General features: G+C 45.4%; 47 protein-coding genes and 1 rRNA gene (1 of these 48 running past the window's edge). 27 read left to right on the top strand and 21 right to left on the bottom strand.

Translation table 11 applies throughout. From position 1 onward, the window contains the following. Window positions 1-173, top strand: partial view of a VOC family protein gene (locus ACFPIB_RS09260; protein ID WP_378017161.1) — the 3' end only. Its footprint begins 199 nt before the window's first position; 173 of the gene's 372 nt are visible here — the last part of the coding sequence; the start codon falls outside the window, past its left edge; its stop codon occupies window positions 171-173. Between the two features lie 204 nt (window positions 174-377). Here the strand turns inward: ACFPIB_RS09260 and ACFPIB_RS09265 are convergent, their stop codons facing one another. Continuing rightward, window positions 378-1,445, bottom strand: coding sequence for an amidohydrolase family protein (locus ACFPIB_RS09265; protein WP_378017162.1), 1,068 nt, complete (start codon window positions 1,443-1,445; stop codon window positions 378-380). Window positions 1,446-1,727: 282 nt separating this feature from the next. After that, the gene (locus ACFPIB_RS09270; RefSeq protein WP_378017163.1) at window positions 1,728-2,264 is read right to left on the bottom strand and encodes a 3-hydroxyanthranilate 3,4-dioxygenase; all 537 of its coding nucleotides are present in this window, start codon (window positions 2,262-2,264) and stop codon (window positions 1,728-1,730) included. A 182-nt stretch (window positions 2,265-2,446) separates the two neighbouring features. Here ACFPIB_RS09270 and ACFPIB_RS09275 point away from each other — a divergent pair, with 182 nt between their 5' ends. From ACFPIB_RS09275 to ACFPIB_RS09305, 7 genes are all read left to right on the top strand, one after another. Continuing rightward, the gene (locus ACFPIB_RS09275; protein ID WP_378017164.1) at window positions 2,447-3,235 is read left to right on the top strand and encodes an SDR family oxidoreductase; all 789 of its coding nucleotides are present in this window, start codon (window positions 2,447-2,449) and stop codon (window positions 3,233-3,235) included. Window positions 3,236-3,274: 39 nt separating this feature from the next. After that, window positions 3,275-4,003, top strand: a complete 729-nt coding sequence (locus ACFPIB_RS09280; protein ID WP_378017165.1) for a glycosyltransferase family 2 protein — start codon at window positions 3,275-3,277, stop codon at window positions 4,001-4,003. A 178-nt stretch (window positions 4,004-4,181) separates the two neighbouring features. Then, window positions 4,182-6,437 (top strand): DUF6311 domain-containing protein, encoded by a 2,256-nt coding sequence (locus ACFPIB_RS09285; RefSeq protein WP_378017166.1) that lies wholly within the window; start codon window positions 4,182-4,184, stop codon window positions 6,435-6,437. Window positions 6,438-6,696: 259 nt separating this feature from the next. Then, entirely contained in the window at window positions 6,697-8,013 is a 1,317-nt protein-coding gene (locus ACFPIB_RS09290; RefSeq protein ID WP_378017167.1) for a hypothetical protein, read from the top strand. A 294-nt stretch (window positions 8,014-8,307) separates the two neighbouring features. Further along, complete coding sequence (locus ACFPIB_RS09295; RefSeq protein WP_378017168.1) at window positions 8,308-9,027, top strand: glycosyltransferase family 2 protein; 720 nt, start codon at window positions 8,308-8,310, stop codon at window positions 9,025-9,027. 61 nt (window positions 9,028-9,088) lie between these two features. Continuing rightward, window positions 9,089-10,606, top strand: a complete 1,518-nt coding sequence (locus ACFPIB_RS09300; RefSeq protein ID WP_378017169.1) for a DUF2079 domain-containing protein — start codon at window positions 9,089-9,091, stop codon at window positions 10,604-10,606. A gap of 108 nt (window positions 10,607-10,714) precedes the next feature. Next, window positions 10,715-12,985, top strand: coding sequence for a DUF6311 domain-containing protein (locus ACFPIB_RS09305; RefSeq protein WP_378017170.1), 2,271 nt, complete (start codon window positions 10,715-10,717; stop codon window positions 12,983-12,985). Between the two features lie 147 nt (window positions 12,986-13,132). Here ACFPIB_RS09305 and ACFPIB_RS09310 read toward each other — a convergent pair whose 3' ends face one another. Then, window positions 13,133-15,007 (bottom strand): DUF6311 domain-containing protein, encoded by a 1,875-nt coding sequence (locus tag ACFPIB_RS09310; protein ID WP_378017171.1) that lies wholly within the window; start codon window positions 15,005-15,007, stop codon window positions 13,133-13,135. 193 nt (window positions 15,008-15,200) lie between these two features. On the opposite strand from ACFPIB_RS09310, the gene ACFPIB_RS09315 reads away from it, so the two are divergent. The 4 genes from ACFPIB_RS09315 to ACFPIB_RS09330 all read left to right on the top strand — a co-directional run bounded on the left by ACFPIB_RS09315 (window position 15,201) and on the right by ACFPIB_RS09330 (window position 18,826). Continuing rightward, complete coding sequence (locus ACFPIB_RS09315) at window positions 15,201-16,643, top strand: aldehyde dehydrogenase (RefSeq protein ID WP_378017172.1); 1,443 nt, start codon at window positions 15,201-15,203, stop codon at window positions 16,641-16,643. A 68-nt stretch (window positions 16,644-16,711) separates the two neighbouring features. After that, the gene (locus ACFPIB_RS09320) at window positions 16,712-17,032 is read left to right on the top strand and encodes a DUF3817 domain-containing protein (RefSeq protein ID WP_378017173.1); all 321 of its coding nucleotides are present in this window, start codon (window positions 16,712-16,714) and stop codon (window positions 17,030-17,032) included. A 30-nt stretch (window positions 17,033-17,062) separates the two neighbouring features. Continuing rightward, window positions 17,063-17,875: a hypothetical protein gene (locus tag ACFPIB_RS09325; RefSeq protein WP_378017174.1), complete on the top strand. Its 813-nt coding sequence runs from the start codon at window positions 17,063-17,065 to the stop codon at window positions 17,873-17,875. A gap of 222 nt (window positions 17,876-18,097) precedes the next feature. Continuing rightward, complete coding sequence (locus ACFPIB_RS09330) at window positions 18,098-18,826, top strand: hypothetical protein (RefSeq protein WP_378017175.1); 729 nt, start codon at window positions 18,098-18,100, stop codon at window positions 18,824-18,826. A gap of 95 nt (window positions 18,827-18,921) precedes the next feature. Here ACFPIB_RS09330 and ACFPIB_RS09335 read toward each other — a convergent pair whose 3' ends face one another. The 3 genes from ACFPIB_RS09335 to ACFPIB_RS09345 are packed head-to-tail and all read right to left on the bottom strand — an operon-like array spanning window position 18,922 to window position 23,676. Then, window positions 18,922-19,926, bottom strand: a complete 1,005-nt coding sequence (locus tag ACFPIB_RS09335; protein ID WP_378017176.1) for a glycosyltransferase family 2 protein — start codon at window positions 19,924-19,926, stop codon at window positions 18,922-18,924. Beyond that, window positions 19,910-21,463, bottom strand: a complete 1,554-nt coding sequence (locus tag ACFPIB_RS09340; RefSeq protein WP_378017177.1) for an ArnT family glycosyltransferase — start codon at window positions 21,461-21,463, stop codon at window positions 19,910-19,912. The genes ACFPIB_RS09335 and ACFPIB_RS09340 overlap by 17 nt, the downstream gene beginning before the upstream one ends. Window positions 21,464-21,468: 5 nt before the next feature. Next, window positions 21,469-23,676, bottom strand: a complete 2,208-nt coding sequence (locus tag ACFPIB_RS09345; RefSeq protein ID WP_378017178.1) for a S9 family peptidase — start codon at window positions 23,674-23,676, stop codon at window positions 21,469-21,471. A gap of 190 nt (window positions 23,677-23,866) precedes the next feature. On the opposite strand from ACFPIB_RS09345, the gene ACFPIB_RS09350 reads away from it, so the two are divergent. Then, a complete protein-coding gene (locus ACFPIB_RS09350) occupies window positions 23,867-24,493 on the top strand; it encodes a hypothetical protein (protein WP_378017179.1) in 627 nt (208 codons plus the stop codon). Window positions 24,494-24,880: 387 nt separating this feature from the next. On the opposite strand, the gene ACFPIB_RS09355 is transcribed toward ACFPIB_RS09350, so the two are convergent. Then, a complete protein-coding gene (locus ACFPIB_RS09355; protein ID WP_378017180.1) occupies window positions 24,881-26,404 on the bottom strand; it encodes an OmpP1/FadL family transporter in 1,524 nt (507 codons plus the stop codon). A gap of 18 nt (window positions 26,405-26,422) precedes the next feature. After that, window positions 26,423-27,700: a hypothetical protein gene (locus tag ACFPIB_RS09360; RefSeq protein ID WP_378017181.1), complete on the bottom strand. Its 1,278-nt coding sequence runs from the start codon at window positions 27,698-27,700 to the stop codon at window positions 26,423-26,425. A gap of 202 nt (window positions 27,701-27,902) precedes the next feature. Between ACFPIB_RS09360 and proS the strand changes: the two genes are divergently transcribed. Then, a complete protein-coding gene (gene proS / locus ACFPIB_RS09365; protein ID WP_378017182.1) occupies window positions 27,903-29,381 on the top strand; it encodes a proline--tRNA ligase in 1,479 nt (492 codons plus the stop codon). A 136-nt stretch (window positions 29,382-29,517) separates the two neighbouring features. On the opposite strand, the gene ACFPIB_RS09370 is transcribed toward proS, so the two are convergent. Continuing rightward, window positions 29,518-30,015 (bottom strand): hypothetical protein, encoded by a 498-nt coding sequence (locus ACFPIB_RS09370; RefSeq protein ID WP_378017183.1) that lies wholly within the window; start codon window positions 30,013-30,015, stop codon window positions 29,518-29,520. 84 nt (window positions 30,016-30,099) lie between these two features. Beyond that, window positions 30,100-30,660, bottom strand: coding sequence for a hypothetical protein (locus ACFPIB_RS09375; RefSeq protein WP_378017184.1), 561 nt, complete (start codon window positions 30,658-30,660; stop codon window positions 30,100-30,102). A 120-nt stretch (window positions 30,661-30,780) separates the two neighbouring features. Between ACFPIB_RS09375 and ACFPIB_RS09380 the strand changes: the two genes are divergently transcribed. From ACFPIB_RS09380 to ACFPIB_RS09415, 8 genes are all read left to right on the top strand, one after another. Continuing rightward, window positions 30,781-31,257, top strand: a complete 477-nt coding sequence (locus ACFPIB_RS09380; RefSeq protein ID WP_378017185.1) for an NfeD family protein — start codon at window positions 30,781-30,783, stop codon at window positions 31,255-31,257. Window positions 31,258-31,466: 209 nt separating this feature from the next. Beyond that, window positions 31,467-32,474: a flotillin-like protein FloA gene (gene floA / locus ACFPIB_RS09385; RefSeq protein WP_378017186.1), complete on the top strand. Its 1,008-nt coding sequence runs from the start codon at window positions 31,467-31,469 to the stop codon at window positions 32,472-32,474. Between the two features lie 30 nt (window positions 32,475-32,504). Beyond that, complete coding sequence (locus tag ACFPIB_RS09390; protein WP_378017187.1) at window positions 32,505-32,897, top strand: hypothetical protein; 393 nt, start codon at window positions 32,505-32,507, stop codon at window positions 32,895-32,897. Between the two features lie 68 nt (window positions 32,898-32,965). Beyond that, window positions 32,966-33,298 (top strand): DMT family transporter, encoded by a 333-nt coding sequence (locus ACFPIB_RS09395; RefSeq protein WP_378017188.1) that lies wholly within the window; start codon window positions 32,966-32,968, stop codon window positions 33,296-33,298. A 97-nt stretch (window positions 33,299-33,395) separates the two neighbouring features. Continuing rightward, on the top strand, window positions 33,396-34,103 hold the full coding sequence (locus ACFPIB_RS09400) for a hypothetical protein (protein ID WP_378017189.1): 708 nt from the start codon (window positions 33,396-33,398) through the stop codon (window positions 34,101-34,103). 20 nt (window positions 34,104-34,123) lie between these two features. Then, window positions 34,124-34,591 (top strand): CYTH domain-containing protein, encoded by a 468-nt coding sequence (locus ACFPIB_RS09405; RefSeq protein WP_378017190.1) that lies wholly within the window; start codon window positions 34,124-34,126, stop codon window positions 34,589-34,591. 24 nt (window positions 34,592-34,615) lie between these two features. Further along, window positions 34,616-34,996: an SRPBCC domain-containing protein gene (locus ACFPIB_RS09410; protein WP_378017191.1), complete on the top strand. Its 381-nt coding sequence runs from the start codon at window positions 34,616-34,618 to the stop codon at window positions 34,994-34,996. Window positions 34,997-35,049: 53 nt separating this feature from the next. Continuing rightward, the gene (locus ACFPIB_RS09415) at window positions 35,050-35,277 is read left to right on the top strand and encodes a VF530 family protein (protein ID WP_378017192.1); all 228 of its coding nucleotides are present in this window, start codon (window positions 35,050-35,052) and stop codon (window positions 35,275-35,277) included. Between the two features lies 1 nt (window position 35,278). On the opposite strand, the gene ACFPIB_RS09420 is transcribed toward ACFPIB_RS09415, so the two are convergent. The 3 genes from ACFPIB_RS09420 to ACFPIB_RS09430 form a co-directional block, all read right to left on the bottom strand. Then, window positions 35,279-35,575, bottom strand: a complete 297-nt coding sequence (locus ACFPIB_RS09420; protein WP_378017193.1) for a hypothetical protein — start codon at window positions 35,573-35,575, stop codon at window positions 35,279-35,281. Window positions 35,576-35,659: 84 nt separating this feature from the next. Next, window positions 35,660-35,971 (bottom strand): antibiotic biosynthesis monooxygenase family protein, encoded by a 312-nt coding sequence (locus tag ACFPIB_RS09425; RefSeq protein ID WP_378017194.1) that lies wholly within the window; start codon window positions 35,969-35,971, stop codon window positions 35,660-35,662. 102 nt (window positions 35,972-36,073) lie between these two features. After that, the gene (locus ACFPIB_RS09430; RefSeq protein WP_378017195.1) at window positions 36,074-38,107 is read right to left on the bottom strand and encodes an OmpA family protein; all 2,034 of its coding nucleotides are present in this window, start codon (window positions 38,105-38,107) and stop codon (window positions 36,074-36,076) included. 354 nt (window positions 38,108-38,461) lie between these two features. Between ACFPIB_RS09430 and ACFPIB_RS09435 the strand changes: the two genes are divergently transcribed. After that, window positions 38,462-40,366, top strand: coding sequence for a TonB-dependent receptor (locus tag ACFPIB_RS09435; RefSeq protein WP_378017196.1), 1,905 nt, complete (start codon window positions 38,462-38,464; stop codon window positions 40,364-40,366). A gap of 305 nt (window positions 40,367-40,671) precedes the next feature. On the opposite strand, the gene ACFPIB_RS09440 is transcribed toward ACFPIB_RS09435, so the two are convergent. Beyond that, the gene (locus ACFPIB_RS09440) at window positions 40,672-41,511 is read right to left on the bottom strand and encodes a hypothetical protein (RefSeq protein WP_378017197.1); all 840 of its coding nucleotides are present in this window, start codon (window positions 41,509-41,511) and stop codon (window positions 40,672-40,674) included. A 105-nt stretch (window positions 41,512-41,616) separates the two neighbouring features. Between ACFPIB_RS09440 and ACFPIB_RS09445 the strand changes: the two genes are divergently transcribed. Continuing rightward, the gene (locus ACFPIB_RS09445) at window positions 41,617-42,591 is read left to right on the top strand and encodes an isopenicillin N synthase family dioxygenase (protein ID WP_378017198.1); all 975 of its coding nucleotides are present in this window, start codon (window positions 41,617-41,619) and stop codon (window positions 42,589-42,591) included. A gap of 131 nt (window positions 42,592-42,722) precedes the next feature. Continuing rightward, on the top strand, window positions 42,723-43,895 hold the full coding sequence (gene chrA, locus ACFPIB_RS09450; RefSeq protein WP_378017199.1) for a chromate efflux transporter: 1,173 nt from the start codon (window positions 42,723-42,725) through the stop codon (window positions 43,893-43,895). Between the two features lie 179 nt (window positions 43,896-44,074). On the opposite strand, the gene rfbA is transcribed toward chrA, so the two are convergent. From rfbA to prmC, 6 genes are all read right to left on the bottom strand, one after another. Further along, window positions 44,075-44,953, bottom strand: a complete 879-nt coding sequence (gene rfbA / locus ACFPIB_RS09455) for a glucose-1-phosphate thymidylyltransferase RfbA (protein WP_378017200.1) — start codon at window positions 44,951-44,953, stop codon at window positions 44,075-44,077. A gap of 82 nt (window positions 44,954-45,035) precedes the next feature. After that, window positions 45,036-46,040 carry an SDR family oxidoreductase gene (locus ACFPIB_RS09460; protein ID WP_378017201.1) on the bottom strand — a complete coding sequence of 335 codons (1,005 nt, stop codon included), beginning with the start codon at window positions 46,038-46,040 and terminating at the stop codon, window positions 45,036-45,038. 141 nt (window positions 46,041-46,181) lie between these two features. Then, complete coding sequence (gene rfbB / locus ACFPIB_RS09465; protein ID WP_378017202.1) at window positions 46,182-47,228, bottom strand: dTDP-glucose 4,6-dehydratase; 1,047 nt, start codon at window positions 47,226-47,228, stop codon at window positions 46,182-46,184. An 11-nt stretch (window positions 47,229-47,239) separates the two neighbouring features. Further along, on the bottom strand, window positions 47,240-48,280 hold the full coding sequence (gene galE / locus ACFPIB_RS09470; RefSeq protein WP_378017203.1) for a UDP-glucose 4-epimerase GalE: 1,041 nt from the start codon (window positions 48,278-48,280) through the stop codon (window positions 47,240-47,242). Window positions 48,281-48,295: 15 nt separating this feature from the next. Next, the gene (locus tag ACFPIB_RS09475) at window positions 48,296-49,597 is read right to left on the bottom strand and encodes a nucleotide sugar dehydrogenase (protein WP_378017213.1); all 1,302 of its coding nucleotides are present in this window, start codon (window positions 49,595-49,597) and stop codon (window positions 48,296-48,298) included. Window positions 49,598-49,757: 160 nt separating this feature from the next. Continuing rightward, window positions 49,758-50,714 carry a peptide chain release factor N(5)-glutamine methyltransferase gene (prmC, locus tag ACFPIB_RS09480; RefSeq protein ID WP_378017204.1) on the bottom strand — a complete coding sequence of 319 codons (957 nt, stop codon included), beginning with the start codon at window positions 50,712-50,714 and terminating at the stop codon, window positions 49,758-49,760. A 58-nt stretch (window positions 50,715-50,772) separates the two neighbouring features. Between prmC and ribD the strand changes: the two genes are divergently transcribed. Both ribD and ACFPIB_RS09490 read left to right on the top strand, forming a co-directional pair. Further along, window positions 50,773-51,828, top strand: a complete 1,056-nt coding sequence (ribD, locus tag ACFPIB_RS09485) for a bifunctional diaminohydroxyphosphoribosylaminopyrimidine deaminase/5-amino-6-(5-phosphoribosylamino)uracil reductase RibD (RefSeq protein ID WP_378017205.1) — start codon at window positions 50,773-50,775, stop codon at window positions 51,826-51,828. Window positions 51,829-51,974: 146 nt separating this feature from the next. After that, window positions 51,975-52,457, top strand: coding sequence for a GAF domain-containing protein (locus tag ACFPIB_RS09490; RefSeq protein ID WP_378017206.1), 483 nt, complete (start codon window positions 51,975-51,977; stop codon window positions 52,455-52,457). A 344-nt stretch (window positions 52,458-52,801) separates the two neighbouring features. On the opposite strand, the gene rrf is transcribed toward ACFPIB_RS09490, so the two are convergent. Beyond that, window positions 52,802-52,878: ribosomal RNA gene (gene rrf / locus ACFPIB_RS17480) — 5S ribosomal RNA — on the bottom strand; the annotation flags it as partial.

The raw sequence follows: 52,878 nt of genomic DNA on the forward strand, positions 1-52,878 counted from the left end.
ACCAGAATGCGCAGACGGTTGACCCTTTTGATGATGTTCGTGCCATAGAAGCGCACCTGAAAAATGCCGGGATCGAGTTAACCAGCAAAGAAATTGAAAGTGTAGCTGGCCCGGCGCACATTACTTTAACGGATCCGGATGGCAATAATATTCTGATCGATCAGCATCGGTAAAAAAGTTGCACTATCCAGATTTTCATTCTGTAAGAACCTTGTAAATTGGAAGCACATAAATCACAGGTTTCTTCCAGAATGACAATATGCCGAAGAGCGCTTATTATTTAATTGCAAAGTAGTTTCCTGAACAAAAAAGCCGCAACTTTTCAGCTGCGGCTTTTACTTTTTGAGACTTATTCAGGCCGAAACCCTACTGTTTTTCTACAACATGGCGGCAGATTTTGGGATATTTTTCAGGAATTGTTCTTTGCCTAAACCCAGCCAATTTAGCGCCGCGCCGTGCAACATCATATCCTTAATTTCCTGGCTGTATGGCATGGAATTGATGAGTTTGCCAGGTTCGAGTTCGCCTAACGGGAAAGGGTAATCGGTGCCTAATGCAATTTTTTCCGGGCCAACCAGTTTTACCAGCATTTCGAAAGCGGTTGGGTCGTGTACCAGCGAATCTACCCAGAATTTGCCTAAGTAGTCGCGCGGGTTCACGTTATTATCTACGGCGCAAAGATCTGGGCGAACGTTAAAGCCGTGCTCAATTCTGCCAATGGAAGCTGCAAATGAACCACCGCCGTGGGCAAATGCTACCCGTAAGTTCGGCAACCTTTCTAATACGCCACCGAAGATCATGGAGCAAATGGCCAAGGTACTTTCGGCGGGCATGCCTACGAGCCACGGAAGCCAGTATTTCGGCATTTTTTCTTTGGCCATCATGTCCCAGGGGTGCACAAAAACGGCCGCGCCTAATTCTTCAGCTGCCTGAAAAACTGGGAATAATTCCGGCGCATCCAGGTTCCAGTCGTTAATATGCGACCCAATTTGAACACCAGCCAGACCGAGTTCTTTTACACAACGTTCCAGCTCTTTTATAGCCAGATCAGGCGCTTGCATCGGGATGGTTCCGAGGCCAACAAAACGGTCCGGATAATCGGCTACGATGCCGGCGATGTGGTCGTTGAGCATCATGCTCAGGTCTAAGGCATCGTGAGGTTTGGCCCAGTAGCTGAACATAACCGGCACCGTAGAAAGTACCTGCACGTGTACGCCGTGATGATTGCATTCTTTCATGCGCACTTCCGGGTCCCAGCAATTGTCCTGAATTTCGCGGAAGAATTTATCGTCCTGCATCATGCGGGCGCAGCAGGGCTTGTGGTGCTCCAGCCTGATAAAACCGCCGTAGCCGTAGCGTTCCTTTAAATTAGGCCAGTTCTTTGGCAGAATGTGCGTATGAATATCAATGTGAAGCGGCGTGTGCCCAGTACTGTGGTGATGCATTGTATTATCGTTGTTCGTTATTCGTTGCTCGTTAGCCGCCACCCTAACCCTCTCCTAAATCAGGGGAGGGAATTTGTTTTTTCAGGCGAAAACGGTTTTTAAGATTGTTCGAGATTCGTATGTTCGACTTTTTAAGCTAAAAAGGATACCTTTTTTCCGAATATTCGACTTTTCGGCCCGAAATTGATAGCGTTTTTAGAAGATAACTGCGGTGCTTTGAAGTTGTTGGTGAAAACACCAACCACGGCGTAAACCTTGCCAGAAACAATTCTTAATTCTTAATTAGGCGTCAGCCTTAGGCGGTTGCGGTGGTTCCATAACGGTACCGCATTTTTTGCAGGTGCGTTTTTCTACGTCGCCGTAAAAGTTTTTCATTACTTCGGGCAGCTGCTTTACAATGTCAGTCATCTCGAAATATTCTTCGTAGAGCTTGTTGTCGCAGTTTTCGCAGAGCCAGATGAAGCCGTCTTTTTCGCCTTCGCGGCGGTAGCGTTCTATTACCAAACCAACGGTATTGGCTTTGCGTTGCGGCGAATGCGGCACTTTGCCCGGCAGCAGGAACATGTCGCCTTCTTTAATATCGATGGTGCGCGGTTTGCCGTCTTCAATAATTTTTACCTGAATATCGCCTTCCAGCTGGTAGAAAACTTCTTCGCCTTCGTTGTAGTGGTAATCTTTGCGTGCATTCGGCCCGCCAACCACCATCACAATAAAATCTTTATTGCCATGAAAAACCTGCTGATTGCCCACCGGCGGCTTCAATAAATGCCGGTTCTCGTCTATCCACTTTTTAAAATTGAAAGGTGCTGCTACTGCCATAGTTTTAAGGTCTGAAAACGGTAGGAAAATGGGTTAAAAAAGTCGGAACTTAACAAAAGTAAGCTGCTTTAAGCCAAAATCAATTTCCGAAAATACGAAAAATTTGCGGCACTTGCCAAAGCCGGCGGCCTTTTAGCGGGTTTCTGCAAATCTTAAAAAGAATTTTAGCTAATTTTGAAGCTATGAATTTAAGCCTGAAAGATAAAAACGCCATTGTGTGCGGCAGCACGCAGGGCATCGGCAAAGCCATTGCCGTAGAATTAGCGTTACTCGGCGCCAGCGTTACTCTGGTAGCCCGCAACGAAGAAAAACTGCAAACGGTGGTAAAAGAACTTGCCACCCAAGAAGGCCAGCAGCACAATTATTTAGTAGCCGATTTCAGCAAACCAGATGAACTGCAAGCCAAAATCGGTAGCTTTTTAGCCTCAAAAAGTGCCGTGCATATTCTTATAAACAACACCGGCGGACCGGCCGGCGGACCAATTATAGACGCGACCTTAGACCAGTTCACGCAAACGTTCTCGAACCATTTGCTTTGCAACCACATTCTGGCGCAGGCCACGGTTCCATTCATGAAACAAGCCGGTTACGGCCGCATCATCAATATTATTTCCACTTCCGTGAAACAGCCGATTAAAGGTCTGGGCGTGAGCAACACCATTCGCGCGGCGGTTGGTAACTGGGCGAAAACATTGTCTTTGGAACTGGCGCAATTCGGTATTACGGTAAATAACGTACTTCCGGGCGCAACTTTAACCGGCCGTTTAGAATCTATCATCGAAACCAAAGCTGGCAAAACCGGCCACAGTCAGGATGAAATTTCGGGTGAAATGATGGCAGAAATTCCGGCCGGAAGATTTGGCGCGCCCGAAGAAATTGCAGCAGCAGCAGCGTTTTTAGCTACGCCGGCGGCAGCTTATATTAACGGCATAAACGTGCCGGTAGACGGTGGCCGCACCGGAAACTTGTAATAATCAGGCTGATCTTCAGCGCCATTCTCATAACCTGTTTTGGTAAAAATCGATAAATTAAGCATTGTAATTCCGGTTTATAACGAAGCCCGCACGATCCACCAGATCCTGGACATTCTGTATAAATTGGAATTGGTAAATGGCATTCAGAAAGAAGTTATTCTCGTGGATGATCGTTCGCAGGATAATTCTGCAGAAACGATCGCGCGCTACATAACCGAACACTCGGATATGGACATGCAATTGCTGCGCCATGAGGTAAACAAAGGCAAAGGCGCGGCGCTGCACACTGGCATTAAACACGCCACCGGCGATTATGTAATTATTCAGGATGCCGACCTGGAATATGATCCGGAAGAATACAACATTTTGCTGAAACCTATTCTGAAAGGCTTCGCCGATGTGGTTTACGGTTCGCGTTTTATGGGCGGAAAGCCGCACCGCATTTTGTTTTTCTGGCATTCCATCGGCAATAAATTCCTCACGTTCCTCAGCAACATGTTTACCGACCTGAACCTGACGGACATGGAAACCTGCTACAAACTTTTCCGCCGCGACATTATTCAAGGTCTGCATTTAGTAGAGAACCGTTTTGGATTTGAGCCGGAAGTTACCGCCAAAGTAGCCCGCATTCCCAAGATCAGGGTTTACGAAGTTGGTATTTCCTATTACGGCCGCACCTACGAAGAAGGCAAGAAAATTGGCTGGCGCGATGGATTCCGGGCAATATACTGCATTCTGAAATACGGTTTGTTCAAAGCGAAATAGTATAAAAACGCTATTGTTTCAGGCCTTAGAAGTCGGATGACCGGATCCCGAAAATTCGAATAACAGAAAAAAACGCTATACTTTTACGCAGAAAAAGTCAGGTTACCGAAGCCTGACTTTTTTGCTGATTTTTGCTACCGTTTTTAATTTAAACTTAAAAAAAATCACCAGTTTTTACATGTCAGACCGCAAGTCTATTTTGGTGTTATTGATTTTGCTAACCGGCTTGCTGGCGCTCATCTTCGGCGAGGCTTTTCTGCAACCTAACAGTTACCTTTTCGGCACCATGGGCGACAGCATAAAAAGCCTTTTCACATTTGCCTGGTACGTAAAATTTGACTCCGGCCTGCATTTTTCGGGCATGAATTATCCCTGGGGTGAACACATTGTTTTCACCGATAACCAACCACTTTTTTCGGTTCCGCTCCGCTACATAAACCGCTATCTTTTTCCGCTCGAAAACTACCTGGTTGGCATTATAAACAGCATTGTTTTCTTCAGCATGCTGGCTTCGGCGGTGGTTTTGTTTTTCATTCTCCGGAAGTGTTTATTGCCGGCTTGGTTTGCCATTTTCGGGGCTATTTTAATTGTGTTGCTTTCGCCGCAGCATTACGTTATTTCGCACCAATATGCTTTAACCAATACGTTGATTTTACCAGCTATCTGGCTCACGATCATCCGGTTATTTGAAAACCCGAACAAGTTGAGCCGCTACGTTTGGGTGGTACTGATTTTACTGGCCGCTGCTTTTGTGCACGTATATTTTTTACCCATGGGCGTGTTGCTGCTGGCCGGGCATTTTCTTTGGTTTCTGGTGCAACAATGGCAAAACAGAACTTTTAACCGGAAACAAATAGCTGGCTTGCTTTTAACCGCAACCCTGCCCTTAGTTCTTTTCAAAGCCTTCCTTTTCTTTACCGACAACATTACTGACCGCCCCGAAACGCCGGGCAATTTTATTGAAGGGAAAGCCAATATTGCCGGCCTGTTTTATCCGGTCAGATCTGTAGCCGCAGCATTGCTGAAAACGGTATTTCACGTGCCAGGGGAGCAGAATTTCGGTTACATTGGTCTGGCTACTATTTTATGTGTTTTGCTGGCCGGCGTTAAAGCTTTTAGGTATTTACTGAAAGGTAATTTTAAAAAGATCGTTAACCCGGTTTTGCCGAAACCGCTGCAAATGGGTTTGTGGGCAGGCATCCTCATTTTAATTTTTGCCGCCGCCATTCCGTTCCGTTTCGGACTGATGCATTTGCTCGATTACATGCCGCCGCTTAAACAGTTCCGGGTTTTGCACCGCTTTGTGTGGCTGTATTACTACGTATTTACGGTTTTTGGCATTTTCATCATTTACCAGGTTTACAGATTTCTGAAACTCCGAAGAAAACAAATTCTGGCGTATGGGTGGCTCCTGTTTATGCTGCTGCTTTGGCTGGCCGATGCGCTGGTTTTACTAAAAGTGGAAGCCGGCATTGTGAACATGAACAAGCTGGCAAAAGCGTTTTACGGCAAAGAAGCCTACCACCTGCCAGACTTATTAAAGCAAGCCAACCGCCAATCTTCCGACTTCCAGATGATCATTCCGATCCCGTATTTTTCCGATGGCTCGGAGAAGATCGGGTATCATAACTGGGGCGGCACCATGTATCAATCCATGAAAGGCGCTTACCAAAGCGGCATTCCGTTGAGCACCGCCTCGCTGGCGCGCACTTCTATGAGCCAGGTTTTGCTGCGCACCCAATTGTTAAGCTCCGATTCCATTCAGAAAGAACTTTTACCGCAACTGCCCAACCAGAAACCGATCTTGGTAATGGTAACCGATTCGGCGGAAAAAGATTATGAAAAACGGCTGGTACAAAAGGCTAAATTTCTGGCGCGTTATAAAAATGTAGCGCTCTACGAACTTCCGCTGGCGGCTTTAAAAACGGTATATCTAGAGCCGGAAAAACCCAAAAAAGCAGCGTTGCAACATATACCAAACAACGTTGTTTACGAAACTTTTTCCGGCAGAAATTCAGCAAAATGGTTGTACCGCAAAGGTGCTTTGGTTGCAAAAAAAGGCCCGGCGGTTTTATTCAACAACGTTTTACCGAACGCTTCCGATAGCCTTGCTTATGAATTTTCGGTTTGGATAAACGCTACCACGGCCATTGGAATTCCGACTATAATGCTGAAAGAAATAAATGCACAAAACAACGTGGTAAACAAGGAAATTGTGAACCTGCGCGGCGCTACCGAAATTTATAAAGACTGGCTGAAAACCACGATCTACTTCAAGCTGAAAGACAAGCGAAACCGCATAAAAATTACCGCCGAAGGCAAAAACATTCTGGCCGATGAACTCATGATCAGGCCGGTAAAACATCCGTTCTATTTTTACGCCGAAGACCAGAAACAGCTTATCCGCAACAATTACCCGGTTTACCAGCCATAAATTTCGCTGAACTTTACGCTTGAAAAACGGTATCTCTGGCGGCTGAAAAACTCAAAGCGCCTTTACTTTTTACCGGCAAAACTATACCGTTTTCTTGCAGACCGGATTTATCTAGTTAGTTGTTTACAAAATCTACGGAAGCATGTTTTTTAGCCGATGCGCGGGAGCTTGAATAATATACTAGCTTTGTATTTTATCTTCGCTTCTAAGAACAGAACTGTAAAGCCGGTTGTGTACTACAAACGGAAGAACATCTTATATGAAAAACAATTTTATTTCGCAGCGCTGGCAAGCTACAACCCTGATCTGCGCTTTATTTACGTTTGAACTTCTCCTGATAACTTATTGGCGCAATAAATTCGGCGTGCTGGTTAGTCCGGTTCTATTCCTTTTCTTTTCCGTTGCCTTATCCGTAGCCTGTTTTAAGATCCAGCTCGACAGACCAATTATGCCGGCGCTACAACACTACAAGGCCAACCTGGTTCCTAAAATTATCCTTACGGCTATTATTGCTTTTACCACCGGCCTGATCTTCATAAAAGAGCTAAAAATAATCATTGCCAATTTCGCCATCGACCCTAAGTTCTCCGATATTATTCCAGCGTTGCAGGTATATGTAAGGCGCTTTCTGGCAGATGAATTTGTTTATGTGCCTTTTTCAGATTTTGGCTGGGAAATATTTCCGAATTACCTGCCCATGCAATGGCTCCCTTCTGTAGCGGCGCATTGGTTAGGCATAGATTACCGGTTAATGGCGGCCATCGTTTTATTGGTTGGTTTTGCCGGTTATTGGGTTTTGGTAGCTAAATATGCCAGCAATCCGTCTGAACTGATCTTAAAAGGCCTGCTTCCGCTGGCTGCCATTTTAAGCCTGCTCCGCACCGATCCCGCTACTTTTGGGTACACCATCGAAATATTGATCTTTGGTTATTACTTTATTCTGGCCACCGGCATTTTCGTAAAGTCTCCCGTTTTAAGAGCAATCGGCATTGTGTTGTGCATCCTATCGCGGTTTTCTTTTGTTTTCTGGTTGCCGCTCTATTTTCTTATTTTATTTTTTGATGAAAGCCGCAAAAGAACCCTCATTACCGCCGCTTGGGTATTGCTGGGAATTGTAGCCATTTATGTGGTGCCGTTTCTATCGAAAGACTGGTCGATTTTTATAAAAGCGCAGCAAATGTATAGCGGCGCCGCTGTAGGTGAATGGCTGCACATGAATGACAAGGGCCAGCCTATGCACTTATATAACGGAATTGGCTTAGCTGTTTATTTTAATAAGTTTCTCGATTGGGAACTGGCAGACCGCATACGCGCCTTACGGAACACCATGATCTTTATGGCTTTATTAACGGTTGCAGTAAGCGGTTGGGTATATGTTAAATACCGGACGCGCATCGATTACCGCATCTTTCTGCTTATCAGTTTAAAATTATATTTAAGCATTTTTTACGCTTTTATGCAGGTGCCCTATATTTATTTAACGGCACTGCCGGTGCTATTATCCTGCTTTATGGTCAGCCGGCTGGTTTTAGATCATCCGAAAAGCTTTATTCCTACAAAAGCGGAAACAACATAACCGCCAGGCAAAGTCCGCTCTTAACCAGTTCTGCCTGAAATTTCTGCCGCTGAAGAAATAACTTCTGCGAAGCCTTTTAGGTCTTTGCTATTTTAACCGCCATTACCAAACCACACGTTCCGGCCGGTTTTCGGGTTTTTAAGCCGTTTTGCCTACCGTTTTTCATACCGCATTTTTACCAACAAATCCGTTTTTTACCGCCGGAAGATTTCGGGGAGATTCCCTGCAGTGTTTGGTTTTTGTGTTATCTTTGCGGTTCTTTTATCAACTTGTTACCCTAATATTATTTCCCGAATGCCTGCCCACGCTTTAGATATCGTTCTTCCCTGTTACAACCCGATACCGAACTGGGCACAAAACCTGGTAAACAACGTGAACAGCCTGCGCCAGCGTTTGCCCGATACGGAGCTGCATTTGTACCTGGTAAACGACGGCTCGAGCAAAGGCGTAACCGACGAAGACCTGGTTTTTCTGCGTAAAAACATAGCGTTTTTCAACTACATTCATTACACCCAGAACGAAGGAAAAGGCCACGCATTGCGCGAAGGCGTGCAGCAAACCAAACACGAATTCTGCATTTATACCGACATCGATTTCCCGTACACCGAAGACAGTTTTCTGAAAGTTTACGAGCTGCTGCGTTCCGGAGAAGCCGATATTGTGGTAGGCATCCGCGACGAAGAATATTATGCCAGCGTGCCGCCAACCCGGGTTAAGATCAGCAAAACGCTACGGTTTTTTGCTAAAAAAATGCTCTCGCTGCCCGTAAACGATACCCAGGCCGGCCTGAAAGGTTTTAACCGCAAAGGCCGCGAAACCTTCCTGAAAACCACCATAGACCGTTACCTTTTCGACCTGGAGTTTTTGTTTGAAGCCAATAAGCAAAAGAACCTGCGCATAAAAGGCCTGAAAGTTACGCTGCGGCCGGGCATTATTTTCTCCAAAATGAATTCTAAAATTCTGCTGGAAGAAGGCTACAGTTTTGGCAAGATCTTTATGAAGCGTTTTTTCTAACCGGGCTTTTTTCGGCAGCAAACCTTCCGGTTTTTACTGCTTCTACCCTACCGTTTTTTACATGAAATTTTCGAAACTTGAAGCTTTTTCCGACAAACACCAGCGCCGCATTTTAATCAGTATCCTGGCGTTTTTCGGTCTGTGCTTTTCGCTTCTTTCGCTGGGCAACCATTACTTTTTCCGCACTTATGCCTACGATCTCGGGCTTTTCAACAACGCCGTTTACGATTACGCTCATTTCCGCTGGAACGACAATACGGTAAAGCTTTACAACAACATTCTCAGCGATCATTTTACACTGCTGCACATTCCGTTCTCGCTTTTCTACTGGCTTTTCGGCTCTTATACCTTACTCATTTTCCAGATTGCGTCCATTATTTTCGGAGCGGTGGGCGCGTACCGTTTCCATTTGCTGAAATTCGGAAAACCATTGCTGAGCTTTATTTTGCTGCTGCATTTCCTGAGTATCTGGGGCATTTATTCGGCGCTGGCTTACGATTACCACGATAATATTATTGCAGCCATGATGGTGCCGTGGTTTTTCCTTTATTTCCACCGCCAGAAATGGGCAAAAGCCAGCTTGTTTTTCCTGGTAATTCTCATCAGCAAAGAGAACATGGCTTTGTGGGCAATCTTCCTGAGTTTAGGTTTGGGAATGATGTATTTCCGGAATAAAGCCCATTGGAAACGCGCCTTGCTTTTTGCGTTGGTTGCGGCCGTTTATTTTATTGTAGTAGTCAAATTTATTGTTCCGGGCCTAGCCGTTGGCGACCGCAGCTACGATTACGTGAACAAATACGCCGTGCTCGGCAACGGTTTCTCGGAGATCATCACCAATTCGCTTACCAACCCGTGGCGGATCATAAAACTGCTTTTCGTAAACCACACCCCGGAACCGGAAAACGACTGGGCCAAAACCGAGTTACACGCCATGATCGTTGCTTCAGGCGGCTGGTCTTTGTTGCTCCAACCGGCTTACCTGTTCATGCTCATTCCAATTTATGCGCAAAAATTATTCAGTAACCACGCACTGGCCTGGGGAATCAATTACCAGTATTCCATTGAATATGTGCCGGTTATAAACTTTGCACTGGCCGCTACGCTGGGCTGGTTTTCGGCGCAACGCCGGGTTTTGGTAGCTTTGTTTATGCTGGTGCTTACGGTTGCGGCTACTTTCCGGAGCTTCGATACCCGCATAAGCTGCTGCCTGGATAGGCCGGCCATTCAGTTTTACAAAAAGAAACATTTCCGCCGCTTTTTCGATGTTTCTGAGGCGTACCAGGCTTTAAAACTCATTCCGGATGGCGTTCCGGTAAGCGCTTCGCCGGTTTTTGTACCGCACCTGGCCAACCGCGATTTTGTTTTTGAACTGCCTTTTGTCGGAAATTCGGAATACGTGATGTACCTGCAAAACGAATACCCGGAAAAAATTACTGACGCAGCTGAACTGAGTCTTTTGCACCGGGTAGAAAAATTACAGGCTTCGCCGAACTGGGAACTGATCTACAACCAGAATTTCATTTTAATTCTGAAGCGCAAACCCGGTACGCCGCCCGAAGAACCGGTAACTTTCAAATAATCTTGCCGGAAAAAACTGTATAAAAACCAGGCAAAAAACTGCCCGAAAACAATTCTGACCCGCGAATAAACCAGCTTTATTATTCGCCCAAACGTTAGCACCCCTGCAATGAAAAACCGGATAGCCATACCAATAGTAATTTTGCTGAGCCTGGCTTTATTATGGCTGCTTTTCGGAAATGTGCTGTTACAGCCCGGCCAATACATGTTCGGTTACCTCGAAGACGGCACCAAAAACTACTACACCGCGGCTTATTTCATTAAATACAACCAGGGCTTGTGGTTTACCGGCCTTAATTATCCGTTCGGCGAACACATAACCTACACCGATAACCAGCCGCTTTTTGCCGTACTGCTTAACCTTATAAACCAACGCATTTCGCCGGTCGCCGACCATACCATTGGCATTTACAACGTTTTTATGCTGGGAAGTTTGGTGGCTTGCGCGGTTTTCCTTTTCCTGATCTTAAGAGAAATAAAGCTGCCAGTCTGGTACGCAGTTTTGGCAGCCATTATCATAGCGTTTTTATCGCCGCAACTGTTTCGCATCCGGGCACATTACGCACTGGGCTACGCCTTTTTCATCCCGATGTTCTGGTACTTCATCATCCGGATCTTCCGGGAGCCGAAAGCGATGATCTGGTACGTAGTTTATGCAATTGCCGGTTTGCTGGCGGTGTTCATTCATCCGTATTATGCGCTTATAAACCTGCTTTTGCTCGCTTCTTATTTGCTGGTCTATTACTTTCAGGAGAAGAAATTTCAGAAAATTAACGGCAAACTTTTCATCGGACTTTTAGCAGCCGTTCTGATACCGTTATTGGTTTTCCAGGTTTACATGAAACTCACCGACCCGGTGCTGGACCGCCCGGAATCGCCGTACGGTTTCACGGCTTACCGCACCAGTTTCAAGGCGTTATTCTTTCCTTTAGAAGCGCCTTTGCAAAAATACTGGCAGGCGGTTTTCGGCGATAAAGAAGTGATCTGGGAAGGTTATGCGTACGTGGGGCAGGCGGCTTTTGTCGTGTTTTTGCTTACCCTTTTCAAGTTCTTTAAATTTGGAAAAAAGAAACGCTGGAAACGCATTTTCCGGCCGGCTTTGCCTGCGCCACTGCGGGTTGGTTTGTGGGCTTCGGTGCTGGTGCTGCTTTTTGCGTTGGCTATTCCTATTAAATGGGGTCTGGAAGGCATTTTAGACATTGTTCCGCCGCTGAAGCAATTCCGTTCCATCGGCCGTTTTGCCTGGATCTTCTATTACGTTTTCTCGGTTTACGCCGCTTATTATCTTTTCCAGTTAGCGCGCCGTTTCCGGCTGCAGCACAAACCGGTTTTAGCTTTTGCAATCCCCGGAATTTTGCTGGCTTTCTGGACTTTCGAAGCCGTGAATAATGTTTATCAGAAAGCGCTTACCATAAAAGAAAACCGCGTGGCTGCCAGTTTTAACGGCGAAACCGGCAACTACACCCAACTGCTTCAAAAGCACAACCTCAAACCGGAAGATTTTCAGGCCATTTTACCGCTGCCTTATTTTAACGTAGGCTCCGAAAAGATCACCATTTTCCGCAACCCCGAAGCCGCCAACGAAGCCATGCGCGCCTCTTTGCACACCGGTTTGCCCATTGCCGCCAACCTGCTTTCGCGCACCTCGCTCAGCCAGGCTTTACAGCAATTGCAGTTACTCAGCAACCCGTTTACTCCAAAGGAAATTCTGCAAAAATATCCTTCTCAAAAACCTTTATTACTACTTGTTATACCCGATTCATTACAATCCGCGGAAGCAAACCTGGTAGCCAAAGCAAAGCTTATAACCGCGCAGCCACATTTCAGTTTATACCAACTTCCGCTCGATAGTTTATATGCCTCTTCTAAAAATAAAACAGCCCTACCGGAAGGTTTAACGCAGCAAAATGGCCTGTATGTGAACAATAATCCCGGAATGGTGATCCGGAAAGATTTTGCTGAAAACGAAGGAGAAGGTTTGTTCGGGAAAGGTGCGCTGGCTTTAACCGAACGCAAAACCATGCTGCTTGATACGCTTATTAATGTGCCCGCAAACGGTTTGGAATTTGAATTTTCCTGCTGGGCTTCGGCGGTTACGCCCAACATGCCTTCGTTAACTTTGGAAGTAAAAAACCCGGCCGGCGAAGTGCTGCGCGAAGAAAAGATTTACTTCAACGCATCTACCGAAGTCTGGAACAACTGGCTATTTTCCCGCCACGTTTTCAGCGTTCCGGCCGGCAAAATGCAGCTTACCATCAGCACCAAAAGCAAAAAAGCCACCCTCGATAACCTGCTGCTCCGCCCGGTTAAAACCGACGTTTATTTTTACGGTGGCAAGAAGCAGATCTTATTCAAAAATAATCTACCGGCGTCGTATTAAAGGCATGTTACTCTTAGAAAATGGTAGGGTTTCCGGCCATAAAAGTAGCTTCTTATTATCTGTAAATCGAAAACTCGAACAAACGAATAATCGAAACAAAAACGCTATGATTTCGGGCTTAAAAACTATAGCGTTCTGTTTTCAGATTTACTTTAAATAAGCTTTATACAGCACATAATCGCCTTGCTGCGCCAGCATTTTCCAGCCTTTTTCTGCCGGCAGGTTTTCGCCTTTTTTATAGGCCGTTAATGCGGGTTCGCGTTTCAGATCTTTGTAAAATTCATTCTTGCCGTTGTAATACGCCCGGTTGTAAATTACTAAAACCGGTTTTTCGTTCATCCGGTTGGTTAAAGCGGTATCGGGTTTGGGAGCCAGGAAAATACTGAGCAAATGCTGTACCTGCGCCGGCGGTGTACGCGATAATTTACTGGCCATAAGCGGCAAACCAGTTACTTCCGAAAGCTGAATGGTGCCGCGGTAAAATGCATCGTCGGGGAAAAGGCTGATGTCGTAATCTTCGGAACCTTCGTGGTAAAACGGAATGGGCAAAATTGCCTGATATTCCTGCGGAGCAATATTGCCGGCAAGGCTGCGCATAAATTGCAGGTGCTTCGGGTGGGACATCACGTTTTCACCTTTCACTTTCGAAATGTGTTTCCGGAGGTCGCGCATATCGATGGCTAAGAGCAGCAGCAAACCGGGCACCGCGAGCAGTTTTAGCCAAAAAGGTTGCGTATAATGTTTCCAGACGAAGCCCAGCCAGTAAACCGCAGCAATGTTGCAGAACCAGAAAACGATCCAGGCAAACCGCGAAAGCACCCGGAACTGCGTTACGATTTCCGAGAACTGGTGAATGTAAAAGAACAGGTTAAAATAATTGGTGAACGTAAATGCGCCGCCAAAAAATGTGTAGGTTTCGCCCATCGCAATGAATGTGCAACCCAGCGCCGAAAGCCCGAAAAGCCAAAGAAAAGCGCTTTTTGTTTCCGGATCTTTTTCGGCCAGTCGGTTTATTTTTACTAATCCGGATTTCAGCAACAGCTTCATGAGCAGCCAGATAATAAAACTTCCCAGCACAAAACCACCCAGATACAGCCACGATTCGTAGGGAATTTCCGGGTAGCGCAGGAATTCCAGTTTTAGTTTATTGTAAGGGTACGGCGTAATAAAAGCTTCCAGGTTCAGTTTCCAGTCCAGGCGGTCGTAACCTTCGGCAATGCTGCGGCGCAAATGGTAATTTTCATCGGGCAACCGAATAATGGCCAAAACCACCGCCGGCGGAATGAACACATTTATGAGCCCCAGAACCACAACCCAAACGTTAATTTCGCGCTTTTTAATGAAACAACGCAGGAACCAGAACAGGAAAAAGAAGCCAATGAACGACAGATTCAGCAGCAGGTAATACATGTGCAGAAAAGAACTGAGCACCAGCGTAGCCACCAAAGCAGCAGAAATTTGCAATGTTTTCCGGCGATCGGGGAAATGCTGAAACAGCTTTAAAAGCAGATAAACCACCAGCAGCAACACCCACGAAAACGACAGATTATAATGCCCGAGTTTCAGGCGCAGGATCTGTGGACTGATCCAGGGCAGGAAAAATGCAGCCGCAAAAGCAATGCCCCGCGGCGTATGCAGCAACCGGAAAATCCGGAATAAAATACCCGACGCAATAGCCAGCCCGGCTACCATAAACGCATTGTGCAGCGACAGCGCATACGGCGTAAGATCGAAAACCCAGCGCGAAAAAGCTTTTACCAGCGCAGCAAACAAAGGCGTGTTGTCGGTGTATAAAACGTTATCGCCGAAAGGATAATTATGCTGCGTGAAATGGAAGAACGGTGCGCTTTCGGGTTGTTTTAGCCAGGCGTAATACGTGAAATAATTCTTCAGGCCATCCCAGGAATTTACCAGCAGAAATTCATCGGAGGTGCGCAGCACATCGCGGAAAGTGATAAAAATAACTACGGCTTGTACCAGCAAAAGCGCCAGCATAAAAACGTTATCGCGTTTACGAAGCATCAAATATAGAATAAGCGAATTGCAACAAGTGGCAAAGGTACAATTTATTGCACCGGTTAAAAAAAACGCTATGCTTTTGGCCCCAAAAACTGCCCGTCGGTGTTAATCTGAAAATTTGTAACTTTACTTTTAATTCCCGGAGATCTCAAAGCATTTTCAAATCTCCAGATTTTCAATTTTCCAAATCAGAGCAATGTTCCGCATTCAGAATTACATAAACGGCGAATTCCGCGCACCACTTTCCGAAACGTACATCGATAATTACAACCCGGCTACCGGCGAAGTGTATTCGTTAATTCCGGATTCGGATGCGGCCGATGTGGAACTGGCGGTTCTGGCAGCAAAAGCCGCTTTCCCGGCCTGGAGCAATACTTCAGCCGAAAAACGCGGCAAAATGCTGATGAAAATTGCTGCTTTGATCGATGAAAACCTGGAAAAACTGGCCAAAGCCGAAAGCATTGACAACGGAAAACCGATCTCTTTAGCCCGCACCGTAGATATTCCGCGCGCAAGCTCTAATCTGGAATTTTTCGGCACCGCCATTCAGCATTTTTCTTCAGAATCGCATTACATGGAGGGCACGGCTATTAATTACACGCTGCGTCGTCCGTATGGCATAGCCGGTTGCATTTCGCCCTGGAATCTGCCGCTTTACCTGTTTACCTGGAAAATTGCGCCTGCATTAGCGGCTGGAAACTGCGTAATTGCCAAACCTTCGGAAATTACGCCCATGACGGCTTATTTGCTTTCGGAGCTTTGCGCGGAAGCGGGTTTGCCGGCCGGCGTTTTAAATATCATTCACGGTTATGGCCATAAAGTAGGCTCTGCCATCACCGAAAACCCGAACATCCCGATCATTTCCTTTACCGGCGGCACCAAAACCGGCGAAACCATTGCCAGAGTTGCGGCTCCAATGTTTAAAAAACTTTCGCTCGAACTTGGCGGAAAAAACCCGAATATCATTTTTGCGGACTGCGACCTGGAAAAAGCTATTGCTACCAGCATCAATTCTTCGTTCGCCAACCAGGGACAAATTTGCCTTTGCGGTTCGCGCATTTTTATTGAGCGCAGCATTTACGAGCAATTTAAGGAAGGCTTTTTAGCGAAAGTACAGGAGCTGAAAAACGGTAACCCTTTAGACGAAAAAACCAAACAAGGCGCGGTAGTTTCGCAAGCGCACATGGAAAAAGTGCTTTCTTATATAGAACTGGCCAAAGAAGAAGGCGGAAAAATTCTGGCCGGCGGCACGCAGGTAAAACTGGACGGCGAAAACGCGAACGGCTGGTTTATTGCCCCAACGGTTATTGAAGGTCTGGCTTATAACTGCCGCACCAACCTGGAAGAAATTTTTGGCCCAGTGGTTACGCTTACGCCTTTCGATACGGAAGAAGAAGTGCTGGAATACGCCAATTGCACTGATTATGGTCTGGCCGCCACCATCTGGACCGAGAACCTGACCAAAGCCCACCGCGTGGCGCACCAGATCAAGTCCGGAATTATTTGGGTAAATTGCTGGTTATTACGGGACTTACGCACACCTTTCGGCGGCATGAAGCAATCTGGCGTGGGCCGCGAAGGCGGTCTGGAAGCGCTGCGGTTTTTTACCGAGCCGCAAAATGTTTGCGTGAAATTATAATAAACCTGAAAATCAGGCGTTAACGACTTTAATAATTAAAAAAAACTGCTCTCACAATGAACAAATTTATGAGTACTGCCCTCGGACGGCTGCGCCTGATCGGTTTACTGGAAGGCCTATCTTTTATCGTTTTGCTGTGCATTGCCATGCCGCTGAAATATTATTTTGAACAACCGCTGGCCGTAAAATACGTGGGCTGGGCACACGGCGTACTGTTTGTGCTTTACATTGCGGCCGTTTTTCAGGTGGCCGTGCAGCGCCGCTGGTCATTTATGAAAGGCATTCTGGCGCTGGTTGCTTCTTTAGTTCCCCTCGGCACTTTCGCCTTCGACCGGCAGCTGGTTCGGGAGCAGCGCGAAGCTGCTTATCAGAGCAAAGTTGTGGCTTAGTTTTTTAACCCAAAAACATACCGTTTTAAAATGGAAGCAAGGAGAATAAGAACCGTATTATTTTTCATTGCTTCCATTTTTCTTTTTAGCTGTCAGCGGAAAGAAGATAATCGTTTGGCAATTTTAGCTTTACAGACCGCTTGCAAGGATACTTGGGCGGATATTGAAGCCCTCACTGGTAGTATTAGACACGAAGTTGAAGTAGGAGGCAATCGGAAGGCCGACATAAGAGTCCTTGATTTATCTAAAAGGATCTCTGAATGGAAAAACCCGGTGTTGCCTACCTTATCAGTCTCTGGCCTTAAGCAATTTTCAGATTCTACTTACAATAGTACTTTAGCAGAAAAATTAGAAAAGGCAGACCAAGAAGAATGGAAAAGAATTTCTACTGAAATTGGAAAAGCAACAACCTACTTACCGCTTGAAATAAAATCCGCCTCAGATTCTTTAAAAATATACCAGATTCTATATTTAATCTTAAGGCAGGAACTATTGTATCACTCAGCTTTGGCCGCCAGAGTTGGAGGGAATGACTGGTTTACTACTTCCATTAATTCACAAATCCATTACAAAGCAGGAGATACAGTTAAGACCCTCATAAGTCTTTCCCGGTTTGAAAATGATAATATAAAGTACAGGGCAGAACCTATAAGAATATACCTTAACGATACTCTTATCAATATTAACTCTACTACAGAATACATTGGTAAAGTAACATTAATAAAATTTCCGGCTATACAAAAGGGCACGTATAAAATAGAAGGCACCTTTATAACCAAGTATCCAGCAAGTAGACAACAAAAAATCGCCAAAATATTGAGTCGCGAATTTAATGTAGAGTGAAATTTTTAAAAGTCTGCAAAAACCAGTTTTGCAGACTTTTTTGCATTAAAACCATAGCGTTTCAGCCGTAAAACCTCACAGGTTTCAGAAACCTGTGAGGTTTGGTTCAGACTTTTTCAACCTGAAACCATAGCGTTTCCCAGCTGATAAAATAACACGGTTTTGCGCAGGTTTTCCGGAATTTGAATAACTTAGCACACCCGTTCTATTCTGTGATTTATCATGAAACGCTTTCTTCCTTTCGCTTTTGGTTTGCTGCTTACTTCCTGCGTGAGCCCGTACAATATTTCTAAAATTACGCCGGCCGAAGAAGACACCAACTGGGCCTGGGGCCGGGAATTTATGCACAAAACCATGGATAGCGTGGTGGTGAAAATTGCCTACGAAACCAACGACCGCAACAACGCCATTTTTAACGTGGAAATCGAGAATAATTCGAGCCGGCCGGTTTTGGTTGCCCCTGAAAGATTCTGGTCGAATATGAGCGGTGCCAATCTGCCTAAAGACATTATCCAGCTGCAAAAAGCCGTAGATCCGGAAAGTTATTACCTGGACCTGGCCAAACAAAGATCGCGGCAGGAAGCCGAAGAAATGAACACGGCTATTAACCACGTTACGCTTTCGCTGGTAGAAACAGCTTCGGCGGTAGCCAGTATTGCAGATGGGGAAACGCCCGAAGAACGCGAAGAACGGCAAATGGCCCGCGCAGAATCTGAGCAAAACCGCGAAATTGATCTGTACCGGTTAGAGAACAAACGCATTTCGCTCAATGACCGCAAACGTTTTTTAGACCAGACCATTCTGCGCAAAAGCACCTTGCCACCCAATTCGGTAATTTACGGCGAAGTTTATTTCCAGCGCCACGATCTTGCCACCAGCTACGAGATCAACATTCCGATAAACGACAAACTACTGAAATTTCATTTTAAACAAAGCATCGTAAAGCCGTAAATAAAAAAAGCCTAGTAGCATTACCAGACTTTTTTGTTTTCAAACCATAGCGTTTTGCGGGTTTATTATGCTTAAACCATAGCGTTTTCAAATAACTAAAATACCTGCGCGTGCTGCGGCATGGTATCTGGTTTGGTTTCTACGTTGGTATCGGAAATGATATAAAGCGGCCGGCCGCGTACGTTATTGCTGATGCGGCTGATGTACTCGCCGATAATGCCGATGGAAATTAGCTGAATGCCACCCAAAAACAACACGCTCAGAATAGTAGAAGTCCAGCCGGGAACGGTGTCGTGGGAAACAAAACGGGAATAAAGCGCATACAGCATTACCAGGAACGCAATTCCGGAAACCACAAAACCCGACATGGTAGCTACTTTCAGCGGAAAATCGGAGAAAGAAGTAATGCCATCGAGCGCGAAGCGGATCATTTTGCGGTAGGTGTAACCGGTTTCGCCTTCGGCCCGTTCGGCACGGTCGTATTCTACGAAAATTTGTTTAAAACCGGCCCAGGATATCTGCCCACGCAGGAATTTATTGCGTTCCGGCATGTTGCGGAGCACCTGCACGATCTTGTCGCTCATGATCCGGAAATCGCCGGTATCTACCGGAATTTCCACGGAAGTAATGTTGGCCAGAATGCGGTAGAACCACTTGGCAGTAAGCAGCTTTAAGTAGCTTTCCCCTACCCTTTTCCGGCGGCGCGCATACACCACTTCAAAACCTTCCTGCATTTTTTTATACAGATCGATAATGAGTTCCGGCGGGTCCTGCAGATCAGCGTCTATAATTACAATGGCTTTGCCGCGCGTATGATCTAAACCGGCGCTTACTGCAATCTGGTGGCCGAAATTGCGGCTGAAGTTGATGAATCTGACTTTTTCGTCGCGTTGCGATAGCGTTTTTATAAGCGCCAGCGAGTTATCGCGGCTACCGTCGTTCACAAAAATAAATTCATACGGTTCACCCAGGGTTTGCATTACACCCGTGAGGCGATCGTATAAATTGAAGATATTTTTTTCTTCGTTGTAAATAGGAATAACCACCGAAAGCTGCAGGCTTTCCTGAACGGTTGGCATAAAGCTATTCATTGGTTTCATGGTTATTTTTTTTCTGAACGATACGATAAACGCGGCTGCTGTAATATTGATGAAGCACTTCAGCCTCAAAATTTGCTTCGAGCAAACTTGAAAAAGCCGGGTTGACCAGCACTACAATTTCGCCGGGTTGCAAACCAGAAACACTAAACTGATTGGCTTCGCGGAAGGTGTAGCCCTTTTGCTGGTAAGCCAGCTTATAATAATGCGAAATGGCCGGATATTGGTCGGCGGGTTGCAGCAAAGTGATCTGTTTTTCCTGTGGAAACTGTTTCTCCAAAAGCTTCAACGCCGGCCCGAACATCGATTCCGGGTACTTTTCCCCCATTTCCGCTTTATCTTTAAGGTAATATTCCAAAACGGCGTTATAAGGCAACAAGCACAAAAGTAACACCGAACCGGTAAAGAAAAAAGCAGTATGTTTCACGTTTAAAAGCTGCGCGGCACCTTGCAGCAAAATGGTTACGCCCAAAGCTATCAGCACCGCCATAAATGGGTAAGCCGGGGCATCGTACCAGTAAAGTTTGGTTTGGGCCGTAGAAATAATGAGCAGATAAAGACCCAGCAAAACGATTGCCAGCACCGCAAATCTTTTTACCACCACGGCGCTTTGCCAAAGCAGCACCCAAACAGACAATAGTAAAACCGGTAGCCAGAACTTATATTTCTCTTTCCTGATATTCTGGAGATACCAGTCAGCGGGGTGTTTATGAAGGTCGTCTAAAGCAGTTAAATAGCGGCCACCTAATTCATTTTCGTAAACGGCCTGCAAATAGCCTGGATTCATGGTTTCACGCAGAAAATAGTACCCCAGGCCTAAAAAGAGAAAAAAGGCAACGCCCGCGTAAAAAGCCGGTTGGCGCAACAAGGTTAACAATTTGCCCCGATAAATTATGTAGATGAGCAGCGCCGGTGCACACATTAAGCCGGCTACGCCTTTGGTGAGCACCGCAAGCGTTAAGCCCAGCACGCAGAACCACCAGTATTTTTGCTTGTTTTCTTCTAAATAAAGGAAAAACGTGAATGTATAAAGCACAATAAAAAACACCAGCATGGCATCGTAATCGGCGGTTCGGGCTACGTGAAAGATCATATAACCTTTACTCGAAACCAGGATCAGCACACTTAGCGCTGCTATTAATTTGTTTTTAAACGCCTGCAGCCCAAACCAAAACAGCAGGAAAAAGGTACTCAAAACTGCCCCAATGGTTGGCAAACGAAGCGCCAGTTCAGAATAACCGAAAAGTTTAATGCTCAAAGCCATCAGCCAGATCTGGAAAGGCGGCTTGGTATTCCACATATCGGGGTTACCCTGAAAATACGTTACGATCAGATTCCCATTGGCTACCATTTCGGCAGCATTTACGGCCTGCCGCGATTCGTCCCAGAGCATGACCGGCAGCGCCGAGATCTGCCATACCACCGGAAAACCAACCAATATTATAAACGGTACCAGCCAGAACAGATCTGCCACTGTAAGCAGGTTCCTGTTGCGGGCCAATAACGTTTCGGAAGGATGAATAGAGGTCTGTACGGCCATAAAAACTACAGGCTCCGCTCAATAAAGTTGGTCATTTGGTTGTAAAGGTGCAAACGGGTGTTGCCGCCATAAATGCCGTGGTTACGGTTCGGGTAATAAAAACTCTCGAATTGTTTGTTGGCTTTTACCAGCGCTTCGGTCATGGCAATGGCGTTCTGCACGTGCACGTTATCGTCGCCGGTTCCGTGTATCAAAAGTAATTTGGCTTTCAGCTTATCGGCGTATTGCACCGGAGAGTTATCGTCGTAACCGGCGGCATTTTCCTGCGGGGTTTTCAGAAAACGTTCGGTGTAAACGGTATCGTAATAGCGCCAGTTGGTAACCGGAGCTACGGCAATGCCAGCTTTGAAATAATCAGCGCCTTTGGTTAAAGCCAGCAGCGTCATATATCCGCCGAAGCTCCAGCCCCAGATCCCGATGCGTGCTTTATCTACGTAAGGCAAACCACCTAAATATTTGGCCGTTTCGATCTGATCCTGGGCTTCCAGTTTGCCTAAATTGGCGTAAGTGCTTTTCTTGAAATCCGCGCCCCGGCCACCGGTTCCGCGGTTATCTACGCACACGATCATGTAGCCTTTCTGCGCCAGCATCTGGTACCACATAAAGTCTTTGGAATTCCAGGCGTCGTTTACCTGCTGGTTGCCTGGGCCGCCGTACACAAACATCAGCACCGGATATTTTTTGCTTTGATCGAAGTTGGTTGGTTTGATCATCCAGCCGTTCAGGCTTACATTTTCGGTGGTTTTGAAATTGAAGAATTCAAGCGGCGAAGTTTCATATTGCGCTAAACGACCTTTTAAAGCAGCATTGTCTTCCAGCGTTTTGATCAGGTTCCCGTTTTTGGCGGTATGTAAACTAACGGTTAAAGGCGAATTGGCGGTAGAGAAATAATCGAGGTAATACTGAAAATCGGGGCTCATGTTGATGGTGTGCGTGCCGTTTTCTTTCGTAAGTCTGGTTTTGTTTTTCCCTTTCAGGCTGATGCGGTAAAGCTGGCGCGTCATCGGCGAAACTTCGGTGGATGTGTAGAAAACGGTATTGTTTTTCTCGTCAAAACCCAGAACCGAGCTGATTTCCCAGTTGCCTTTGGTGATCTGCTTTTTCTCCTTGCCTTTTATATCGTACAAATACAAATGGCGGAAACCGTCTTTTTCGGAGCTCATCACGAAGTGTTTGCCGTCTTTCAGATAAGTAAGATCGTCGGTAATTTCTACGTAGGCTTTGTCTTTTTCCGTTAAGATCACTTTGCTTTCGCCGGTATTGGCGTTGGCGTGCAGAATTTCCAACGTGTTCTGCAAACGATTCATTCTTCTAATAGAAAGCAGGTTGTTGTCGGTGGTCCAGTTAATGCGCGGAATGTATTGATCCTGCTCCGGCCCCACGTTCATTTGCAAAGTTTTGCCATTTTTCAGGTCGTAAACCGAAATGGTAACTACGGAATTGGCTTCGCCGGCTTTCGGGTATTTAAAACGGTAATCGGTTGGGTATAAAGCGCCCCACATCTGCATGTTGTATTCCGGCACGCGGCTTTCATCGAAGGTATAAAAAGCAATTCTATCGGAGTTCGGGCTCCAGAAAAAGGCTTTCGCAAACTCAAATTCTTCTTCGTAAACCCAGTCGGCAGAACCGTTAATTATGTGGTTGAATTTACCGTTGGTGGTTAATTGTTTTTCCTGCATGGTGGCCAGATCTACCACAAACAGGTTGTTGTCGCGGGCAAATGCAACCTGCTTGCCATCCGGCGAATAGGTAGCGTAACTTTGCTTGCCGCCATTGCTGAGCTTGGTTAATTTCTGGCTTTCCAGGTCGTAAACGTAATATTCGGCTTTGGAGGAACGGCGGTAAATGGGTTCGGTGGCGGTTGAAAAAAGCACTTTCTTTTCGTCGGCACTAAATTCGTAACCATCGTACTGAATGGGTTCCTGGCTGCCTTCCACGCGCAACGCTTCGCCTTCAATGATCGTACTTACCGGCTGGCCGGTAGTTACATCTACTTTTACAATATCCGTAACCTTGTTGGCGTTATCAGCAACCTGGGAAGAATAATAGCGGCCGTCTTTCATCCAGTTTACGCCATGCACCGATTTTGCGGCAAAGGTTGGCTTGGCCCAGATATCTTCTACCGTAATTTTAAGTTTTTGCTGCGCTTCTACTAACTTAGCACTCAAAAGAAGAACTAAGGCAAAGAAGATAGTTTTTACCTGAAAATGCATAGCGTTTTAAATTGTAAACCAGATTAAAAAGTTAAATTTAACCCGAATAATTTGGCTATGCAAAGGCGGAAAAGCATTTCCGGCCTAATTTTCTTAAATAGTAATATGCTATATCTAAAAATGGTATTAAGTTTGTAATGCCGAACGCGAGTAACCAAAATTTTAATTCATAATCAATTCAGTAAAAACCATGAAAAAACTAAGAACCTTTTACCTGTCGTTATTAACTGTTGCGAGCTTAGGCCTAATGACAAGCTGCGGCGATGACAACGACGATCCGCAACCAGTACCAGCTCCAGCAGAAATGAGCACTTATTCTGCAAAGATCCTTGGAAACCAGCAGGCTGCTGCCGGTAGCTTCTTTGCATCTTCTACAGGCGAAGTTATTTCTGCCGGCAATGCAAAAGCAAACGCCTCTGTTATCGATTTCGGTTACTACTTCAGTGTTGGCGGAACAGCCGCAGCAGACAGCGCAACGATTGCTGCGCCGAACGATGTAAATGCTACGCAGGTTTTTGGCGCTATCGCTTCAGCCGATTTCGCTAACTGGGCTACTAAAAACCCGACTAAATTTAAAGATCTGGGCAACAATGCCGCTTTTTACACTGGCCCTACAAACGGCGATGAAGTTGCTGCTGTGTACACAAACATGGGTGCCACTGAAACTTCTTCTGTTAAACACTTAAACGTTGGTGATGTTTTTGCCTTCACAACAGCTGCCGGCAAACGCGGTGTTGCTATGGTTACTGCATTAAAGAAAGCTACAAACGCAGACAACAAAAGCGAGATCACAATCAATGTAAAAGTTGAGAAATAGGCCTTAACTTTTTGTTAAAAATTAAAAGCCTTGCAGCAATGCAAGGCTTTTTTTATGTTCCAATTCTTCGCCTGTTCAGGAGAAAGCCTTAACGCAACAATACATTTCCATCCTCTTATTCTGAATAGCAATCTTCAAACTACATCGCATTCAGCGTAAAGCACTTTTTAAGCCCGAAAGCATACCGTTTTTTTTAGGTTTTACTACGAATAGCACGCCAGAAGAACATGCTTGCAACCTCATGACAAGTCACTTGAATTGCCGTAAAAGTGAAAACTTCTGATCCATGCAAACCAACTTCTATCCAAACAAAAAAAGCAGCCATCTTAAAAATGAATGGCTGCTTTTTTTGTTTAAAAACGGTAGGGTTTTAAGCCTGAAAAGTCATTAAAAGTTGAAACCGGCGGTAATTACAAAGCTGTCGTTTCTATTTTCGGTAGCTACAATTGGCTGCGAATTATCGTTTAATTTATACGGCGAATAATAGCTGTTCCATTTTCCGGCCACGTAAGCCGCATCCAGGAAATATCGCTTTTCTTTCAGCCCGATGCCGCCAGTAAAATATTTACGGGCGCGGTCTAAATTACTATTAAACGCGTCGCCGTAATGCGCATAACCCGCCCGAACCCGGAAAACATCGAAACGCGCTTCTGCCCCGATCCGGTAATTCATTGCGCCACCATAAGTGCTTGAAATAATGCGGTTCTGCTGGCTGAAATAACCAGTTCCCGGATCTAACCCATACGGATTATCGTCGGAAATGCTAAAGCGCGCATCGCTGTAATCCAGATATTCCACATCCGCCGAAATGAAACCGTATTTACCAATAAAGTAAGCAATACCGCCATTTGCCCGGAACGGAGTCGTTAAGTTATATTCAAAATTACCGTCCAGCGTTTGCGCATAAATGCTGTTGGTGCTAAAAACGCCGGGCTTATAATTAGCCTGCATAGCCGTTGTGTAATTATCTTCCAGGCCGTAAAAAGTTGGCGTTTGAATAGTAGCCCCCAGGCGCAAAGCATCTATAGGCTTATAGATCAGACCAACTCTGAAATTTATGCCTGCTCCACTGGTTTTAAAGTAATCGGTAAGGGTAAGCGAAGAAAAATAAGGCTCGTCGTTGCCGGCAGTTTCGGTATAAGTACGGGTTTGTTTGTAACTTACAGTTGTTAAACCAAGCGAACCGCCAATAAATAATTTATCCTTATAACTGGCGCCGTAGCTAAAATCCCACTGGTTTTGCGCGCCGCTGCTGTTTATACTTTCGCCCTGCGTAAGAATTCCTTGCCGCGCCGGCACATACAAGTTTCCGGTAGAATCTACATCTATTAAAAACGTGGCATAAGCCAGGCCTTCCAGAGAAGTAATATTATTACCGTTCGTGCCATATTCGGCATCCAGCTGCGCCTGTGTAATGTTGAAATCCCGAAGATTATCGTCGAAAGATTGCAACAGCGAATTTTTATCTGCTACCTGCCCGGTATAACTGGTATTGGCATGCAAGGAATTCAGCCTGGTAAAACCGATCCCGAAACTTCCGCCCCGCCAATCACTTACTACATCGTCGGCTTTGCGGTCGGTAAAAACGGCTCCAATCTGCGAAATATTAAAATTATTGCGGGAGTCTGGCGTGGCAGTATTTCCCAGAAAACTTTCTGTATCGTTAAAATTAAAGCCTGGGGTGAACGTGAATTCGCTTTTGCGGTAAAGTCCTAAACCAGCCGGATTGCCAACCATCGTAGAAGCATCGGCACCTAAAGCAGTTTGCGCGCCAGCCAAACCTTGTATGCGGGCAGTGCCGCCAAAACCCAGCTGCGAATAGAGCAGGGCATCGGTTTCATTTTGCGCCGAAGCCCGGCCACTCCAGGCCAGCAAAGCCAGCCCGGCAGCCCATATTTTCAAATTCTTCATAAGTGTCTGCTTGTTTAATTATCGTCTTGGCCGTCCGCCGCCGCCACTTGGCATGCTGGAGCCAGATGAACCTCTGCCTGGTGACGAATAAGAACCACCACTATTATCGTTGCGCGAAGGTCGGCTGTTTTCATAAACCGGAGCGCTACGTTGCGGCGATGGCTGATAATTTGGCTGTGATTGCATACGACGCTGCTCTCTGCGGCTCGGCTGCTCAATTTGTACCGGCGCTTGTACCGGAGCCTCCTGTGGTCTTGCCGGGCTTACATCCTGCAAAGGCGCTCTGCCTGGGCGAGATTGCGTAGGAACCGTTGCATTATCCCGGGCCGGACGGCTGTATTCAGGAGTTGGTTGCGCATTATTCTGGAACTGGTAGTTTTCAGGCTGAATATTCTGAACCTCCCGGCCCGGACGTGAATTTTGAGCCGGACGACCACTTGGCACCTGCTGCTCACGGCCGTTCTGTGGGCTGTTGCTATTAACCGGCTGCACCGCCTTGCCTGGAGAAGTTCCTGGTTGTGCAATACGGTTCGGACGGCTGCCCGGAATTACTGTTCCGGTGTTCGGATTTGGTTGTGCAACACGGCCGCCTGGCACTGAAGGACGACCTGTTACATTATTTACCGGTGCATTACCCGGCACGTTGCTGCGGTTGGTGCGCGGCGCATAATTTACTCGCTGGCGGTTGTAACCATAGCCATAACCACTGCCAGCATAATATCCATCGTAAAAACCATGATAGTAATTGCCGTAACCCCCACCGTAGCCGTAGCCATAATAATCGTAAGGACCGTAACCGTAGCCATAAGGTCTGTAACCGTAATAACCATAACCCGGGTAACCAAAGCCGTAACCAATGCTGATCGTTAAACCGCGCGAAGGGTAGCAATATGGGTACCAGAACGGATCATAAAGGTTGTAGCAATAAGCGGCTGAATACCCGAAAGGCGAATAGAACGGATCATAAAAAGGATCGGCGCTGTAATAATTATAATTCCGGAACCGGCTGCCCGCATAATTGCGCGATGAATACCGGTTATTATCGTAGTAATTGTAATTATTAGTAATAGAAGCCTGCCCGCTTTCCGCAGTAGAATATTCCGGATTGGTAACTTCTTCAGAACCTGAACCATTTTCAGAAGCTGTTACATAATTAGCTTCCGGCCGCACGGTTCGGTCTGTAGAAGCATAATACAGATCGTCGTTTTCGGAGGACTGCAGCGCCGTGGAGCTGGTACAGCTGAAAGCCAACCCGGCCAACAGCGGCAACAAAGCAGTAGTAATTATATTTTTCATGATTTTCATTTTTAAAACGGTATGCCCGGAAGCACAAAAACTCAAACAGTATTAAACACGCCCGGTTTACTGGTTAATACAGTTTTATTAACGTATTTTTGGGCCTAAATGATATTCTGATTTCTGTAATATAGTATGCAAAATTCATACCGGTTAATAATTATTTCCGGATTGATATTGCCTTTAACAAAGATACGAAAACATGAGCAAAGCTTTACCTAAAAGAAGCGAAGATTATTCCCTCTGGTACAACGAATTAGTGAAACGTGCAGGCCTTGCTGAAAACTCCGGCGTACGTGGCTGCATGGTAATAAAACCGTACGGATTTGCCATCTGGGAAAAGATGCAGCGCATTCTGGACGACATGTTCAAAAAGACCGGCCATTCCAACGCTTACTTCCCACTTTTCATCCCGAAAAGCATGTTTGAAGCCGAAGAAAAGAACGCCGAAGGTTTTGCCAAAGAATGCGCCGTAGTTACCCATTACCGCCTGCAAACCGACCCTGATAACGCCGGCAAGTTACGCGTAGATCCGGAAGCCAGACTGGAAGAAGAGCTCGTTGTTAGACCAACTTCCGAAGCCATTATCTGGAGCACCTACAAGAACTGGATCCAGAGTTACCGCGACCTGCCTTTGCTCATTAACCAGTGGGCCAACGTGGTGCGCTGGGAAATGCGTACGCGCTTATTCCTGCGCACGGCAGAATTCTTATGGCAGGAAGGCCACACCGCGCACGCAACCGCCGAAGAAGCCGTAGCCGAAACGGTTCAGATGCTGCACGTATATGCTGATTTCGCTGAAAATTTCTTAGCATTACCGGTTGTAAAAGGGGTTAAAACGCCGAACGAACGCTTTGCTGGAGCATTAGACACTTATTGCATAGAAGGTTTAATGCAGGACGGAAAAGCTTTACAAGCCGGCACTTCCCACTTCTTAGGCCAGAACTTTGCACAGGCTTTCGATGTAAAATTCACTACCAAAGAAGGCAAACAAGAGCACGTTTGGGGCACCAGCTGGGGTGTAAGTACCCGTTTAATGGGAGCCTTAGTTATGGCGCATTCCGACGATGAAGGTTTGGTTTTACCTCCGAAGTTAGCGCCGATCCAGGTTGTTTTTGTGCCGATCTTCCGGAAAGACGAAGAACTGGCGCAGATCTCCGAAACGGTAGGCAAACTGAAGCAAAAACTCGAAGCTAAAGGAATTTCCGTGAAATACGACGACCGCGATACTGAACGCCCGGGCTTTAAATTTGCCGAATGGGAACTGAAAGGCGTGCCGGTGCGTGTAGCCATTGGTCCAAGAGACTTAGAAAACGGCACCGCCGAAGTTGCCCGCCGCGATACCAAAGAAAAGCAAAGCATGCAACTCGAAGGTTTAGAAAATACCCTCGAAAACCTGCTGAACGAAATTCAGGAAAACATCTTTAACCGCGCTTTACAATTCCGCGAAGAAAATACTACCAAAGTAGATACTTACGAAGAATTCAAACGCGTTTTAGATGAAAAACCAGGCTTTGTGTTAGCGCACTGGGACGGCACGCCGGAAACCGAAGAACGCATTAAAGAAGAAACCAAAGCCACCATCCGCTGCATTGCCTTAGATACTCCGGAAGAAAATGGTGTGGATATGGTAACCGGAAAGCCATCGAGCCGCCGCGTGTATTTTGCGAGAGCGTACTAAACAAACGGTAGCATTTTAAGCTGAAAAAGTGCTTTATTCAAACCTTCCAGGTCTCGGAGACCTGGAAGGTTTTTTGTTTCCGGAAAAACGCTATGGTTTCCGGCAGAAAAAGTAAAGCAGCTTTATTGCAATGTTTTTATTTCAGAAGTTTCTGCCCCAAGCTATAACCTACGCCAAGGCTAGGCAAAGGAATAATCATAAAAGGCACGTAACCAGGCACCGGAATAATAACACCCGAAATTCCGGCTTTCACAAATAAGCGGTTATCGGGCAATTGCCAGCGGCAAGCCATACGGAGCGTTGGAAGAAAGGTCATATTAGCAAATACGCCCTGGTTGCGATATTCTACATATTCACTTTTTACAAACGTAAGCCCCGTTCCAAATTCGCCTCGCAAATTTCCTTTGCCAATGCGCCAGGGTTTTTCCGAAAGCCAGAAAAGTTCTAACGGTACAATGGCGGTTTGCGATTTTGGCCAGACCAATGCTCCCACCCGAAAAGCGGCCAGATCGTTGCCGATGGGCACCCGGAAAAAGCGTTCATAATTCAGCGAGCCGTAAACGCCATTTCCCAGCGCTTCGCCATAAATGCCGTGGCGGTACGGCAGCAGATTTGCGGCAGAATCAAGAGGCATATCCTGCGCATAACTGCTCCCTGAAAACGTTATGAAAATCAGGCAAAAAAGTAAAGCAATTTTCCTTAAAGACATAAACGCGAATTACTTTTTCCCGAAACTGTAACCAAAACTCACCCCACCCCACGGTTGAAAGCCAGGAAAACCTTCCCCATTATTAAAGAAAAAGGGCGTAAAACCGGCCCGCAGGAAGTATGGCTTATCCGGGAAATCGTAACGGGCACCCAAACGGAAGTTTGCAATGGGCCGGAAACCAGGGTTAATGTAAACGCCTACCCTATCGTTTCTTACTTTTTCTTCGCGCTCAAAAGATTTCAGAAAAGTAACGCCGGCGCCAAACTCGAATTTCAAGGGCCGTTTTCCGTTTATAAGCGAAAATTCAACCGGCAAAATCAGGGAGTGCCAATAATCGAACGGCACCAAACTTCCACCTACGCGGATGGCGGCAACCGGATCTCCCTGCACAAAAAAGCGCCTTTCGTAATTCAGGGAGCCATAGAGCGCATTGCCGCCGGCTTCCACATAAGTACCATTCCGCAAAAAGCCAGCTTGCTTTTGCTGCACAACCTCAGCAGTTTGCTGTGCACGAACCTGTAAAGGCCAAAACGCTATTCCAACTAAGAAAAAAAGTAAAACTGCTTTCATATCTTTTCCTTTTTTTATTTAAAACTATGTTATTCCTAACAAAAATCAAACACTCTGAATAGAATTTTGTTTCCCGTAGAAAATCGTATCTTTAAGCAATACAATTAATTCCCGAAGAAAATGGATTGGATCACAATTGTTTCGCTGCTGGTTTTTGGCATTTTGCTGCTGGTAGTAGAAATTATTCTGGTACCCGGCACAACCGTGGTAGGCCTGGCTGGCATTATATTAATGACCATTGGCGTCTGGCTCGGTTTCCGCGATCTGGGTTTGGTTTATGGCTATTGGCTGCTGGGCGTTTCGGTGGTTATTACCTTTCTGTTTGTGTACATCGGGCTTAAAAAACAAACCTGGCAGAAATTTACCTTAACCACCGTAAACAAAGGCCGCGTAAACGAAGATAACCAACTCGAAGTAAAAATTGGCGAAGTGGGCAAAACCCTGTCCTCGTTGCGCCCTTCCGGCACCGGTTTTTTCCACGAAACCCAGATCGAAGTTACCACCACCGGCGAATTCATTCCCACCGGCACCAGCATTCGCATTGTAAAAGTTGAACCAAACAAAATTACCGTAGAGCGCGCCGAACAACACGCTTAATTACTGATTGCTACATTGTTAAATGGCTTAATGGTTGAATTGTAAATCGACTTTTCAGCCTGAAAAAGATAGCATTTTTCTAATTATGAATAGCGATTAGTCGTTTATTTTTCCAGAACTTGTATGGCCAAAAATTGAACGAACAACGAACAACGAACAACGAACAACGAACAACGAACAACGAACAACGAACAACGAACATATAAACTATGGAAAATCTTTCCCCCGCGTTTCTCATTGCCGGAATCGTCATTCTCTTTCTGGTATTCCTGTATTTTTTCCCGATCAACCTCTGGATCACGGCGCTGTTTTCGGGCGTAAAAGTGAATCTTTTCGATCTGGTTTTTATGCGCATCCGGAAAGTGCCGCCGAGCTTAATTGTGAATTCCATGATCACTTCTTCCAAAGCCGGTCTGCATATTTCCACTTCCGAACTTGAAACGCATTACCTGGCCGGCGGCAACGTACCAACCGTTATCAAAGCGCTTATTTCCGCCGACAAAGCCAACATTCCGCTTACCTTTAAACAAGCAACCGCCATAGACCTGGCCGGCCGCGATGTTTTTGAAGCCGTAACGACCTCGGTAAACCCAAAAGTAATTAATACACCCAACGTGGCTGCCGTAGCGCAGGACGGAATTCAGCTGATTGCCAAAGCCCGCGTTACGGTACGCGCCAACATTGCCCAGTTAGTAGGCGGCGCCGGCGAAGAAACCATTCTGGCCCGCGTAGGCGAAGGCATTGTAACGAGTATCGGCTCCTCGGTTTCACATAAAGAAGTACTGGAAAACCCCGATAAGATTTCGAAACTCGTTCTGCAGAAAGGCCTAGATGCAGGCACCGCTTACGAAATCCTTTCTATAGATATTGCTGACGTGGATATCGGAGAAAATATTGGCGCCAAACTACAAATAGATCAGGCTAACGCCGATTTAAAAGTGGCCGAAGCAAGAGCCGAAGAACGCCGCGCCATGGCCGTAGCCGTAGAGCAGGAAATGCGCGCCAAAACCCAGGAAGCCAAAGCCATGGTTGTGCAGGCCGAAGCCGAAGTTCCGAAAGCCATCGCCGACGCTTTCCGTTCCGGCAATTTAGGCATAATGGATTACTACAAAATGCGCAACATTCAGGCCGATACCGACATGCGCGATTCTATTGCCAATCCGAACTCTGGCAGCGGCAGCACCAAACCGGGCCGCGAAGAAGGCCGCCAGAGTTAAAAAACGGTAGGCTTTGAAACTTAAAAACTCATGAAAAGACTAAACCTGGCAGCAATTGTAACAATCGCAGCAGCGCTAACCGGCTGCTGCGATTGTTTTGGCGATGAACCGCTGTTAAAAGTAAACTTCCAGAATTTCAGTAATGCTGAGCTTAAAACCATTTATCTGGTTTCCGAAAGCCGCTCAGATACCTGCTTTTCCTGCGTAGATACAGTAAGTAATGCATTATATATTTTCCCCAATTCAAATACAAAGCATCAGATCCTAAGCGATTCCATCCCATTAAATAAAACAATTCAGATCAATAAAATTAAAAGCGAAACCTCAGGATTTGGTGCCTGCAAATGCAGCACTGTAAAAGAAATAAACTACGATTACGACGGACAATCTTACACAAATGGACCAGTAGTTATTTCAAAATAGCAAATCAGCAACATCAAATCCCGTTTTCCAAACTCATAACTCTCAACTTATAACTTTTAACTTCTTTAATGGCTTGGTTCCTGTTAATTATTGCCGGCTTGTGCGAAGTAGGTTTTACCACTTGCCTGAGCAAAGCCAAAGAAACTTCCGGAAATGAATCCTTGCTCTGGATCGTGGGCTTTTTCGTTTCGCTTTCGGTGAGTATGTATTTACTTTACAGAGCCACCCTCACTTTACCAATGGGTACCGCTTACGCCGTCTGGACGGGAATTGGCGCCGTGGGAACCGTTTTAATGGGCATTATTTTCTTTAAAGAACCGGTAGCTTTCTGGCGCATGTTCTTTATTTTCCTGCTCATCGGCTCCATCATCGGGTTGAAATTCGTTTCTTCGCATGAGTAGTTTTTCTGTTGAAAACGGTACCGTTTTGCGCTGAAAAAGTCATAATTGAATTACCAATGACGAACCGGCATAACATGAAAAAACGCTACCTTTCGCTATGAAAAAAGTAATGCTGTTTTGCGGCTTGGTTTTAGCGGCCACGCTATCGAAGGCGCAGCAAATGAAATATCTGGTGGGCGCAAATACGGGTGTCTTCACGCTGCACGGCCCTTCCACAGAAAAAGTATCTTCCATAAATGCTTATTCCCTCAGCGCTGAAAAAGGCTATACAAACAACCCATTTAGTTCTAACCTGGGCGGTGCATATGGGGTTTCAGCGCAGGTACAGCGCTTTACGAAAGGCAGATTGGTTTTCGGCGCCGGCTTAGGATACGAGTTCATGCAAAACAACATGGAAATAAATCAGGTCTATGGACCTAATGGGAATATGCCTGTTGCCGCCAAAGGGCGTTCCACGGTAACGTATCAGTTTATTAACGTAAATCCGTTCATCGGCTACCGCTTCGCCTTAGATTGCCTGCAGCTCGAGCTTACCGCCGGCGCAGATATCGCAACGCCTTTAAAAGCGCACGAAGAGGGCGAAGCCACCGATCACAACGGCAATTCCGTTAAAACCTCGCTAGACCGGACGTTAGAAATTACGGATATTCGCGAACGCCTCCAGGCCACGGCATATTATAAAAAAACGGGGCTTACCATTAGCTATTCCAACGGCTTATCGAATTATTTAACGGGTTGGGTAGGCGGCACCAATCTGGCCTATTCCCGGGTTTTAAGGATCGGGCTTGTTTATAAGATCAACTAACCATTTTTGCACTAAAACGCATGCCTGTAGAAATAGAACGCAAATTCCTGGTAGATAAAACGCTATGGGGAAAGCTCGAAAAACCCGCCGGTAACCTTTTTCGCCAAGGTTACCTGCATGCTGATCCCGAGAAAACGATCCGCGTGCGCGTAACCGATACGACTGGATTCATCACCATAAAAGGTGCAACTTCCGGCACGAGCCGCCTAGAATACGAATATGAAATTCCGAAAAAAGAAGCGGAAGAATTACTCGATAACTTTGCCGAAAACGGTTTGACCAAATTCCGTTATTTCATGCCGTTTCAGGGCAAAACCTGGGAAGTGGATGAATTCCTGGCTGAAAACGAAGGCTTGATGATCGCGGAAATTGAATTGCATTCGGAAGACGAAACGTTTGAAAAACCGGCCTGGATTGGTGCAGAAGTTACCGGCCAGAAAAAATATTATAATTCGCAGTTATCGGTAAACCCGTATAAAAACTGGTAAATTGCCGCTTTAAATTTTGCCCGCATGAAAGATTACAAGAAATATTACATCGTTCCGGCCGAGCCCGAAGAAGTTTATTCGGCGCTTACCAACCCCAACGAACTCGAGATCTGGACCGGCGACCCGGCCGAAATGAGCACCGAACCCGGCTCCGAATTTTCGCTCTGGGATGGTAGTATTGCGGGCAAGAACCTGGAATTTGAACCCAACAAAAAAATTGTGCAGGAATGGTATTTCGGCGAACAGGAAGAACCTTCTATTGTAACCATAAAACTGCACCCGCACAAATACGGCACTTCCGCAGAGCTGCGCCACACCAACATCCCCGACGAAGCCTTTCGGGATATTTCCGAAGGCTGGGATGAAAGTTATTTCGGTGCTTTAATTGGTTTCTTCGAAGGTTAAAAACGGTAGGGTTTCGGGCTGAAAAAGTCTGAAGCCCGCACAAAAAGCAAGAAATGGAAACGCAACCCAATAACCCGCTGCACGGCAAAACCCTGGAAAACGTAATTACCGAACTGGTAGGTTTTTACGGCTGGAAAATGCTGGGCAACATGATCAATATCCGCTGTTTTACCCACGACCCGAGCATAAAATCGAGCCTGAAATTTCTGCGCGCTACGCCCTGGGCCCGCAAACAGGTAGAAGACCTTTACGTGCATTACGTTACCAACAAAAAGAAATAGGTTAAACTACCTGCTTCAGAATTTCGCGGTGCGAGCGTTCTACGTGCTGCTTAAAATCTTCGTACCATTTCTGCCATTCGCCGGTGCTCATGTTGCCGCTCAGTTGTTTTTCATAATCGGCCAGCGTTTTGTGCCCTTTCTCAATGATCAGCCGGTAGGCATCGCCGGTAAAATCAGAAAAAACGCGCACTTCCAGCGCAACGGGCATCAGGTTTTTGCTTACAGCTTCATCGAGCAAGGTTTTGGCGGCTTTGTAATGCCCGAATTTGAGATAAAAAGTATCGCGGATGATATACATAAGGCAGGTTGTTTTTAAAGTACGTTCTAAAAACAGCCGGCTGTTGCAAAAGTTTATTCCGGAAAAACCGATTCAACGAGACAATTAAATCCCGTATTCGCGCTCAACTTTACAGATCCGCACCCGGAAATCTTCATACCATTTTTCACGGCCTTGCTGACGCGCAATTGTATGTTCGGTATGCTCGCGCCAGTTCTTAATGGCTTCCAGGCTTTCCCAATACGAAACGGTAATTCCAATTTCTTCGCGGGCGCTTTCCACGCCTAAAAAACCGGGTTGCTGCGCGGCTAATGCCACCATTCGCTCTGCCATATCGTCATAGCCATTATCGCCTTGCGTACGAACCGAAGTAAAAATAACGGCGTAATAAGGTGGTTTGGGAGTAGCAGCGAACATGATGAATTCCTTTTAGTTTTCAGGGTGAAAAGCATAGCGTTTTAAGCCGGACCTTCCATTTAAAAATAAAAACCTGCCGTTTTGCAGCAGGTTTTTCAGGTTCTATTTTTTCAGGACGGTAAATTCCACGCGGCGGTTCAGGCGGCGGGTTTCTTCTTTCGCGTTGCTGGCTACCGGTTTACTGTCGCCAAAACCTACGGTTTCAATGCGTTTCTTTTCTATGCCTTTATCGGTCAGGTATTTTCTAACGGCATTTACCCGGTCTATTGAAAGCTGCATGTTCAGTTTGCTGTCGCCTTGGTTATCGGTGTGGCCTTCCAAACGAATAACTACCGAAGGATTTTCTTTCATGATCTTCACCAAACGATTCAGTTCTGAAAAAGAGCTTTCGCGCAGGTAAGAGCGGCTTTGGGCAAAGAAAATATTGTTCAGCGTAATTTTAGCACCAACTTCGAAAGGCACTAAAAACAGATCGCGGTTAATTTCGGTATATTCGGTGGTTTCGGTAGCGTCTATATTTTCATTCACCGCAATGTAACCATCAGCCTCCGCCATGTACCCATAACTCGTTCCCGAAGGCAGTACGATGGTGTAAGAACCATCTACCGGATTCGTTTGCGCCACGCCTAATTCCTCGCCGGTTACCAGGCTTTCGTACACGATCTTGGCTTCGAGCGGCTTCTGGGTTTTGGCATCCAGCACTTTTCCGGTTACCAGAATTACCGGCTCCGGCTTGAATTGCGAAACCAGTTTAATTTTAAAGATATCTTCCGAATTTCCGGTACCGTTCCGCGTAGAAACCAAATAAGCATAATCGCCGGCGGCAGCTACGGTATAATAAGCGTCCCAGTCTTTGGAATTAATATTCGGGCCTAAGTTTAGCGGCGTGCTCCAGTTCTGCCAGGTATCGTCGAGGCGCTTAGAGTAAAAAATATCGCTTTTGCCGTAGCCTTTGTGCCCATCCGAAGCAAAGAATAACGTTTTTCCATCGGCTGCCAGGAAAGGCGCAAATTCCGATTTCTTGGTATTAATGGTTTTGCCCAGGTTCAGTGGCTTGCTCCAAACCCCAAATTTCTGCAGGAAACTCACAAACAGATCCTGACCGCCTACGCCATCGTTACGGGTTACCGCCATGAGCAAAGTTTTGCCAGAGTTAGCCAGAAAGTAGTCTACGTTCTCGTTCGATTTATTGTAGTAATTCAGAATATTCAGTTTCACAGGCATGCTCCAGCCATTTTTCGTACGCGTACTGATCGAAGCGCCTTCCGGGCTGATCGTGCCATCCGGATTATAAGTATTGATGAGCAGCAGCGTATTGCCGTCGGCGGAAACGGAAGTTACCCCGTTATTGCCCGCGTTATTGATCGGGCCGCCTAAGTTCCGCGCCGGGCCCCAGGTTTGCTCTTTCGGATCCAGAACCGGCGAAAACCAAACATCCTGGCCATCGCTGGAGCCGCCCGTATTTTTCGGGTGATTCTGACGCGCGAAGAAAAGCGTTTTCCCATCGGAAGAAATAACCGGACGCGTTTCCGTGTATATCGAATTTACGCTCTCGCCAATGTTTTCCATTACCGTATCAAAGGCAATTTCCTGCTTCCCTTTCAGCTCTTTTTTCACGAAAGATTCTTCAGTATCGGCAATACCAATGGCATCTATCTGGTTTACGCCTGCTACGGCCGCCGTATTCATGGTAACGCGCACGCCAATGGTGCGGTATTTGGCCGCCGGAAAAGAAACGGAAAGTACCCGGTGCCTTACAGACAGTGGTCCGGGTTTTTCGTTGGTATACACTTCGTGCGGTTTTCCGCCGGTATCTATCAGTTCAATTTTGGTAATGGAGCCCGGATTAGCATTTTCCACCACCGAAACCTGGCGCGCCACCAACGATTTCACGAACCGCACCTCAATAACTTCTTCCTTTTCGTCGTCTTTTTTCGGGCTCCAGGCCTGGCTGTTTGGTTCGCCTAAGGGTAAAGCGTTCGGCTCGCCGAGCACCTGGTCGGGGCTGAAAGCATCTTTACCGCTGGCGCGCTGCGACGAAACTTTATGCACTTTCCAGGCCCAAACATATTTCTGAGCCGAAGCCGCATGCGCCGCCAGCAACAGGATTATTACTACAAGTAAGTTTTTATGCATAGATCGGAGTTCAGCTATAAAATTGCCCGTTTGCCAGCCAGAAATTTGGATAACCGGGTTCCGGGCGCTGTATTAAAATGTATTCATAAAATTGCACGCTTTATCTTAAAAAACAAAACGCATATCTTTTAAATCAAGATATTCCCCCGTTAAGTACCGTAGATTTCAATTATCTCTTGTTTTATAGCAGACCAGATCTAACCTCTAATCGTTGCCCGGAGCAGGAAATTTAACCCGAAGCACAAGGAGTTTCTGAGCGTTTTTTTATAGCGTTTTACCTTCGGCCGCCATCTTCACTAAAATGCATTTGCAGCCTTAAGCCGGAATAAGTAATTTAGGAAAATTGTTTTTGCCGTGTCCAGATTGTTTGCCTTTTTCTTTCTGCTTTTTCTGGCGCCGGCTATAAAAGCAGCGATTCCGGACAGCACCGCAGTTTACGAAATGAAGGCGGTTCGCATTGGCATTAACACGTTCACGTTCCGGAATTTTCTGGCCGGCACCGACAGCCTGAATAAAACCAACCAGTTACGCTATTATCTCGGCCAGGACCATACGTACAATTCTACCTTACCCGAAAGCCGTTTTACCCGCGAAGATTATTTTGCCAATTTGAACCATAGCTGGAATTTCCGGCAAAACTGGTGGCTGGAAGAACATGTGCTTTACCAGCATAACCGCGCCAGCCAAACCGAAACCGGAAGCTTTACCGAACATGTACGCTTTTCGCCGCAACTCTTGCCCGACTGGCAACTGCAGACTTCCGTTTTTGCCGGCATACGCCGCGATGCCCGCAGCCAGCGTACCGACACCGGGCCTGAATATGGCGGTACGTTATTAGCCGGCTGGTCGCAGCCCGCCGACCTGGAAAGTGCATCGGGAACTATTCTTTTCAGCCGCGCGAATCTTTCACCGCGCACATTTCAGCGCCTGATTGCCGATGCCCGTTACGATAAGCAATTCAGCAGTTTTGCCGCCATTGGTTTACGCAGCGAATACCGCCAGAACCGCACCGAAGATTATACCGGCAACAATGTGCAACGCATTCAGAGCGATACGCTGGCGCTTTATTTTACCGGTACTTACAACATTACCAACGCGCTGGTTTTCCGGAGTTCAAACCGCCTGGCTTTACCGGAACGCACCTTTTCTTACCGCCCGCTAACGGAAAAAACCGCCGCTATTCCCGATTCTCGTTATGACCAATTTGAACTGGAAACCTTGCAGGAAATGCTTTACCAAACCCAGAAGCTGCGCGGGAATCTGCAATTTGGTTACCGGGAAAGAAATCGCCGCTACGCCACTTCCAAAGATTTGCTGAAAGACCTGCTGCAAAATACTACTTCGTGGGGCGCGGGCCTTACCTGGCTATTTACCGAAAAACACAGCATTTCTACCCAGAACCAGGGCGAACTTTTGCGGGTGAATACGCCCAGCGAAGATAATAACGAAGACCGCGACGAAGTTTTTTACGAAAGCCGCCTGCAATTTACTTCCCGCTGGCGCCCAAATTTCCGGACCAATTTTGGTTTGGTGGGCGCTTACAAGCAATACGTTTTTATTAAAGCCGCGCAAAGTGCCGAAAACTATACCGAACGCAGTTTATTTTACGAACCAGGTTTTGTGTGGGCACCAAGCAAATTCAGCTGGGATGCGCAGATGCAATTACAGGCTAATTACCAGGTGCGCAGCCTGCTTTCTGAACAACTGAAAAACCGCGCGAACCGTACCTTCAACCAAACGCATTTATTCCGCTACGATCTTAGCAAAACGCTGGCGCTGCAATTGGAATATTACCGCCGCGAAAACCGTTTGGGCCTGCTGAACTGGGAACGTTTCTCGGAAAGCCCTTTGGATACTACCATCAGCAATACGCTGGCTTTGTTCGCTAAAAAGTACGTTGCGGGTAAAAAGATACACAGCAGTTTCCGGGGTGGTTACCGTTATTTTGAGCAGCGCATTCGCAGCAAAGCGGGTTTGAGTCTTCCGGGAGAAACACCGGAGCTAATTTACCTTCACCAGGTTACGCGTCAGCATGGTCCGGAAGTTAGTTATGAAGGCCGTACACAAAAAAACATGCGGATTTATGCCAGCTTATGGATGCAGCGTCTGCACACTTTCAAAACGTATCGCGAAGCCGGAATTCCATATTTAGGCAGCACATTTACCCCGGAAGAACTGGCTGCTAATCAAAAGAATTGGTACCCGTATTTCGATGTGTCCGTGCATTGGCCTTTGCGGTTTTCGCGGTATGGGAGGTAATGTGCTAATTTTTTAATGTGCTAATGTAAAAATCAGGAAATCGGGGAATGTGAAATGGGTGAATGCAGAAATGACTTTTTTTGCTGAAAAACATAGTGTTTTTTAGTTCACACTCTTAAACCTCACAGGTTTTAAAACCTGTGAGGTTTTTGGTTTCTGTTTCTGACTTTTTTGCCTCAAAACCCTACCGTTTTTCAGCAAAAAAAGCGGCAAACCGCTTCCGGTTGCCGCTTTTTTGTTTCAGATCTGAATTTCTTAATACTGCTAATGATAACGCATTAGCACATTAAAAAATCAGCACATAATTAAGCTGCTTTTAAGGTAATAGTGCGCTCTACGGTGTTGTATGGGCCCGGAATTACGTTACCGGCATTATCCAGCAGTTCGAGTTTGATCTTGTTTTCGCCCATTGGCAGGCCTTCGATAGAATATGGCAACCAACGATCCAGCATAAATTCGGTGCCATTAATGGTGGCACGTACTTTATTGCCTTCCGGCGAAAGATCGGTGTTTACCAGGTAAAAATCGAGCATGATCTTTTTAGTGTCGTTACCAACGTATTCGCCTTTCGGACGGCTGTAAAACATATGCGGAGCTTTCAGATCGAAGTTATTAGCTTCTTTCGGTTTGCCTACTGAAAATGTGCGCAATTCGTAAGCAGATTTGTGCTTCAGGCTTTCGTGATAAGAGCGCGACAGGAACGACAGCACTACGTGGTTGCCTGCTTTTACATCTTTGGTAAAGCTGGTTTCGTAGTGCGCGGTGTACGGTTCGTTGTCTACAATATTATGAATGTGCTGGCCTTGCATGGAGTTTGCCATTTCTTTAGAATGGTCGTGGCCGGTCATTTCGGTTAATTTGAAATTGGTAAGCTCATAACGGAACTGTACCGCGCCGCTTGGCAAGGTGGAGCCACCAGCCGGTTCTACCATTTTCAAGGCTGCTTCAGCAAATTTCGGCGAATCGTCGAAGGAATAAACTTTCAGGCCGTTCTTTTCCATCACCTCGTTAATAGGTTGCTGCGCTACTGTTTCGGCACCGTTTGGCGTAGTGGTAGTTTCAGTAGTAGTTTGTTTGGTTGAATCGCAGGCGGAAAAGGCCAGCATGAACGAACCAGCCAGGAATAATGAATAGTGTTTCTTCATAGTTTTTTTAATTAAAGGATTACCGTTTTGCGGCTCAAGTTATAAAATTTTTATTTACCTTGCGAGGTACGACAATTTACGTTTTAAAGATTACCATTATTTAACATGAGCGAGAAATTATTAGACAAAATACCATCGCTGGACTTAGCCGACTTCCTTTCCGGAGATCCGGCGCGTAAGCAGAAATTTGTAGAAGAACTTGGAGCGGCTTACAACAACATCGGCTTTATTGCCTTGCGCAACCATGGCCTTTCGGATGATCTTTCGAACCGTTTGTACGCCGCAACCAAAAAATTCTTCGCCCTGCCTGACGAAGTAAAACAGAAATACGAAAACCCGGCACTGGCGGGTCAGCGTGGTTACATCAGCAAAGGAAAAGAACACGCAAAAGGTCGCAACACCGGCGATCTGAAAGAATTTTTCCATGTGGGCCAGGAAGTAGAAGACAATGATCCGATAAAGGAAGAATATCCGGAAAATATCTGGCCGGAAGAAGTACCGGAATTTAAAGAAACGGCACTGGCAGCTTATAAAGCGCTCGAAAAAGCCGGCAAAGAAATTCTGCGTGCGCTGGCCATTTATTTAGATCTGGATGAAAATTATTTCGACGATAAAGTGCATCACGGTAACAGCATTTTGCGTCCGATCCACTACTTCCCGATCGAAGATCCGGATAGCGTGCCAGCCGATGCGGTTCGCGCTGCCGAACACGGCGATATTAACTTGATCACGTTGCTAATGGGTGCTTCTGCCGATGGCTTGCAGGTGTTGCGTCGCGATGGAAAATGGATCCCGATCACGGCCTTGCCGGAACAAATTGTGGTTAACGTAGGCGATATGCTGGCGCGTTTAACCAACAACAAACTGAAATCTACCATTCACCGGGTAGTAAACCCACCGCGCGAGCTGATGCATACATCGCGTTATTCTATTCCTTTTTTCATGCACCCGCGTTCCGAAATGGACTTAACCTGCCTGGAGAGCTGCATAGATGAGCAAAACCCGAAAGCTTATCCGGATGCAACGGCCGGCGAATATTTAACCGAACGCCTCATTGAGCTCGGATTATTGAAAAAATAAATTAGTTGTTAGTTGCTGGTTGTTGGTTTTTGGTAAAAAAACAGGATATTTAATATATACCTGAAAGGCCTGTATTTCAGATCTGAAAGCCAACAACTAACAACTAACAACTAGCAACCAACAACTGAATTTTGAGCCTTCGCCACTACATTTTTCTGAAGGATGTGCTCATCCTGGCGCTAACCGCTTTTGGCGGACCGCAGGCGCACGTGGCTATAATGTTCAAACTACTGGTAGAAAAACGGCGCTATCTCACTGAAAAAGAACTCATTGAATTAAATGCTCTCTGCCAGATCCTTCCCGGCCCGAGTTCTACGCAAACATTAACCGCTATTGGTTTTCGGTTAGGCGGCCCTAATCTGGCTTATCTAACTTTGCTGGTTTGGATCATTCCGGCCTTTATATTTATGACATTGGCGGCGCTGGCGGTAACGTATCTGCAAAGCCGCAATATTTCTCTCCATTTTACACGTTACATTCAGCCTATTGCGGTTGGTTTCGTAGCTTTTGCCGCTTATAAGATCAGCACTAAAGTTATTGAAAGCAAAACCGGCATTGGCTTGATGATCATTTCGGCAATTCTTTCTTATTTCTTTCGTTCGCCCTGGGTTTTTCCGGTGCTGTTACTGGCTGGCGGCGCTGTTACTGCTATTCGCTTTAAAAATCATCCGCTGGAACCCGATAAAAAACTGAAGATACAATGGAGTAATTTTATTCTTTTTGTGGCCGTGCTGGTAACAGCAGCAGTTTTTGGTAGCATAACCAAGTGGCGCGCTATTTTACTTTTCGAGAACTTTTACCGTAACGGCACGCTGGTTTTTGGTGGTGGCCAAGTGCTGATTCCGCTGCTTTTCACCGAATTTGTGGAATATAAGCAATATTTAACTTCCGAAGAATTTCTTTCCGGCTACGCATTTTTACAGGCATTACCGGGTCCCGTTTTCGCCTTTACACCTTACATTGGGGCTTTGGCTATGCGCGAATATGGCATTGGAGGTCAGATCTTAGGCTCAATTGCAGGCACAGCGGGCATTTTTCTTCCGGGCACCTTCTTTATCTTCTTCGTGATCCGCTTCTGGAATGAATTGAAAAAATATCGGGTAGTAAAAGCCTCGCTGGAAGGCATAAATGCGGTAAGTTCCGGAATGGTTTGCGCAGCTGCTATTTTACTTTTTCATCCCATAGAAGCTAACTGGCTCAATATAAGCATTGTAATTATCACGTTCGCCATATTACTCTGGACAAAAGTGCCGCCGCCGTTCATTATTATTCTGGGTTTATTGCTGGGTTTGGTAATTCCATAACGCAGTACTTTTTAGTTCCTAAACCCTACCGTTTTATAACTTTACTTTTTTGTCTCCAAATCATAGCGTTTTCAAAACTCTTTCTATTAAGACGCTTTCCTTAAACCAGAAACATTTAAAAACAGAAAACCCGCAACTTAAAGGCTGTGGGTTTTTCTATTCAAAAAGATAGCGTTTTCTTAAGCACTGAAGACTTTTTCTGCGGCCAGATTCAGTAAATATTGGCCATAACCGCTTTTTGTAAGAGGCTTGGCAATTTCCTGAAGCTGTTCTGTAGAAATGAAGCCCATCCGCCAGGCAATTTCTTCTATACAGCCTATTTTCAAACCCTGACGCTCTTCAATGATCTGTACAAAATTGCCGGCCTGCATTAAAGAATCAAAAGTTCCGGTATCGAGCCAGGCCGTTCCACGACTTAAAATTCCAACTTTCAACTTGCCCCGACGCAGGTATTCTTTATTTACGTCGGTAATTTCGTATTCGCCGCGCGCACTTGGCTCTAAGTTTTTGGCAATTTCTACTACATCGTTATCGTAAAAATATAAGCCAGGTACTGCGTAATTCGATTTTGGCTTGGCCGGTTTTTCTTCAATGGAAAGCACATTCTTATTTTCATCGAAATCTACCACACCGTAACGCTCCGGATCGTATACATGGTAGGCATACACCACACCGCCATCCGGATCGTTGTTGCTTTGAAGTAATTCGGCTAAGCCACTTCCGTAAAAGATATTATCGCCTAAAACCAGCGCTACTTTGTCGGTGCCAATAAATTCTTCCCCGATTACAAAAGCTTGCGCCAGTCCATTCGGAACTTCCTGAATAGCGTACGTAAATTCGCAGCCCAGATTTTTACCGTCGCCAAGAAGTTTTTTGAACATCGGCATATCATGCGGCGTGCTGATGATCAGGATCTCACGAATACCGGCCATCATTAAAATTGATAGCGGATAGTAGATCATCGGCTTATCGTAAACCGGCATGAGCTGCTTGCTCACAGCGAGGGTTAATGGGTGTAAACGAGTACCGGAACCGCCGGCCAGAATAATGCCTTTCATATTTTAATTGTTCAATTGTTGCATTGTTAAATGGTTGCTTTCAGACAGAATAACTAACAATTTAACAATTAAGCAATTTAACTTAATTATTATAAATAAACTCCTGGTTGTTCAGGAACCACTGATATGTTTTCTGCAGACCTTCCCGAATACGGACTTGGGGATCGTAACCCAACAGATTTTTTGCTTTCGATATATCGGCTAAACTATCACGGATGTCACCGGCACGGTCTGGTCCATATATTGGTTCGATATCAGTTTTAGCTTCTTCTTTCAGAATGTTGAAAAGATCGTTTAGTGAAGTCCGGTCTCCAACGGCAATGTTGTAAACCTGGTTCACTGCTTCCGGTTCTGCAACCAAAGCGGCTTTAATATTAGCTTGTACGCAGTTCTCCACGAAAGTAAAATCGCGGGTTTGCCCGCCATCGCCGTTCATTTTAGGTGGCTGGTTTTTCATTACGGCATCTATGAACAATGGAATAACCGCCGCATAAGCACCATTCGGATCCTGACGCGGGCCAAAAATATTGAAGTAACGCAAACCGATAATTTCCATGCCGTAGGTTTTGCCAAACACATCAGCATAAAGTTCGTTGGCATATTTCGTAACAGCATACGGCGAAAGCGGCTTGCCAATTTTGTCTTCCACTTTCGGAAGCGCTTTGCTATCGCCGTAAGTAGAAGAGGAAGCTGCATAAACAAAGCGTTTTATTTTCTGATCTTTCGCAGCCGTAAGCATATTCACAAAACCGCCGATATTCACGTTATTGGAAGTGATCGGATCGTTTATGCTCCGTGGAACCGAACCTAAAGCTGCCTGGTGCAACACAATATCCATTCCTTCGCAAGCTTTTTGGCAAACTTCCGGATCACGGATATCACCTTCCATCATCTCAAACGCCGGATTATCTAAGAATGCACGCACATTTTTAGGAAATCCGTTGGAATAATTATCGAGTACACGCACTTTTCCAACGTTATATTTCAATAAATATTCAACAATATTAGACCCAATAAAGCCTGCGCCGCCCGTTACTAAAAATTTCTTGTTTTCAAGCGATTCGGTATGGAAAGGATGTTCGTACACTTTTTATTTAATTAGAAATTTAAAATTAGAAACTAGAAATTGGCTAACTCAGAAAGATGGAAAACGATATGGTTTTGACCTCCAAAAGTCGAAACCTGATTTAACCATTCCTGATGCTGAATTCCTAATTTTTATTTAAACCTATCGGTTATATTGTTCCTGGTAATAACTTTGGTATTCGCCGGAAGTTACGTGCTTCAGCCATTCCGGATTTTCTAAGTACCAGTCTACCGTTTTGGCCAAGCCTTCTTCGAAGGTTACGGATGGTTTCCAACCCAACTCGTTCATGATTTTAGACGAATCGATGGCGTAACGCAAATCGTGGCCCGCACGGTCCGTTACAAAGGTGATCAATTTCTGGGAAGTACCTTTTTCGCGACCCAGTTTTTCATCCATGGTATCGCAAAGCAAACGGATCAGGTCAATATTTTTCCACTCGTTTACGCCGCCAATGTTGTAGGTGTCACCGATCTTGCCTTTGTGGAAAACCGCATCAATCGCCGTAGCGTGATCTTTTACATACAGCCAGTCGCGCACGTTTTCGCCTTTGCCGTAAACCGGCACCGGTTTCATGTTCTGAATATTGTTGATAGCCAGTGGAATAAGTTTCTCAGGAAAGTGGTTCGGACCGTAGTTATTCGAGCAGTTTGAAACTTTTACCGGAATGCCGTAAGTATCGTGGTAAGCGCGCACAAAATGGTCAGAGCTCGCTTTAGATGCCGAATATGGGGAATGCGGATCATACTTGGTTTCTTCGGTGAACATCCCGGTTTCGCCTAAAGTACCATACACTTCGTCAGTAGAAACGTGGTAGAACAGGCGCGTGCTATAATCGTTTTTCCAGGTTTCGCGGGCCGCATTCAGTAAATTACAGGTTCCTAAAACGTTCGTTTTCACGAAAGCCATCGGGTCGGTAATGGAGCGGTCCACGTGGCTTTCAGCTGCCAGGTGAATAACCGAATCGAACTGGTTTTCGCGGAAAATCTCGTTAATGAACGTCTCGTCTACAATATCTCCTTTAATAAAGGTGTAATTTGGCTTGTCTTCAATGTCTTTCAGGTTTTCCAGATTGCCGGCGTAGGTTAGTTTGTCCAGGTTGAAGATCTGGTATTCCGGATATTTGGTAACGAACAGGCGCACCACATGAGAACCAATAAAGCCAGCACCGCCGGTGATCAGGATTTTCATACTTTTATTAGCTATTTCGATACCGTTTGTTTTTCTAAATGCATTTGCCAATTCCAGGCGCTCCGTAAAGCCTCTTCCAAACTGGTTTCAGTTTTAAAACCTAATTCATGCGTAGCTTTGGTTACATCGGCATAAATTTTCGGCACATCGCCTTCCCGCCGTGGACCAATCTGGTAGTTCAGTTTTTGTCCGGAAGCTTTTTCGAAGGCCTGAATTACTTCCAGTACACTGTTCCCTTTTCCGGTACCTACGTTGTAAATCTCGAGTTTTTGCGTGTTTCCGAATAGCAATTTATTGATGGCAACCACGTGTGCTTTGGCCAGATCTACCACGTGAATGTAATCGCGGATGTTCGTGCCGTCAGGCGTATCGTAATCATTACCAAAAACGGTCAATTTCTCTCTTATACCTGCTGCAGTTTGCGTAATGAACGGCACTAAATTGTTCGGAATGCCAAGCGGGAGTTCACCAATCTTAGCGGAAGCATGTGCACCAATCGGGTTGAAGTAACGCAGCGCGATAGATTTAATTTGCGTGCCACTATTAGCCAGATCGGAAAGAATATCTTCGCAGATTTGCTTGGTGTTTCCATACGGCGAATTGGCTTTTTTCACTGGCGTGGCTTCGGTAACCGGCAATGCATCCGGAATGCCGTAAACCGTGCAGCTCGAAGAAAAAACCAAGTTTGTAACCGTGAACTCTTCCATCACCTGCAGCAAAGCCACCAAAGAGCCTACGTTATTATGGTAATACTTCAGCGGTTCTGCCACCGATTCGCCTACGGCTTTGTAAGCGGCAAAATGAATTACGCCGGCAATGTCTTTTTCGGAAACAAAAACTTCGCGTAAAGCCTGTGTATCGGTGCAATCTACGCGGTGGCATTTTACTTCGTGGCCCAGAATTGCTTCAATGCCTTTTAAAGCGCTTTCCTGAGAATTCGAGAAATTATCGACAATTACCGGTTCAAAACCGGCTTCGGTGAGTTCTACCACAGCGTGCGAACCAATAAAGCCGGCGCCACCGGTTACTAAAATCTTGCTGCTATTCTTCACGCCTCAATTTTCCTTTTATAAGCTCCAATACAACATTCCATCGGTAAATTTATTCCGATAGATGCCTTTAATGTCCATCACCACTGGGTTTTCGGTCGTGATCGATTCGAAATATTTTTCATCCAGATTCAGGTAGTCTTTGTGGTTTACGGCTACAATTACGGCGTCGTAATCGTTACCCGCTTTTTCTACCAAGCTGAAACCGTATTCGTGATTTAGTTCATCAGAATCGGCGTGCGGATCAACTACATCTACGTTTACGCTGAAATCTTTCAGTTCCTTGATCACGTCGGCCACTTTGGAATTGCGGATGTCTTCCACGTTTTCTTTGAAAGTAGCACCCATTACCAGCACTTTAGCTTTGGAAATATCTTTGCCCTGCTTCACCATTAACTGAACGGCTTTTTTGGCAATGTAAGCGCCCATGTTATCATTGGTCGTACGTCCGCTCAGAATTACTTTGGCATCGTAGCCCAGTTCTTTCGCTTTGTAAGTCAGGTAATAGGGGTCTACACCAATGCAGTGACCACCAACTAAGCCCGGAGAGAATTTCAGGAAGTTCCACTTGGTTCCGGCGGCTTCTAAAACCTCGTAAGTATTAATGTTCAGGCGGTCGAAGATCAGAGAAAGCTCGTTCATGAGCGCGATATTTACGTCGCGCTGGGTGTTTTCAATGATTTTAGCAGCTTCGGCAACTTTAATGGAAGAAGCACGGTGCACGCCGGCTTCTACTACCAGTTCATATGTTTTGGCAATCTCTTCGGCAGATTCAGCATCGCAACCAGAAACTACTTTTACAATTTTAGTAAGCGTATGTTCTTTATCACCCGGGTTGATACGCTCCGGAGAATAACCAACTTTAAAATCAGCAGGGAATTTCAAACCTGATTCCTGTTCTAAAACCGGAATACAATCTTCTTCGGTGCAGCCAGGATAAACGGTAGATTCGTAAACCACATAATCGCCTTTTTTCAGCACTTTGCCTACCGTTTTCGAAGCCGAAAGCAATGGTTTCAGGTCTGGCATGGCGTGCTCATCGATTGGAGTTGGAACGGCTACTATAAAGAACTGCGCCTCGCGAAGCACGTCTAAATTATCAGTAAATGTAATATCAGTCCCTTCAAAAGCCGAAGCTTCCAACTCGCCGCTCGGATCGATGTTGTTCTTCATCATTTCCACGCGCTTAGCGTTGATATCGAAGCCTATCACTTTTGTTTTTTTTGCAAATTCTAAAGCAATGGGCAAGCCTACATAACCTAAACCGATCACGGCTAATGTTGCTTCTTTGTTTACTAACTTATCGTACACAGTTTTTATGTTATTTATTAGTTTCTGAATGTAATTGAAGATGACTTTTTGAGGCTAAAACTATAGCGTTTTGCACAAAACACACCTTATCTGCGGCCGCAACACTTTAACGGCGAGCAAATTTAGAAGAATATTCTTGAAATTCCCGAATAAATCTGACAGCGATGGATTAAGTTCTGGTGGGCAATGCAGCAGTTACAAAGCGATCTTTCCCAAACAGGTCGCAGCTTACGCTAAGGCTTTGGTAGCCTTGACTTTTTAGCATCTCAATTAAAGGATCGGCAAATTGTTCATTTATTTCAAAATATAATTTCCCGCCCGGCTTCAACCACTTCTTCCCGACTTCAGCGATGCGTTTATAATATAGGAGCGCATCATTGTCAGGTACAAATAGAGCCAGGTGCGGTTCGTGGTCCAGTACGTTTTTACGCATTTTAGGTTTCTCGTTTTCCAGAACGTATGGCGGGTTGCTAACCAGAATATCCAGACTATGGGCTTTTACCGGAATTTTATCTTCAAAAATATCTGCTTTGATCCACTGAATGGGTTGTCCATATTTCAGAGCATTTTCATGTGAAACTTCAAGCGCTTTTTCAGATATATCGAGACCATACACTTTCGCACAATCCAGCACCTCGGCCAGTGTAATGGCTATGCAACCGCTACCTGTACCAATATCTAGTATATGCAGTTGTGGCCGGTGCTGGTTTTCCTTTATGATTTGGGCAACTAATTCTTCTGTTTCAGGACGAGGAATTAAAACGGCCGGCGTAACCTTAAGCTCCAGATCGAAAAAATGAGCGATTCCGAGTACATATTGTAAAGGTTCGTGCTGCAACAATCTTTCGATCAACTTCTCAGTGGTCACCTCAACTTCGTGAGAAACAAGATCGTAACGCTGCATACTCAATTCCAACCTACCAATGCCTAATACATGCCCGGCAACGGCAAATGCTATGGCCGAAGCTTCAGGTTCTTCATAAATTTCAGCAATTGCTGTCCGAATATGATTAATTAAGTCCTGCGTTTTTTTCACAGCGGGAGTATTTTGATAATTTTGTAAGTTACCTCTAGGAGGTTTTTGATTAAAGTTAAAGTTAGAAGCTTTTTCTTTAAATTCAGCCACCTCATCTCATTTTGTCTTTTTGAATTATCTTTATCTGGCTCCTAATTTTTTTAACAAAATGATGACACCCGCCGACAATTTCTTTATGCTTCGAGCTTTGGAACTGGCAGCCTCCGGCGCCGGCTATACCAGTCCAAACCCATTAGTTGGTTGCGTAATTGTGCATAATAACGAAATTATTGGTGAAGGTTGGCATCAAAGCTATGGGGGGCCACACGCGGAAGTGAATGCGGTGAATGCAGTTAAAGATAAAAAATTGCTGTCTCAAAGCACCGTATACGTAACACTGGAACCTTGCTCCCACTTCGGCAAAACTCCTCCTTGCGTCGACCTACTGGTAAAACATGCGGTAAAGAAAGTAATAATCTGCAACAATGATCCGAATCCTTTAGTAGCCGGACGCGGAATAGCAAAGCTACGCGAAGCGGGAATTGAAGTGGAAAGCAATTTTTTAGCTGAAAAAGGTAGCATTTTGAACCGGCGGTTTTTTACATTTCATCAGCAAAAGCGCCCTTATATTGTTTTGAAATGGGCACAAACCTCAGATGGTTTTATTGCTAAAGAAAATTATGAACCAGCTGCAATTTCAGGAGCCATTTCAAAAAACTTAGTTCATAAATGGAGAACAGAAGAAGCTGCTATTTTGGTAGGCACAAATACTGCTCAATTTGATAACCCGAAACTGAATATCCGCGAATGGTCAGGCAAGAATCCAATCAGGCTGGTAATAGATAAAAATTTAAATCTTCCTTCTGAGCTACATTTATTCGATAGAAATCAGAAGACTATAGTTTTCAATTTAAAACGTACTGAGTTTTTACACGATAACTTGGAATTTGTTCGTTTAGATCCTGAATCTGACTTTTTGAGCCAATTGCTATACCATTTACATCAACGTCAGATTCAATCCGTTTTAGTGGAAGGCGGCACGTTCTTACTTAATTCATTTATTAAGAATAACCTTTGGGACGAAGCGCGTATTTTGCGTAGTCTTAAGCAATTTAGTGCAGGCATTTCGGCGCCTGATCTGCCACTCAATTCATTAACTGAAAATTTTTGCATTGATCAAGACCAGCTTTTTATACATCGGAATAATTTCTTCTTTAACAATTAACTCTTTGACAGTTATTGCTCTTTTTAAGATTTAAACATTTTTTCAGCAAAATGAACTATAGGATTAAATAATGAAAACTCGTATAGTTCATAAAAAGCTAACTCTATAAAAAATTCTCAACATATACAATTAAATCTATATACGTTATGTCAGAAACTTTAGTAATAAACACTAATAGCTCTAAAGCTGATAAGTATAAACAACTCCTTCCTCAAATAGAATCCTTAACTACTGGCGAAAAAGATCTAATTGCGAATCTGTCGAATACAATGGCCGCATTGAAAGAAGTGTTCAATTTTTTCTGGGTAGGCGCTTACTTGGTTAAAGAAAATCAGCTAGTGCTCGGTCCATTTCAAGGTCCAGTGGCATGTACCCGAATTGCTTTCAATCGTGGTGTTTGTGGTGCCGCTTACACACAAAAAACGACTATTTTAGTACCTGATGTAGAAGCCTTTCCAGGACATATTGCCTGCAGCAGTGCTTCAAAGTCTGAAATTGTAGTACCTGTTTTTAAAAATGGAAATGTAGTAATGGTGCTTGATGTAGATAGCGATCTATTAAATGATTTTGATGAAACTGATAAAATTTACCTGAAAGAATTGGCTAATTTAATTTCTAATTGGTTTTAAATCCTTTTTTAAAGGCAGTCCGTGCGAAGTCAGCTTTCAACTCAACTGTAATTATATTGCACACTATTTTCGATAACTATCAGACATAATAGCGATATTATATAGCAGCATTACTTATTAACTATGAAATTTGTAAATAGAGCGCACCTGAGATTTGTAACTTTTAATTTTTATTGATGTTCAGGAATGAAGCTATTTTCAAGAACGTTTGCTCTTCTCCTTCCATTCAGCACTATCATCGTCTTTCCAGTTCTTCCTCATCCTCCAAGCAAGCCACACTTACCTAAAACACTTTACAACGCAAAAGCCCCAACTTATTACTAAGCTGGGGTTTAGTTAAATGGGGTTGGCGGCTACCTACTCTCCCGCCTTTGACAGCAGTACCATTGGCGCTACGGGGCTTAACTTCTCTGTTCGGAAT

Origin of the sequence: Adhaeribacter terreus (assembly GCF_042657365.1) — a bacterium.
GTDB classification, from domain to species: domain Bacteria; phylum Bacteroidota; class Bacteroidia; order Cytophagales; family Hymenobacteraceae; genus Adhaeribacter_A; species Adhaeribacter_A terreus.

Bases quoted from the DNA above. Each gene is read 5' to 3' on its own strand.
- ribD (WP_378017205.1), top strand. From the start codon at position 50,773: ATGATGACACCCGCCGACAATTTCTTTATGCTTCGAGCTTTGGAACTG.
- floA (WP_378017186.1), top strand. From the start codon at position 31,467: ATGGAAAATCTTTCCCCCGCGTTTCTCATTGCCGGAATCGTCATTCTC.
- ACFPIB_RS09420 (WP_378017193.1), bottom strand. From the start codon at position 35,575: ATGTATATCATCCGCGATACTTTTTATCTCAAATTCGGGCATTACAAA.
- ACFPIB_RS09370 (WP_378017183.1), bottom strand. From the start codon at position 30,015: ATGCCTCTTGATTCTGCCGCAAATCTGCTGCCGTACCGCCACGGCATT.
- rfbB (WP_378017202.1), bottom strand. From the start codon at position 47,228: ATGAAAATCCTGATCACCGGCGGTGCTGGCTTTATTGGTTCTCATGTG.
- ACFPIB_RS09310 (WP_378017171.1), bottom strand. From the start codon at position 15,007: ATGCTTCGTAAACGCGATAACGTTTTTATGCTGGCGCTTTTGCTGGTA.
- ACFPIB_RS09320 (WP_378017173.1), top strand. From the start codon at position 16,712: ATGAGTACTGCCCTCGGACGGCTGCGCCTGATCGGTTTACTGGAAGGC.
- ACFPIB_RS09355 (WP_378017180.1), bottom strand. From the start codon at position 26,404: ATGAAGAATTTGAAAATATGGGCTGCCGGGCTGGCTTTGCTGGCCTGG.
- ACFPIB_RS09360 (WP_378017181.1), bottom strand. From the start codon at position 27,700: ATGAAAAATATAATTACTACTGCTTTGTTGCCGCTGTTGGCCGGGTTG.
- ACFPIB_RS09390 (WP_378017187.1), top strand. From the start codon at position 32,505: ATGAAAAGACTAAACCTGGCAGCAATTGTAACAATCGCAGCAGCGCTA.
- proS (WP_378017182.1), top strand. From the start codon at position 27,903: ATGAGCAAAGCTTTACCTAAAAGAAGCGAAGATTATTCCCTCTGGTAC.
- ACFPIB_RS09415 (WP_378017192.1), top strand. From the start codon at position 35,050: ATGGAAACGCAACCCAATAACCCGCTGCACGGCAAAACCCTGGAAAAC.
- ACFPIB_RS09345 (WP_378017178.1), bottom strand. From the start codon at position 23,676: ATGCATTTTCAGGTAAAAACTATCTTCTTTGCCTTAGTTCTTCTTTTG.
- ACFPIB_RS09330 (WP_378017175.1), top strand. From the start codon at position 18,098: ATGAAACGCTTTCTTCCTTTCGCTTTTGGTTTGCTGCTTACTTCCTGC.
- ACFPIB_RS09300 (WP_378017169.1), top strand. From the start codon at position 9,089: ATGAAATTTTCGAAACTTGAAGCTTTTTCCGACAAACACCAGCGCCGC.
- ACFPIB_RS09285 (WP_378017166.1), top strand. From the start codon at position 4,182: ATGTCAGACCGCAAGTCTATTTTGGTGTTATTGATTTTGCTAACCGGC.
- ACFPIB_RS09325 (WP_378017174.1), top strand. From the start codon at position 17,063: ATGGAAGCAAGGAGAATAAGAACCGTATTATTTTTCATTGCTTCCATT.
- ACFPIB_RS09445 (WP_378017198.1), top strand. From the start codon at position 41,617: ATGAGCGAGAAATTATTAGACAAAATACCATCGCTGGACTTAGCCGAC.
- ACFPIB_RS09270 (WP_378017163.1), bottom strand. From the start codon at position 2,264: ATGGCAGTAGCAGCACCTTTCAATTTTAAAAAGTGGATAGACGAGAAC.
- ACFPIB_RS09405 (WP_378017190.1), top strand. From the start codon at position 34,124: ATGCCTGTAGAAATAGAACGCAAATTCCTGGTAGATAAAACGCTATGG.
- ACFPIB_RS09395 (WP_378017188.1), top strand. From the start codon at position 32,966: ATGGCTTGGTTCCTGTTAATTATTGCCGGCTTGTGCGAAGTAGGTTTT.
- ACFPIB_RS09290 (WP_378017167.1), top strand. From the start codon at position 6,697: ATGAAAAACAATTTTATTTCGCAGCGCTGGCAAGCTACAACCCTGATC.
- ACFPIB_RS09350 (WP_378017179.1), top strand. From the start codon at position 23,867: ATGAAAAAACTAAGAACCTTTTACCTGTCGTTATTAACTGTTGCGAGC.
- ACFPIB_RS09375 (WP_378017184.1), bottom strand. From the start codon at position 30,660: ATGAAAGCAGTTTTACTTTTTTTCTTAGTTGGAATAGCGTTTTGGCCT.
- ACFPIB_RS09305 (WP_378017170.1), top strand. From the start codon at position 10,715: ATGAAAAACCGGATAGCCATACCAATAGTAATTTTGCTGAGCCTGGCT.
- ACFPIB_RS09315 (WP_378017172.1), top strand. From the start codon at position 15,201: ATGTTCCGCATTCAGAATTACATAAACGGCGAATTCCGCGCACCACTT.
- ACFPIB_RS09400 (WP_378017189.1), top strand. From the start codon at position 33,396: ATGAAAAAAGTAATGCTGTTTTGCGGCTTGGTTTTAGCGGCCACGCTA.
- ACFPIB_RS09425 (WP_378017194.1), bottom strand. From the start codon at position 35,971: ATGTTCGCTGCTACTCCCAAACCACCTTATTACGCCGTTATTTTTACT.
- ACFPIB_RS09275 (WP_378017164.1), top strand. From the start codon at position 2,447: ATGAATTTAAGCCTGAAAGATAAAAACGCCATTGTGTGCGGCAGCACG.
- ACFPIB_RS09410 (WP_378017191.1), top strand. From the start codon at position 34,616: ATGAAAGATTACAAGAAATATTACATCGTTCCGGCCGAGCCCGAAGAA.
- ACFPIB_RS09295 (WP_378017168.1), top strand. From the start codon at position 8,308: ATGCCTGCCCACGCTTTAGATATCGTTCTTCCCTGTTACAACCCGATA.
- ACFPIB_RS09380 (WP_378017185.1), top strand. From the start codon at position 30,781: ATGGATTGGATCACAATTGTTTCGCTGCTGGTTTTTGGCATTTTGCTG.
- rfbA (WP_378017200.1), bottom strand. From the start codon at position 44,953: ATGAAAGGCATTATTCTGGCCGGCGGTTCCGGTACTCGTTTACACCCA.
- ACFPIB_RS09265 (WP_378017162.1), bottom strand. From the start codon at position 1,445: ATGCATCACCACAGTACTGGGCACACGCCGCTTCACATTGATATTCAT.
- ACFPIB_RS09335 (WP_378017176.1), bottom strand. From the start codon at position 19,926: ATGAAACCAATGAATAGCTTTATGCCAACCGTTCAGGAAAGCCTGCAG.
- ACFPIB_RS09340 (WP_378017177.1), bottom strand. From the start codon at position 21,463: ATGGCCGTACAGACCTCTATTCATCCTTCCGAAACGTTATTGGCCCGC.
- ACFPIB_RS09430 (WP_378017195.1), bottom strand. From the start codon at position 38,107: ATGCATAAAAACTTACTTGTAGTAATAATCCTGTTGCTGGCGGCGCAT.
- ACFPIB_RS09440 (WP_378017197.1), bottom strand. From the start codon at position 41,511: ATGAAGAAACACTATTCATTATTCCTGGCTGGTTCGTTCATGCTGGCC.
- ACFPIB_RS09490 (WP_378017206.1), top strand. From the start codon at position 51,975: ATGTCAGAAACTTTAGTAATAAACACTAATAGCTCTAAAGCTGATAAG.